This is a genomic window from Pedobacter sp. SG908 (assembly GCF_011759615.1).
Taxonomy (GTDB): Bacteria; Bacteroidota; Bacteroidia; order Sphingobacteriales; family Sphingobacteriaceae; genus Pedobacter; species Pedobacter riviphilus.
Map to the genome: position 1 here is coordinate 3,388,640 of NZ_JAAOYY010000001.1, position 57,671 is coordinate 3,446,310.

Consider the following 57,671-nt stretch of genomic DNA (forward strand, 5'->3'; position numbering starts at 1 on the left):
CAATGTAATCGTATCTTTTTTCTTCTATATTTTCTTTCAATAGGTATATGGAAGAAAGATCAAGGTCAACATAGCTGATCGGAAAATTTTTAAGATGCGCTGCAGTGGCCGATTGACGTACATTGGCATATACTTCAAGATCATTTGCCAGAGCAGATTTAATCAGGTGATAGCCCACAAATCCAGTTGCCCCTGTAATCAACACCCGCTTTTTCATATCGTTTTCTCTAAAATCCTATATTTACGATATAACTTCCCACCAATATCTTCAATAGGTTTATTGATCAGATCGTTATGGTCTAAAGTCCAGCTGGCCTCTGCATATTTCATATTTTTAGCCTTGAAATGTTTGATAATACGGCCATAAAGACAGGCTTCAATACCCATTTTACGGTAACCATCTACTACACCAAGCAATAAAATCCGGATACCGTCGATTTTCTTTTTGTTCAATAAAAGCTTGATCAGACCTGTTGGAAACAATCTTCCGCGCTTAATTTTGATCAAAATCTGGTTGATATCGGGTATAGCCAACGCAAAGCCTACAATCTTGCCATGCTGCTCGGCCAGGATACAAAATTCAGGGTCGAGAATCAATTTGAGGTCGTTTGCCGTATAGTCAAATTCTTTATCCGTCATTGGCACAAAACCAAGGTTTTTATCCCATGCTTTATTGTACACTTCCCTCACCGCATTACATTCTTCCTTGAATTTTTTCATGTTGATTTTACGCAGCACGATATCATTGCGGAGTAACCGTTCTTCTATCCTATCTAGCAGTTTAACCGACCTTTCGCTATAATTACCAGCGGTGTAGCGGTAGGCCCTTAAATCGACATTTTTCTGAAAACCAGTTTGTTCCAAAAGCGACAGATAATATGGTGCATTATAAGGCATCATGGCTACCGGCGGCCCGTCGAATCCTTCAATGAGCAAGCCGCATACCTCATTGGTAGAGAAGTTTACCGGACCTAAAATTTTTGTAAGTCCTCTATCTATTAACCAGTCTTGTGCTGCATTTAAAAGCTGTTGCGCAACTTTCACGTCATTAACGCAATCAAAAAAGCCAAAGAAACCATCATTCCCGCCATAAACCTTATTGTGGTTAGTATTGTTAATTGCAGCAATTCGTCCAACTATTTTACCTTCATCATAAAGCAGAAAAAGCTGGATTTCAGAATGTTCGTAAAAAGGATGTTTACCTGGGGTGAGCAGATCGCGCTGTGCAATAAAAAGTTCGGGAACGTAATTTACATCTCCCGCGTATAATGCATGCGGAAAATCTACAAATGCTGCTAATGCTTTTTTATCAGAAACCTTTACCAGCGTGCTCATGATTGGCTTCCTACTAATTCTACGTTAACGGCCTTAAAAGCGGCGCTTAGTTTAGCGATGGCCGATTCGATCTGATCGAAAGTATGCGTGGCCATTAAAGAAAACCTGATCAAAGACGAATCAGAAGGCACTGCTGGCGAAACTACCGGATTTACAAATACCCCATTTTGTTGAAGGATATTCGTAATCATAAAGGTTTTGATATTATCGCGAATGTAAACGGGAATAATCGGGCTATTGCTATGCCCAATATCGAAACCTGCGTCGAGCAAAAGTTTCTTCGCGTATTCTGTATTGGCCCAAAGTTTATCAATCCGTTCGGGCTCCGATTCGATAATATCTAATGCAGCAATCACACTTGCGACAGCAGATGGTGGCATACTTGCGCTAAACATCAATGAGCGGGCACGGTGCTTGATATATTCGATGGTTTCCGTACTCCCTGCAATAAAACCGCCGAGTGAGGCCAGCGATTTGCTGAAAGTACCCATAATGAGGTCCACATCCTCAGTAAGATTGAAGTGTGATGCCGTTCCCGATCCATTAAACCCAATTACGCCAAGGCTATGTGCATCATCCATCATGATATTGGCGCCAAATTCATTGGCAATCTCTACCATTTCAGGAAGATTAACCAAATCGCCTTCCATGCTGAAAATACCATCAGAAACAATCAGTTTTGCTGCGTCTTCCGGTAACCTGCTTAGTTTCCGGCGCAGATCCTGCATATCGTTATGCGCATATTTAATCGAGCGTGAAAAGGCCAAACGGCTTCCATCAATAATTGAGGCATGATCGTACTCATCCAGCAACAGATAATCGTTACGATCTAATAAACAAGATATTACGCCTAAGTTAACCTGAAAACCAGTGCTAAAAAGCACAGCAGCTTCTTTACCCACATATTCGGCCAAACGATTTTCCAATTCCTGGTGAATATCGAGCGAACCGTTCAAAAATCGCGATCCTGCACAGCCGGTTCCGTATTTTTCGATGGCTGCTTTTGCGGCTTCTTTTATTTTAGGATGATTGGTTAATCCTAAATAGGAATTTGAACCAAACATGAGTACATTTTTTCCGTTTATAACCACCTCGGTATCCTGGCCTGATTCTATCGACCTGAAATAAGGATATAATCCCTTTTCTTTTATCACCGCCGCATCCTTAAAAGAGGCAATTCTATCTTGTAATTTTTTACGCATGCTGTACACTTATATTCTTCAGTTTTTAAAACCCTGTTCTGAAAGTTTGGCCAGTACCAGAATGCTACTTGTGGATATTAAAATCAACGGTATAGATTAAGGCCGCATTAACCAAACGATTTGATAACACAATTTTAACGCGGAATTGAAGCCAAAAAAAGGTTCAAATGTGGGATATATTGGTCAAAAAGTTGGATCGGCAAAATGTGACATTCAGATGAATTGACCAATTGACATTCTGACTTTTATTATAAAATAGTAAAACAACAAAAAAGATACAAAACAGCACAAAAAACAACATAAATTACTGTTTTTAAGTTAATTAAAATTCAATATTTATTAATCAAAAGATTGAATTTTAATCACAAATTAGTCATTTTAAAAAAAATAAATTGCAAAATTGATCCCGAATATTACATTTGTCAGAGCAAAATTCCGGCAGATAAAGGGCGAAAAACTATCCATAAAGGATGGCTGAAATTGTAGTGCAAAAGATAATCGAATCTGTTAAGAAATTATTAAAAAACGCCGAACGATTTTATGCAACAAGAGTTACTCAATAAAACTTTTTCAGAAAAAAACCACGAGGAAGCACTTTCTTTAAATGATGGATTGATGGCAAAAATCCATCACAGTAGTGATCCGCATTATTGCAGTTCGGAACCGTTCCGTATATCGAGTTATGCTTTAATTCTGATTACAAAGGGAAAGATGAACCTTAAGATAAATTTTGTAGAACATGTATTAAATCAAAGAGATATTCTACTCATTTTTCCACATGCTGTTTATGAGATTAAGGATAACAGCGATGTTTCTTTCATCAGCATCCATTTCAACAAAAGCTATTTAAAAACCAAGGGCATATTCTTTAATAGCGGCGAAACTTACAGAATGTTCCAGAACGATCCTACTCATAAATTTTCATTATCAAAAGAGGAATATACATTCATTTACTATGATATGCTTGCCCTGCACAAAAAACTGAACGTATCTAAAGATACCCCGCAGATTAAAAACATTGTGCACAATAGCTTTCTGGAACTGCTGTATGATCTCTTTCTTATCAAAAACAAACAGAAAGACCCATTACCTTTTGTTCACGATAGCAGGACAGAACTTACCAATCGTTTTTTATCGCTGGTATCAGAAAACTTTAAGAAAGAAAAACGTGTAATATATTATGCCAACTGTTTACGCATAACGCCAAGGCATTTATCGCAGGTTGTTAAACAGGTAACCGATAGGACAGCAGGTGAAGTTATTGATGAGATGGTGATCAGGGAAGCTAAACTACTACTAACCAGCCACGTAATGAACATCTCGGAGGTAGCTATGGAACTACACTTCAGTAACTCCTCTTTTTTTGGAAAATATTTCAAAAAGCAAACGGGAATTACCCCATCTGAGTACAAATTATCGAATAACATTGCGGTGTAGGTCAACCTCCTTACACTACTATAATAATTTCTCCGAGGCATCGTCATAAGCAAAAGTAATTAACCACAGATAGAAAGGGTGCACACAGATATGAAAATCCGTGTTTATCTGTGTGCATCTGGTTAAAACACTTAACGCCATTGGTCCCCCGCTTGCAACGGACAGGTCTTTATGGCTGTGCGCTGGTCAATTTTTTACCTGCTATATCTTCCCATCTGTAAAAATGAAAGGTTTTATCATCGCTCATGGCCACTAACAAACCATGTTTAAAATCGTTATTTAAAGGAACTGAAACCACGTCAATACCATCTGTTTGATTGGCTGAATATTTAATCGTGGTTAACAGCGGATGCGTATGGGCAGCATCGGTTTTAGCTACCCGGTCGTACACTTTTAACTGCCTGGCGCCCTGATCGGATACCAGGATATAGCCTTTGTTTCCTGAGGTCTTATAAATGGCGACCCCCTCATTGTCTACAGCAAAATCGCCTTGCCCGAATAATGCCAGTTCTTGATCTCCTTTGGCTGGGTCAGCATAATACTTGCGCACCCCTACCTGCTCATCGCAATAATAAACAAAACCCAGTTCGTTATCAACGGCAATGGCCTCAATTTCTTTTTTACCGCTATACTGGCCGAATTTCCGCACCAAATCTGCTTTAACTTTGCCTTTTCCATCATCTGCCAATAAATATTGCCAAAGATAACTTCCGTTTTTAGCGCCCGTTTTACGACCAACAATGGCATAAATTTTTCCACTTGGATCAGTATACATTGAAATTCCCATCAAATCGCGGTATTCTGCTCCTGTTTCACCTACAAAAACAGGAATTCCACCATTGTCGATTGCTTTCATATCGGGAAGAGAAAATATCCGCAGTTTATGCGTGTAACGTTCTGTTGTTACCGCAATATCTGTCTTTTTTCCGGCCAACCGCAAACCATAAGCAATATCAACATTATCAGGACGCTTTAAGCCTTTTATGGTTTTAGACTTGATGATTTTACCTTTCAGATCGAAAACATACAGGCCACCATTGGTATCTTTATCGGTACCGATTACTAAAGACTGCGCTGGATTGTTCGGGTTTACCCAGATTGCAGGATCGTCGGTATCAAAGTCGACAGGCTCGGACACATATAAGGGTTTTACGGCTGTACTACTTCCGTTTTGTGCGCTTCCATTACAAGAAATGGTCAGGCTTAAAACCGCAAAAGCGGCAATTTTTAATATATTATTATGCTTCATTTTATATTTTAGTTCCGTATGCACCAACAAATGTAGATGGTGCAGGAGAGATATAGGTGATACCATTTTTCATTACAATTCCGGTTTGGTGATGGCGGGTAAAGTTGGTAATACCCTTACCCAAAGCTGGCGAGTTGCCTTGCAAGTGAAAGTCCCACGCGGTATTGAAATCGGCATTGGTAACCGCTGTATTTAAGGGATAATTCACAAATTTAGGATCATTTGCACCAGCAACGTTGCTAATTACATCGTTTTTACCGCCCACAATATCGCCGGTTGGCTGAAACTGATTTACGGTGGTTTGGTCGAAGCCATAATACCAGTTATTGCTATAAGCAGAACGGCTATCTTCTGGCTTTTTTGGATCTCTCTTCACACCAAAACGGGTATTGGCGAAAAGATTATTATACAGATCGGCACGTACCGTACTCTCCAGCCAGATTGATCCGCCTTTGGCCGTTGGTCTTCTCCAACCTGTATTCACCATGGTATTGTTATAAGCAATAATATACGTTTGTGGCGTTTTATCTCCGGTGTTAGATAATTTTAAAGCATTGGTATTGGTGCTATAAACCAAATTATAGGCTATATCTGCCAAACAGCCCGATTTAAAGTTCATGGCTTCTCCCCCGGTTACGCCCGTGGTATAAAACACATTATTAGCGAAAATGATCTTCCCACCTTCAATATAGGTACAATCTTCCTGGAGGTTTCTGAAGATACTATTCTGAACGACTAATTTGCCATTAGCATTGGCAAACCAGAGCGCAGGTAAGTTTTCTCCGGCTTTGGCTTTATAAAGTCCCATTTTTACCGATGTTGAAGCATCTGAAGTAGTAGAGCCTGCATATTCGATGATTACGTGATCAAGCACCAGTTCCGCGCATGTTGGGCCAGCCAAAATACCGCCCCAAAGCTTTCCGAATTTTTTTGATGAGGTTTTATAAAATTCATTTACCGTAAACCTGATGGGATTTTCTGCAGTTCCAAGTGCATACAGATTACCTTTTATAACAATTTCTGGTTTAGCAACCGTATCCATCAGCACCGTTACCCCCTCTTCAATGGTTAGCGTTTTCCCTTCCGGAATTACAATGTCGCCTTTAATTACCTGCGTACTGCCTTTTGCCCAAACCCCAGAAACCTCACCAATTGCCGAACCATCAACAGCTGTAGTATCAACATCTATATTGGCTTTCTCGCACCCTGCCAAGGCGAGCACAACAAGGATTAATAATTTAAAAATCTGATTTGATTTCATGTCTTTGTATCTTTAAATGCTATTAATTAAATTTATACCTAAAGCCAACAAGATAGTTTTGGCCATAATAATCGCTTCTGATCAAGGTTTTTCCGTTTTTAACCAAATCTTCTTTGATGTCGTTATTTGCTGGATTTGTACCTTTTATAAATAGTTTTGTCGGTGTATTTAAAATGTTATTGGCTTTTACAAAAACACTTATTCCACCTTTAAAACGCTTCTCTGCAGACGCATCTACCTGTACAAATCCTTCCTGCCAAAAATCGTTATTTAAGAATTGAGAAACCGTGTTAATGCGTGGTCCTGTATAGGCACCTGCAATCTGTGCATCCCAGCCTTTTTTAGTGTCTTTAAACAGTATTGACAGGTTGGCGATATGCGCAGACTGACCATAAAGCGGACGTTCCTGGTTTACATTTGCAGGCTCCGTATCTCCGGTGGTGCTATTGATCACCCTAGTGGTTTTAGTGGTGTTAATGCGCGAATGAGTGTAGGTATAATTGGCTTTTATGCCTATTTTGTTAAAATATTTGATGTAATCTATCTCTGCGCCATAATTATTGGCCGTACCAAAGTTCCCTGGACTATAATAAATATCTTGGCCGCGAACGGCATCAGCCTGAAAAGTATATTCAATTGGATTTTTTATCCTTTTATAGAAAGCACCAATCAATAATTGCTCAGAAGCACCAGGAAAAAGCTCATACCTTAAATCGAAGTTATCGGCCAGTGCGCGCTGCAGGTTAGGATTGCCACGTTCCTGGAATTCTTCATTTACAACTTTTCCGGGTACAATTTCATAAAAACCTGGGCGGTTAAGGGCTTTGTAGTAAGAAGCATGTAACTGCGCTTTTTCTGTTAAAAAATATTTTGCAGTTAAACTCGGTAATACATCGGTATAAATCTGATTTCCTTTTGGAAAAGATTCTCCTGCCGCGAAAAGAAGATTATAACCCTGATTGGTATGCTCTACTCTTAGCCCTCCTATCACTTCTAATTTAGCCGAATTATATTTAAACATTCCATATCCAGAAGTAGTTTGCTCTGTTGCATCGTAGGTAAGCGAATTGGCTACCGCACCTGTCGGATTGCTTACCACCAAATTCAGGTCGGTGTAATTTTGGAAATTTACACCATAAATATCATTTGCATGATCTGCTCCCTGAGCGAGGTTATAATTATTAAAGAAACTACTCCTTTTTTTATCGCGATATAAACCTCCGGCCATAATATCCAGTTTGTGTTCGCCAGCTAAAACCTGGTAAGTCAGATCCAGGTAGCCAGCTAAGTCCTCATCAGTATTACGTTCCCATCTACGGGTAACCGGATTGGTATTAACCAAACTGGTACGTTTGCTTTGAAAATTCTGCTGTATTCCGTTTAAACTGATGCTGGTATTTTCGGGTACATCGTTTTTGGCCGAAGAATAAACAGCCGACCATTGTACTTTAAATTTATCATTAAAAAATTTATGATCACCATGAAGCGTAGTATTGTAAATCTGCTGCTCGGTTAAGCGGCTACGGGTATCGTAAACCAACTCGGCATTCCCGGCAGTTGGATTATAAACCCCATTATAAGTAGTGGTTACAGCATCTCTTACCTGCTGATTTTTTAGATTAACATACACATTATACAAGCTGATCTGGTGATCTTTGTTAAAAACATAATCAATTTTTCCATGTAAACCTGTTCGTTGTTGCTGTTCAGAATATTCACGGTAACTTTTGCTGGTAATTTTGGCATAAGAATCTGTGCCTACTACCGAATTATTATAAAAAGTACTGTTGCTGCCACGATAGGTATTCTGATGACTGCCTGCCAGCACCACCCCTAATTTATTATCCAAAAAGCGTTTACTTAAGGATAAACTACCGATTAAATTAGGTGCAGGATTTTTATATTTATAATCGAGTGTTCCCTTGCTAAAATCGCTTTGAGTGGCATTGTAGTTTTTCCCATTTATTTCGTAAGGCGATTTATAATTAATACCTGAAGCATTGTAACTGGTAAACTTACGATCGAAAAACAACTGGCTATAACCTGTAGAAACATTGGCATTTACCTGCAATAAGCCTGGCGCATTTTTCATCACCATATTAATGGCACCGCCAATGGCATCGCCCTCTAAATTTGGCGTAAGTGTTTTGTACACCTCTAAACGGTCGAGTAAATCAGAAGGAAAAAGATCAAGCGGAACATAACGGTATTTATTATCCGGGCTTGGGATTTTCACGCCATTTACCAAAGTATAATTGTAGCGTTTATCCATTCCTCTTAATATGGCGTATTGCCCATCGCCGTTGCTATTGCGCTCTATAGATACACCAGAAATACGTTGCATCACATTGGCCACCGTTAAATCCGGTGAAATCTCAATCGATCTTCCTGATACGATATTCATCAGCTGTGGGGCATTTTTTTCCAGGCGCCTTGCACCCTGATCAGTGGAACTAACTGCATTCGATTTTATGGTAATGTCATCAAGGCTTTTCGAATCGCTCTCCATGTAGAACTTTAAGTGATCGTTATCTTCTTTCAGTATCACTAAGGTTTTCTCAATGGTTTTGTAAGTAATGTAGCTTACACTAATTTTGGCAGCACCTACTTTTACATCCTTAAATTCGAAAGTACCATCTAATCCGGTATTGGTTGTGCGCCTTGGGTTTTCTAAAACCACTGTTGCACCTACAATGGCCTCTCCAGTTTGCTTATCGTAAACGTGACCTTTCAGTTTTGTGGCATTAGCTGTGCCTGCACAAAAAAGAAGTAATAACAGAATTTGTAATAGTTTATTCATTGTGTTTGGTAATGTCTTTTTATTATCGACGGGGCAAAGGTGTATACACCATTTTACACAAAGAAATTATTGAGGTTACATAAAGGCAACAGCGTTACAACAAGCATATATCAAAAGGCAACACAAAATCACAACACAATGATTATCAACAATTTAAATCAACACAAAAACGCCGTTATGCTTTTATTACCGTTACATTAACAAATTGTTAAACCCTGAAAACCAGAAAAAACAGGTCGCATATTACAGCTGATGTAACGGTTATAGCGCTTGGATAAATGCCGACAAATTATCACCTTGTACCAGATTTAGCTTTTTCCTTAGCCTATATCTCGATACCCTTAAGCTATCGGTAGATATGCCGAGCAAGGTTGCAATATCGCCAGAATCGAGATTCATTTTTAACAGTGCAATCAAGCGCATATCGGCTGAAGTAAGCTCATTGCTATATTTTTTTAGGCTTTCGAGAAACTGATGGTGAACCTGTTCGAAAGCCACCGTAAATTCTTTCCAGTTGCGTTCGTGGTTAAAGCTCTGATTAATCTCCGTGAGGATCTGGTTCATCTGTTTTTTCTGATCGCGTTTATCCTCCTTTACCATCGCTTGTAAGGTGCTCCTAAGATTTTCAAGGAATTGGTTGTGCTTAATCAGATTTAAGGTATGGGTAGACAGTTCCCTGCTTTTAACCTCCAACAACTGTTTCAGATTTTGCTCTTCGAGCTGAAGATTTTTGAGCGCCAAACTGGTCATATCATATTCTATCGCCTTCTGCCGTGCCAGCATCTGCTGATCTCTTAGCTTTAAACGTTGTCTGCTAAAAATAACAAATCCCAAAACAATCAATAATATCACTACAATTGTGGCAGAAAAAGCAATGATCCTGTTCACCTTCCGGTCGTTTTTCAGTTTATTAATTTCATCCGATTTTTTATTGATATCGTAAAGCACCTGCAAAAAGGCTACCTGCCGGGCACCGTCTTCCGAATACAGATCGATCGTGTATTTATAGCCAAGTTTTACATAGTGGTAGGCGCTGTCCATATTGTGCAACAGTTCGTATGCCTTGCCCAAATCTCTGCAGCAGGAGCTTAACTGATAAATATTACCCATCTTTTCGGCCAGTTTCAATGCAGTTTCGGTTTGCACAATACTTTCCTTATACCGGCCTGTTTTACGGAGAACATCGCCCAAATTATTAATTACCTCGATACTACCCAGATCATTATGATCTTCCTGATATAAATTTAACGACTGTTTAAAATGCACATAAGCAGAATCGTAACGCTCCAGATCTTCATATATACTACCCAGATTTTCGTGTATTTTTGCCGCACCACTTTTATTGCTAACCCTTTCGTTTATTTTTAAAGCCAGTTTTTGATAGTAAAATGCGCTGTCGTAAAGTTGCCTTTTTTCGTATAACTGCCCAATATTGCCCAAAACAGTTGCCTGTCCGGTTAAGTTATTCGATCTTTTATAAATACTAATGGCTTTGCTATAGCTATGCATAGCCTTGTCTTTCTGCTTCATATAATAGTAGAGCACGCCTGCATCGTTAAGGTTAGTGGCTAATAAAAGCGATTGATTGGCATTATTGAATATTTTATCGGCTTTTAAAAAGAATTCTAACGATTGACTAAAATGTCCTTGTGTATAACAAACCTTTCCCATTTGCTGCAAACATTTGCCTTCTAAAAGTTCATCATTGTCATCGATGGATTTTGCGTATATTTTTTTTAATTGAGCCAGGGCTGCAGTTGGATCTTTTTGATTCAGGGCAATAATCGATTCGAATTTTTCTTCCTGAGCAATCGCGTTCGATATGAAAAGTAGAAAAAGTATAAGAACACTAAAGGGTTTGGTCATGTTAAAAGCATCTATATCAGGCAATGCTGAACAAAGAAAAAGCGTGTATGTTAACTTAAGGTTAAGTTGAAAAATTAACTGAGGAGATGCATGTCGAATCTAATTTCAAAACCGATTTTATATTTGCCCATTAAGTGATATTTTATAATTTAGTAGTAAAACCTATTGATATGAATATTACCTATGAGATAGGTGTTATCCCTACACCAGAAGCAGTAATTGAACTATTTGTCCAGGCCGGACTTAAAAGGCCAACTGAACCCGAAAGAATAGCACTAATGTTAAAAAATGCTGACCTATTGGTTACCGCATGGCAAAAGGATAAACTTGTAGGCATTTGCAGAACCATTACCGATTGGGTTTGGTGTGCTTACCTGGCAGATCTGGCTGTATTTACAGGCTTTAAAAGCGCTGGTATAGGTAAAGAAATGATTGCTATTACACGTCAAAAACTTGGCGATCAATGTATGCTTCTTCTTTTATCAGTACCTACTGCTTTTGATTATTACCCTAAAGTGGGTTTTAACAAAGAAGATCGCGCCTTTAGCATCGAACGGATAAAGTAATTTCGAAATATGAAAAAGATTATTCTAAACCTTGCTGTTACATTGGATGGCTACATTGAAGGACCTAATGGAGAAATTGATTGGTGCATTATGGATGGCGATGCTAATTTTAACGATTTTTTAGATGGCATAGATTCTATTTTTTATGGGCGTATCAGCTATGATCTCTGGGGAAATTACCAGCCTGGAGAAGAAGAGGATGAATTGATGAAATCAATCTCTGAAAACATTAACAGCAAGAAAAAATATGTTTTTTCGCAGACCAAAACCAGCGATGATACAGGTGCTGTTTTTATCCAAGAGAATATTGTAGAAAAAGTAAACGAAATTAAAAATCTTCCCGGAAAAGATATCTGGCTATACGGTGGTGCGAAACTAATATCTACCTTTTTAAATGCCGGTCTGGTTGATGAGTTGCAGCTAGCTGTACATCCCGTAATATTGGGTGAAGGAAAATTACTGTTCAGCGAAATTACCAATCGGGTTTGGCTGACATTAAAAGAAACAAAAAGTGCTCCATCAGGTGTTGTACAGCTGATATATGAGGTGATTAGATAAGTTTGGAGTTGAGGGTTTGGAGCTCGGAGTTGCCAACAACAGTTTACAGTTGCCAGTTATCAATCTTCAGTTAACCAGTAGAACAGTCTAGCGTCTGAAATTTTTAATCTGAAGGCTTCGTCATTTCGACCGTAGTGTTCCAAAGGAACTCCTTCGGAGGAGAAATCTTTTTCGGTTCATTAATTTGCTTCATAGATCTCTCTCCCGAAAGTTCGGGATTACACTCCATCCTATAGCTATCGGATCGAGATGACGACTCATATTGGAATCTGTCATTAGCATCGCACTCAAGAGTCAATATTAGTGGAGGGTAAGCGTTCAATTAACCGATTAATCAACCGGACTATTGACAAATGAACTAATGACCAGTGAACTAATGCATCTCCCTAATTAACGCTTCCATTAATTCTTTTGCAGAAGTATATTTTAAGTTTACCGCGTTTTGTCCCGACCAGAAATTGTACATATCTGTTTTGCCCTGTTCAATGGCAGCGACTCTTAACGGCCCCATTAATCGGGTTTGCAGTGGAAAGGGCAATACCTCTGTTTCATAACGAATAGCATTAGATATCTTGTTAGCAATCATCCGTCCCATTCTCCCTGTTAATGATTTAGAAAGTACCGTATTTTTTGATTCTTCGGAGAAAAGTTTTGCCTTGTGCATCGGCGTCGCATTAGATTCGTCGGTTACTAAAAAGGCGGTACCCATCTGGACTGCATCTGCACCAAGCGTTAATGCTGCCCTTATACCTTTCGCATCGGCAATACCACCAGCGGCAATTATGGGTGTTTTTGTTTTCGCTTTTACCTGTTGGATCAATGCGAAAGTTCCTGTTAACGATTCATCTGCTGGTTTGAGGAATGAAGGACGATGTCCGCCCGCTTCAAATCCTGTTGCTACAATGGCATCAACCCGGGCTTCTTCGAGTGCTAAAGCTTCGTCTAATGTGGTTGCTGCACCCACTGTTTTAATGCCTAACTTTCGTGCTTCGTTTAATATTTCTTTTGAGGGTATGCCGAATATAAAACTAAATACTGCAGGTTTCAGCTCAAAAACGGTTTCAACCTGTTTCAAAAATTTTGAAGGAATATTAGCATCAAGATCGGGTAATGGGATGCTCAACTCGTCAAAAAAAGGTTTGAATAATTGTTTAATCTCCTCTATTTTTTCTGATGGATAATTAAGCAAACGCTCATCTACATCATTTACCCATAGGTTGATGTTATAAGGTTTATCTGTTTTTGTTCTAACAATTTTATCGGTTTCGATAATTTCTTCAGGACTTAAGGTATAAGCGCCGATGCTACCCAAACCACCAGCGTTTGATACGGCTGCTAAAAGCTCAGGTGTTGAAAATCCACCACCCATTGGACCTAATAAAATCGGGTATTCGATTTTTAAAAGTTCGGTTATTTTAGTTCTGTTCCACATCTTAATAAATTTTTACGTTGGTTAAAAGTTTATTCACAATTACCCACCCGCTATCGGTTAGACTTAACGATAAAAGGTCGTAATAATTAAAATCAAAAATAGGCAGATGAACTTTGGCAATTGCAATAGAATTGATAATTTCTATCGACAATATTTCCATGCGGAATGTTTCATTGAGCTCCTGCGGACTTTTGCGGCTGCCTACTCCAGTCAAGTATTCATCAAGTGTTTTAAAATATGGAATGCCATTTACATCACCAGCCAATATAGACTGTGGGTGAAATATTTTTCTGAGCAATGCTGTATCTCCATTAAAAACTCCCTTAAAATAAGATGACAGTACTTCTGCTATTGCATTTGCGTTTTCGGTGTAATTGTTCATGGTTTTAATTTTTAAGGTATGCCAGGGGTTAATCATTTCCCTTTGCATACCTGGTTCTTGCTTTAATTTTTATCCTTAGCCAATGTGATGGCCTGCTACATGACCTCCATCTAAATTGATGATTTCGCCTGTTACAAAATTACTTTCTGCCAGGTACAGGGCCAGTTGAGCAACATCTTCTGTTTCGCCAATACGGTTTAATAAATGTAAACCCGCAAACGCATCCGCATCACTAATGCCATTTTTGGCCTGTAACGGACTTCTAATAATCCCTGGTGCGATGCCATTTACCCGGATGTTGTTTTTGCCGAACTCAGCAGCCAATTGTTTGGTTAAAGCATGGATGCCTCCTTTACTCGAAATGGGTGCTGTTGCAGGAAAACCCCCAATGGCATGATCTACCAATACAGTTCCGATGTTAATAATAGCACCACCCTCTTGTTTCAACATCTGCATGATGGCTGCCTGAGTGGTGAAAAATGTGCCTTTTAAATTGATCTTTAAAAATTTGTCCAGGTGCGCTTCATCTACCTCTAAAAACGGCTTTGGTTCAAAAATACCAGCATTATTTACAAGCACATCTACAGCACCAAAGCGCGCTATGGCAGTTTCTACCAATAGTTTACCTGTGTTTATGTTGCTGATATCGCCAGCTACCATCGCCAATTGATGGTGTAATCCTAATTCATTGAAAGCAGTGATTAAATTGTTCTCATTTGCAGCGTTGATCACCACATTGTGACCTTGTTTTAAAAATAAAGCTGCAATGGCACGACCAATACCTGTTGATGCGCCTGTTATAATGACAGTTAGTGTTTTCATGTTTTTAATGATTATTTGCTGTTATCCCTTTTTCGCGTAATACCGATACCTGTTCGCCTGCATAGCCCCAATCATCCAATTCGATCTCTTGAATTACTACATGGGTAAGCTTTGGATCTTTATCCAATACTTCGGTAATCAGTTTGGTTATTCCACTAATTAAAGTCTGTTTTTGTTCGCGTGTAATACCTTCGCGGGTTACTTCTATTTTTACGTATGGCATGGCTGTTCGATTAAATAGTTAATGATGCGGTTAATTTTACATCGAGCTCAAATTCATTGTAGATCAGGTTATCGCCAAGATTGGTGAAAAAGTTACCCGATCTGAATTTCATGTTGTACTTGGTACGGTCGATAAAAATTTTACCAGAAGCTGTTAAAGTATTGCCATTAACCACAACATCTGCCGCAAAAATTACCGCATGTGTAATGCCTTTAATGGTTAAATCGCCAGTAATTACTGTATTATCTTCATTGGTTTGATCTACTGCTGTAATAACAAATGTGGCCTCTGGGAATTTATCGGTGGCAAAAAAATCTTCAGAGAATAAATGTCCGGCGAATTGTGCATTGGTTGCAGGGTCAGTAACATCCAAAATTACAATAGAGGTGGTATCGATAATAAAGTTCCCATTGCTGGGTTTACCATCGTTTAAACCTAGTGAACCTGATTTAATCGTTATGGTTCCATTATGTGCTCCGGTAACTTTTTTACCAGTCCAGTTGATGTTGCTTTGAGCGCTTACAATTTCAAATTTTGTAGTTTCCATTTCTTTGTTTTATCAATCGTTAGTGATTTGACAACACAAAGTAAAGGAGGAAATTTACGGGACTTAGGTGATGTACATCACATTCTGCAAGCGCTATTTTTGAGCGTTGTAAAGTCTGCTCAGGGTTTCTCTCGAAACACCCAAATAGGCAGCAATTAAATGTTTGGGTACAAGATTATATAATTGGGGGTACATGGCCAAAAGTTCTTCATAACGGGCTTTGGTATCATTATTCATAAAAGATAACAGCCTTTTTTGTGAAGCCAGATAACCTCTGTTTGTTCTCCACCGGAAAAAATGTTCAGCCTGATGGATTTCCCTGCAGATCTTTTCACGGTCATCGTTAGAAAGGCATAATACTTCTGCATCGCTAATGCAATCCACGCTTATGGTTGCACGGGTATGGTTGTATAGGGCGCCGTAATCTGAAGTCCACCAGGTAGGCATCGCAAACTGCAGGATATACATTTTGATTTCATCGTTGATAAAAAAAGCTTTTAAACAACCAGAAATCACAAAATATTCGTGATCTACCTTATCTCCCTCGCTAATGATGGCCTGCCCTTTTTTAAAAGACTGTAGCTTGAAATGGGAAAATAAATAATCGAACTCTTTGTCGGTTAAAGTAGCGGTTTTTAAAATATGTGCTTTTAGTGTTTCTTTAGGATCCATAGCTTGAAATAAAGGTAAGAATTATTGGGGTTAGTCGGAAGTCTGGGAGTCAGGAGTCCGAAGTCTGGAGTCGATTAAACGATTAATATATACACTGATTCCCCAATCGAAATGTCACCCTGAGGCTTAATTTACTGCATAAAAAATCAAGATACCTGACATTTAATTATTGGTCTTGTACAATATGCTATTCCCCTCTTTCAGAGGAGGTCCGTAGGACGGGGATACGGTGCTACGGCCTAGTTGGGCGGAAACACAAAATCAACATAAAGCACTCATATTTAAAATAATTATAAAACATCAATAATAGTAGAGTCGAAGGACAAATCATATTTAGTCCGCAGTTGATGAAACGATGTAAAATTAACCGATTCTGCAATTAACCAGATAACACAATACTTGATTTATAATTTTTTAAATGTAACTTTGTTGCATTGAAACATTCAGTGTATACATATCGCAAAGAAATTTTTGCCCGTATATGGGCGGTATTGCTATTGGCGGTATTTCTTAATGCAACACTGATAGAAAGCCTTCACCATCATGGTGCCGAAAAAACTGGTTACAGCAAGCAAAGCTACAGTGAGGCTCACCTGCTTAAACAATTGAGTTCGGCAAAGTTAAAATGTAAATGGTGCGAGGTATTGAAACACCGATCGCACTTTTTCGATTCTCCTGCTCCTATTGCATTTGCTTTATCCGTAGTTAAACCGACAATTAAAGCTTGCGTTTACCTCATGAGGTATCCTGTTGCTTACATCTTATGCTGTGCCAATAAAGGTCCACCAAGCCTAAAGGCTTAATCTTCATACAAGAAGTTTTTCTTTTCATAACCTTCAATTTTACTCTGTTTAACGCACATGCCTGTTTGGTATGCGCCAATATTTTATTATGCTTCAAGCCATTTCATTATCCAAAAATTATCAATCTTATCAGGCCTTAAATCAGCTTAATTTAACTGTTAACCCTGGCGAAGTATTTTGCCTGCTGGGCCAAAACGGTGCCGGAAAAACCACTACCATTAATTTATTCCTGGGTTTTATTGAGCCAAGTAGCGGAAAAATCTTAATCGACAAGGAAGAAATCTCTGCTCACGATGACGAACGGCGGAAACATCTGGCCTACATTCCTGAAGTGGTTATGCTTTACAGCAATCTTTCTGCCATCGAAAACCTCGATTACTTTTCTAAACTAGCAGGGTTTAACTATGATACTTCAAGCTTGATCGGTTTTTTAAAGCAATGTGGTTTACAGGAAGCTGCCCACCACAAATATTTATCGGGCTTTAGTAAAGGCATGCGCCAAAAAGTGGGGATTGCTATTGCGTTAGCCAAAAATGCAAAGATTATTTTAATGGACGAGCCGACCAGTGGCTTAGATCCAAAAGCTACAGCAGAGTTTACCCAGCTGATTAAACAATTGGCTGCCGAGGGGAAATCGATATTAATGGCTACGCACGATATTTTTAATGCGGTAAATGTAGGTTCGCACATCGGCATTATGAAACAAGGCGAATTAATCCATACACTTAAAGCCAGCGATATTACTGCGGCCGATCTTCAGGAATTATACTTACAAACCATCTAAAAAAATCCTTTTCATGTACCCAAAATATAAGGCCCTTCCTGGTGCCGTTACAATTTGTTTGCTTTTTTTACTCAATTTATTTAACCTGCAAGCCAATGCCCAAATTAAGGTAAGCGGAAAAGTGATCAATGCCCAGAATCAAAGTGTTCATAAAGCCACGATTAAATTTAAAAATGGCAAAGATCAGTTAAATACCATTAGCGATTCGTTAGGGAATTTCTCGATGATCTTACCTAAAACTGCCAATTATGCTGTCACCGTGAGTGCCATTGGTTATAGCAGTTTTAGCCGGATTTACCCTATAAATCATACTGGCGATTTAAATCTTGATGCCATCGTATTGCAAACTTCAAATGAAGAATTACAAACGGTTGAAGTAGTAGGTACCAACGGCAAAAAATATTATGGCAATTATTCCTTTTCGGCTACAAAAACGGCTACTTTGAATAAAGACATTCCTCAGGCTATCTCTTCGGTTTCAAAAGAATTGATTGCCGATAGGCAGGCGGCTGTATTAGCTGATGCCGTTAAAAACGTAACCAGTGTATCGCAAAGCAGTTATTATAACCAATTCTCCATCAGGGGAATCAACCAAAATGAAGAAGGTGCGATTATTAACGGCATGCGTACCCGCCAGTTTTATTTCAACCAACCACTAACCAATAACCTCGAACGGATCGAAGTCATAAAAGGTCCTGCAAGCGCCACATTTTCGAGCGTAGATCCGGGGGGAAGTATTAATCTGGTGACTAAAAAACCTTTGGCAGAAGACCGCAAGGAAATCAGCATCTCAGCCGGAAGTTTTAGTACAGTACGTGGTGCATTAGACTTTACAGGTCCGTTAAATTCGGATAAAACGTTGCTGTATCGACTTAATCTTGGGTATGAAGACAGCAAAAGTTTCAGAGACCTGCAGTACAGAAAGGGTTATATGATTGCGCCTTCCTTTTCGTACATTCCGAATGACCGTACCAGTTTAAATGTTGAGGTTGTGGTGAACAACAGCAATTCGAGATTAGACCGTGGACAAGCAATTTTTGGCGCCATTGCCGGACAAACCGATTTAAAAAGCACACCGATCAATTTTAATATGGGCGCCAGTAACGATCGCTTTAACAGTCAGGATTTAATGCTGATGACCAATTTTTCTCATCGTTTTAACCAGGATATTGTATTTAATGTGGCTTACATGAAACAAAACTGGAACGAAGATCTTTTGGAACATCGTACCACCAATGCTTTCGGGGTTGATGAAAACAATCAACCCATCCCTACCCTTGCGGCCATGCGGGCAGTTCAGCGTCAGCAAAAGTGGCGCACCGATAATTTAAGCACCTATTTCAGTGTAAATGCCAATACGTTTAGCTTAAACCATAAAATGGTAATTGGTTATGATCGGATCAATACCCAGAAACTACGCGGTGGCGGCGAAAATGCTGCACAAGGTTACCGCCTGAAAGATGGTACCATTGCAAGCAAGTATGATGCAACAAAAAAAGATCTCTATTTATTAAAAATGGTAAATGGTGTAAATGCACCTGTGCCCAACGTAGAACATTTTAACCTCGCCAACCCAAGTTATACGATCAAAAATTTAAGCGATTATATTTTTACCAAAACTGAAATCCCGCCAGCCTATAATTTAGTCAATGCCGTTTATTTTCAGGATCAGATCAATTATGATAAGCTTACCTTAACCCTCGGCCTGAGACAGGAGTGGTACGAAGATTATAGTAATTATGAATTGGCTACGCAAAAGAAGATTTATCAGCAAAAGCTTTTGCCGAGGGTTGGGATAACCTATGCAGTAACTTCAAACGTTAACCTTTATGGAACTTATTTACAAGGCTACCAACCGCAGGGCAATACTTCAACCCTGGTAATTGTACCACCACCTGCAGGTACCAATTTTAAACCCTTAACAAGTGATTTAAAAGAGATTGGTGCAAAATCAGAATGGTTGAATAAAAGTTTAATGGTTAACGTTTCGTTATTCGAAATTAACCAGAAAAACCTATTGATGAATGCTAACGACCCTTTGGATGTGAACCGCTTAATTGAACGTGGCGCACAGCGCAGCCGTGGTTTCGAATTTGAAGCTTCAGGTTTCATCAGCCGAAATTGGCAGTTTAATGCAGGTTACAGTTATATAGATGCCATTATTATGGATGATTTCAACCCATCTTTAATTGGTCAGCGCGTACAGAACACGCCAAAACACAGTGCCAGCTTCTGGACACGTTATAATTTTGAAACGCAAAAACTGAAAGGCATTGGTTTTGGTGCAGGTTTACAATATAGCGGTACCAAACTACCGTTGTACATCAGAGATTTTACACTTCCGGCCTACACCCTTGTTGATGCCGCAGTTTATTATTCGCCTGCAGGCTCTAAGGTACAGTTGGCCATAAACATGAACAACATCTTAAATAAAACCTATTGGGTAGGTGCGCAAAATTACCTGCGCCTTTTCCCTGGCACACCAAGAAATGTAATGTTTAACGTAACCTATAGAATATAATGTCAGGTAGAATAAGTACAATTGCGAAACAAACATTTAAAACCGCCTTTAACAATAGCGCCACCCTGGCCTTAACCCTTTTATTGGGTTTATCGCTCTGTTTGGCTACCTATGTGGGTTGGCAAAACTTTAAAACGCAAAACAATCAACGGCTCCATTATAAAGCGCTGGTCAGGGCACAATGGTTAGCCAAACCAGATAAACATCCCCACCGGATGGCGCACTACGGTTACCTCGCCTTTCGCGAAAAACATGAACTCAGTTTCTTTGATTTTGGCATAGAAAGTTTCGCTGGGGTATCGATTTTTTTAGAGGCACATAAACAGAACACCGTTAATTTTAGCGAAGCAGGTTTTACAAACGGCATGTTAAGTTTTGGCGAAATCAGCGTAGCCATGGTATTACAACTGCTGGTACCTTTACTCATTTTCTTTTTGGGTTATAACAGCATATCGGCAGAACGCGAATCGGGCACCTTAAAAATCCTGTTGTGCCAGGATATAAGCTGGAAACAGCTCCTTTGGGGTAAAACAATAGGCATTATCGGCATTTGCCTTTCTATATTTATTCCGCTCATACTGCTCACCATCTTGTTATGGGCATCATTAAGCCATTGGCAAGTCAGTATGGATTCAGCCTTACGCCTATTACTCCTGGTTTTAACTTATGCCATCTATTTTTTCATTATGTCGGCCATTACCGTTTTGGTTTCTGCCTTTGCCCGCAGTTCTAAATCGGCCTTAATCACCTTATTGGCCTGCTGGATATTTTTCATGGTCATTATGCCCCGAATTACCCAAGCAGTTGGTGTAAAAATCCATCCTTCACCGTCTAAAATAGAATTTGCCGATGCCATTGCCGCAGATGTTCATGAGCAGGGAGATAGCCATAACCCTAATGACCCGCATTATGCAGCCATTAAAGATTCGCTATTGAAAGCTTACGCTGTGGATGATGTTAAAAAACTCCCTTTTAATTACGGAGGTTATATTATGGCAGAGGGCGAAAAGATTACCTCAAAAATTTATAGTCAGCACCAAAATGAGCTGAATCATATTTTCGAAAAACAGAACAGCATTACTGCCTTTGCGGGTTTCTTAAACCCTTATTTATTGCTAAAACATATTTCAATGTCCTTAACCGCCTCTGACTTTAATACCTTCGTCGATTTTCAGCATCAGGCAGAAAATTACCGCTATCTACTTGCCCAAAAGATGAATAGGCTACAGATTGATAAGATCAGCAACATTGCACCTGGCGAAGAAGAAAAACCGCTAGCCATCAGTAAGACAAACTGGGCCGAGCAACCAGATTTCAATTACCGTTTCAAAAAATTAGGCGTCGTTTTATCGAATGAGATACTAGCGCTTAGTGCCTTAATCTTCTGGTTATTGGTTACGGTTATTTTGCTTCAATGTACACCCAAATGGATTAAAACGATATAACAAAAAGCATGAAAAAAAGTAGATATCACCTTGAATTTAAACTGTTTTTTAGAAGCGCTTCATCGTGGATTGGGATTGTTGTGCTCCTGATAACCGGTTTTGCCGGCCTATATTTTGGCAAAACCTTCATCGCCAAGCAACAGGCTGTAATCGAAAAAGCAGCAATATTGCAAAAGAAAAATACCCTAAATAATATCGATCATTTTGGTAAAGATATTGGCCTGTTATTTTTCCATAATAAGTTTACGCTGGCAAATGCTCCAGATAACTGGGCGGCATTTGCCAATGGACAGCGCGATATAAACCCTTATTTAATCTCGGTAACCATGTTGGGACTTGAAGGGCAACTTTATGATACCGATATCAATAATCCTGTTAGCCTGCTTTTGGGTAATATGGATCTTAGTTTCGTTTATATCTTTTTGTTCCCATTGGTTATTATTGCCTTTACCTACAATCTACTTTCAGAACAAAAGGAAAGTGGTATATGGTCACTCTTAAGGGCACAGACCAACCAGTCTTATCAGGTCATCTGGCAAAAATTTTTAGTCAGACTAGTGGTGATTTTTGCTGTTGCACTATTGCTGTTATTTATAGCGATGCTTTACTTAGCACTCCCGCAAGATCTTACCCTCCTTTCGGTCACCATACTCATTTTAATTTACCTGACCTTTTGGTTTGCCCTTTCATTTTTTTTCATTTCTTTAGGCAAGTCGTCTAATTTTAATGCATCGGCACTGATAGCTGTCTGGGTACTGTTCTGCATCGTAATTCCGGCATCTTTCAATCTTTTTCTGACCCGAAAATACCCGGTACCTGAAGCTTTGCAAAATGTAATTAACCAACGCGAAGGCTACCATGAAAAATGGGATATGGCTAAAGAAGTTACCATGAAACCCTTTTTTAAACATTATCCCCAGCTGAAGAAATATCCTTTCCCAGAGAAAAAAACCTTTAGCTGGTATTGGTATTATGCCATGCAGCAAATGGGCGATGACCAGGCAGCAGCAAGTAGGTTAGCGATTGAAAAGAAACTTGCCAGCAGGCAGCATTTTACTGATATTTTTGCACTTTTCTTCCCTACCATACAAACGCAGCTTGGGGTAAATAAAATGGCCGGATCAGATCTGGATACACATCTTGAATTTCAACGGGCGGTCAGAAAATACCATGAGCAGATCCGCTTACATTTTTATCCAGCCATTTTTCTTAATCAACCAGTTGATCGTACAGATATTAAAAATTATAAACTGGAAAAATATAATCGGCAAAAGGTTCCAACGATATGGACCAATATGCTTTCAGTGTCACTGCTAACCATAGTTATTATTGGTGCCACGGTTTTCAACTTAAAAAGATTCAATAATTAACGCGTTAAACAAAATGAGGTGTAGCGCAGCGGAATGGAGAGATCTTTGAACTATGTTAAAAGATTTCTCCACTACGGAAATGGCGATACTTTGAGACCATTCACCTTCTGTATCCATCTGTCCTAACAACTTCACTTGCCGATAACCAGTTAACCGATTTAAAAATTAACCTGTTATCCCCCCGAACAAATGAAGCAATGACCAATGACTAATGAACAAATACTACAGCGGATAAGCCGTTTCACTTTTTGGCTCTGAGAGTACAAAATAACTTTGAACGGTTGTAATATTGGGCAGTGTAGCCAGTTTATTCCGTAAAAATTCGTGGTAGGCATCCATATCTTTAGTGGCAATACGGAGAATAAAATCGTGAGCCCCAGTCATTTGAAGGCACTCCATTACTTCTCCAAACTTAGAAACCTCTGTTTCAAATTCGATCAGGGTTTTAGCGGTATGCTCTTTCAGCAACACATGTGAGAAAGCAATCAGATTTCTATTGATTTTTTTCCGGTCAAGAATGGCCACGATTCTTTTGATATAACCTTGTTCCTTTAATCTCCTGATGCGTTCGTGTATGGTTGCTATAGACTTGTGCAGCTTTAATGATACCTCTTTATGGGTCAAAGCGGCATCATGCTGCAGTAATTTTAAAATTTCGATATCAACCTGGTCTAAATCTCCGTGTATCATTTGCGATAATGGATTGAAAAAAAAGATAATGGGCGTCTAAAAATTAAACCAAAACTGAAATAAAAACTAATAATAAACCAAAAAAACAGAAAATTTACGTAAAAAACAACTTGTATTGATATAAATAATAATAATATAGAGTTTTACCGAAATTAATAATCACAGTTACTTTATCTGATTGATTTAAGAAACATCCATGGGAACATTAACAGCAAATGCAATGACTTCTGCAAAAAAGGGAAAATTTGAACATTTATCGCTTCTGATTGGTAACACACCAATGCTGGAGCTTACTTATACTTACAAGGGAAGTACAGGTAAAATTTACGTTAAATGTGAGCATTATAACCTCACTGGCAGCATTAAAGATAGGATGGCGCTTTATACCTTAAAAAAGGCCTATACTGAAGGTAAAATCAAAGCCGGAGACCGTATTGTTGAGGCTACGAGCGGTAATACCGGGATTGCATTTGCAGCAATAGGCAAAGCCCTGGGCCATCCGGTTACCATCATTATGCCTAACTGGCTGAGCAAAGAGCGTATGGATATTATTAAAAGTTTAGGTGCCGAAATTATTCTGGTAAGCAAAGAAGAAGGTGGTTTTATCAGCAGTATTAAACTTGCAGAAGAGATGGCCGCAAATAATCAGGATATCTTTTTACCAAAACAGTTCGAAAATATTGCCAATCCAGAAGCACATGAGCATACTACAGGTAAGGAAATCTGGAGGCAATTGCAATTGAAAAATCTATCGCCAGATGCTTTTGTTGCCGGAGTAGGTACCGGAGGAACCATCATGGGCGTAGGTAATTTTTTAAGAAAGCAAAATGCAGATATTAAAATACACCCGCTTGAACCTGCAGAATCACCTACTTTAACTACGGGTTATAAAGTAGGCAGCCATAGAATCCAAGGCATTTCTGATGAGTTTATTCCTGAAATTGTTAAACTGAGTGAGCTGGATGAGGTAGTACAGGTAAACGATGGCGATGCCATACTCATGGCGCAAAAACTAGCCGAGAAACTTGGCTTAGCGGTAGGTATCTCATCAGGGGCCAATGTAATAGGTGCCATCAAACAACAGCAAAAAATGGGAATTGACAGCTGTGTAGTAACCATATTTTCTGATAGCAACAAGAAATATTTAAGTACCGATTTAATGAAGTTAGAACCCGTTAAAACAGGATATATTACCCCTCAAGTAGATTTTCTGGATTACCAGGCTTTTAGCAGATTACACTAACCACCACAACCAATAACCACAACATGAAAAAAATCATCTTTTTGTTATGCACCGTATGCCTGATTAACCTAAGTGCATACAGCCAAATCTTAAAGCCTGTAACCTGGAGTTATGCAGCTAAAAAAACCGGCCCAAATACGGCAACAGTTTTTATAAAGGCTACTGTAGATCAGGGCTGGCACCTTTATTCGCAATTTGTTAAAGATGGAGGCCCTGTTAAAACAACCTTTACTTTTCCAGCATCTGGTGCTTATTCCCTGATTGGAAAAACAATCGAACCTAAAGCGGTAACCAAATTCGAATCTACTTTTAAAATGGATGTGAGCTATTTCGAAAAGTCGGTCGTATTTCAACAGAAAGTGAAGCTAAATGGCAAAACTGCAACCATTAAAGGCAACGTAGAGTTTATGGTATGCGACGATAAGCAATGTTTACCACCAGAGCAGGTTGAATTTAGTATTCCTGTAAAATAATAGCGTATTCAAGCATATGATATCCTTAAAAAAAATCTGTCTCGGCTTGCTGTTCTGTTGTGCCATATCCTTAAATGGATATGCACAGGATAGCTCCGGTACCGACGACCTCACTTTTACAGAGATTAAGCCAGAAGCGCCCGATAGTACAATTAAAGCAGCTGATACTGTTGCTAAAATAGCAGCCGCGGCGCCTACTACGATTAAACAAACTGTTACGCCATCAAAAGAAGAACACAAAACCTTGTGGGGAATTTTTATTGCGGGTTTTGTTGGCGGTCTAGCAGCCTTGTTGATGCCCTGCATCTTCCCCATGCTGCCCCTTACGGTAAGTTTTTTCACCAAAGGATCAGAAAAAGGAAGAGCCTTTCGGCGTGCAGCATTGTATGGTTTTTTCATTATCCTGATTTATGTAGTACTTGGGCTTTTGGTTACGGTAATTTTTGGTGCCGATGCCTTAAACAGTCTATCTACCAATGGCATATTCAATTTCTTTTTCTTCTTATTGCTGGTTGTTTTTGCGGCTTCGTTTTTAGGTGCTTTCGAAATTACCCTACCCTCTTCCTGGGTAAATAAAATGGATGCCAATTCAGATAAGGGCGGCATTGCTGGATTATTTTTTATGGCCGGAACACTGGCCTTAGTATCTTTTTCTTGCACTGGCCCCATTATAGGCACTTTATTGGTGCAGGCAGCCACTACTGGTGCTTTATTAGGGCCCGCAATTGGCATGTTTGGCTTTTCTTTGGCTCTTGCCATTCCTTTTGCCTTATTTGCACTATTCCCGTCTGCAATGAGCAAACTACCAAAATCTGGTGGTTGGCTAAATAGCGTTAAGGTTGTGCTCGGCTTTCTGGAGCTTGCTTTTGCACTGAAATTCTTAAGCAATGTAGATCTGGCCTACCATTGGGAATGGTTTGACCGAGAGATATTCTTAAGCCTTTGGATTGTTATTTTCGGGATGATGGGCATTTATCTTTTGGGTAAACTAAAGTTTTCGCATGATAGCCCGCTGGCATTTATCTCTGTGCCCAGGCTTTTTCTAGCTACTGTAGTATTGGCCTTTACCATTTACTTAATCCCGGGTATGTGGGGTGCGCCATTAAGGAGTATTTCTGCTTTTCTTCCACCACAGGAAACACAGGATTTCGATCTATATACCGCCAATTTATTAGCCGGAAAACAGGCTGCAACAAATGATGGTCCGCATAAATATGCAGATAAATTTCATGCGCCTTTAAAGCTGAATGCCTATTTCGATTATAATGAAGGTTTAGCTGCAGCTAAAAGGCTGAACAAACCTGTACTAATCGATTTCACCGGCCATGCCTGCGTAAACTGCAGAAAAATGGAAGCCAATGTTTGGCCAGATAAAGATGTATATAAAATGATCAGTAACGATTATATATTGATCCAGTTATATGTGGATGATAAAACAGCACTGGCTCCTGCTGATGTAACCATTACACCTGAAGGAAGGAAACTCAGCACCATCGGCAAAAAATGGAGCGATCTGCAAGCGAGGAAATTCCAATCCAATTCGCAGCCTTTTTATGTATTACTCGATCCAAAAACAGAAGCATTATTGGCACCACCACAGGGCGCTGATTACGAAATAGCCAATTATAAAAAATTCTTAGCAAGTGGTTTAAACGCTTTCCACTAAACGGATAGGACTTAAAAGCGTTGATTTTAATTTTAGTTAATGATGTAAGGACAGTACCGGATGGTCTGTCCTTTTTTTATCTTTTTTTCAACGGATAAATCTACTATCAATTATAAAATACTTTTGAAGTGTTACGACAGGCTCTCCGTAGGAGTCCTTTGGACAACATGACAGCATCTGATGAGAAATTAACTTATCATGTAACCTTTTTTCTTAAAAAATCTTACCATTACCTTTCCCCATATTTCGTATTGCATTTGTTACTTTTGATTACGACCTCTCCACCACTATTTCAAACGTTTGAAAAGCGCTTAAAGCTGTTTATCTAAATAACTGCCCATTTCTACAGGATGGAACAGGATGGCCCTATCAATTTTAAACGCTAAACTCGTTTAAACTATTTAACCAAATATTTCCTTTTTATTAATGGTGTTTCATTTTAATATGGAACTGAAATTATCATTTAACTACCAATTCAGAGATGAAGAAAGTTTTGCTTACCTGTTGATTTCGAATAAAAGTGAAAAAAGTGGTTTATGTTTTATACTAACCGTAGAACCTACACAACCTTTTATCCATTAAATTAAGCCCATAACCAAATATAATGAAGCATATTTACCTCTTTTTAATAGTTGCGTTCCTGCCCTTTATCGCGTTGGCACAACAATCACCTAATCAAAGAAAAACCTACAACTTTAACCCTGGCTGGAAACTCTTTGTAGGTGATTTATTAGGTGCAGAAAGCACCGATTTTGACGACAAAGCATGGAAAGCCATTACCCTACCCTATGCCTGGAACGAAGATGAAGCCTTTAAAAAATCGATAGAAGATTTATCGACTGGCATTGCCTGGTACCGCAAGCATTTCACCATTTCTGAAGCTACTCCAAGCAGTAAAATATTCCTTGAATTTGAGGGTATCAGGCAGGCAGGTGAATTTTACCTGAACGGGAAATTTATTGGAAGACATGAAAACGGGGTAATGGCTTTCGGGTTCGACATTAGTGCATTAATTAATCAGAACAAAGAAAATGTAATAGCAGTTAGGATTGATAACGCCTGGAACTACAGAGAAAAAGCAACCAATTCTGGCTACCAATGGAACGACAAAAACTTTAATGCCAATTATGGTGGGATCTCTAAAAATGTCCGTTTGCATATTACGGGTAATATATACCAAACACTTCCACTTTTTTCAACCTTGAAAACTACTGGTAACTACTGTTACGCGAAAGATTTTAATATTAAAGATAAATCGGCCGTGATCGTTTCCGAATCGCAGGTTAAAAATGAAAGCACTGCAGATCAGAAACTGGTATACGAAGTGGAGCTAAAAGATCTCGATGGAAAAATCGTAAAAACTTTTAAATCAGCAGTAACCACCGTCAAAGCTGGCGATACGCTAACTTTAAAAGCCGAGGCATTGGTAACAGGCTTAAACTTTTGGAGCTGGGGCTACGGCTACTTGTACACGGTTACTTCAAGATTAAAATCTGAAGGCAAACTTATCGATGAGCTGAGCACCAAAACCGGATTTAGAAAAACAGCATTTAAAAACGGGATGGTTTATTTGAACGACCGGGTATTGATGATGAAGGGCTATGCCCAGCGCAGCAGTAATGAGTGGCCGGCAATCGGTTTATCGGTACCGCCATGGCTAAGCGATTACAGCAATCAATTAATGGTAGAAAGCAACGCTAATTTGGTTCGCTGGATGCACATTACACCTTGGAAACAGGATATAGAATCTTGCGACCGCGTAGGTTTAATCCAAGCCATGCCCGCCGGAGATTCGGAAAAAGATGTAACCGGAACGCGCTGGGATCAACGAAAAGCGGTAATGACAGATGCCATTATTTACAACCGAAATAACCCAAGCATCGTTTTTTACGAATGCGGAAATGAATCGATCAGTGCAGCGCATATGCAGGAAATGAAAGACATTAGAAACCTTTACGACCCAAATGGCGGCAGAGCAATCGGATCGAGAGAAATGCTCGATATTCCCGAAGCCGAATACGGAGGCGAAATGTTGTACATCAATAAAAGCGCAACCAAACCCGTATGGTCTATGGAATATTCGAGAGATGAGGCCCTACGGAAATATTGGGATGAATTCTCCCCTCCCTTCCATGTAAATGGCGCTGGCCCCAAATACAAGGATGCAGATGCAAGCGATTATAATCGCAACCAGGATTCTTTTGCTATTGAAGATGTAATCCGCTGGAACGAATATTATGAAGAACGCCCGGGAACAGGAACCAGGGTAAGTGCTGGCGGGGTAAACATTATATTTTCTGATTCGAATACCCATCACCGCGGTGAAGAAAACTATCGTAGAAGCGGTGAAGTGGATGCCATGCGTATTCCAAAAGATGCCTTTTTTGCGCACAAAGTAATGTGGGATGGCTGGGTTGACGCTAAAAAAACCGGCATCCATTTAATCGGGCACTGGAACTACAAAGCCGGCGTAAAGAAGAACGTATATATAGTGGCTAGCGGCGACAAGGTAGAGCTGATTTTGAATAATAAATCGCTTGGTTTTGGCGAAAAAAGTAATGGTTTTCTGTTCACTTTTAAAAACATAACTTACCAGGCAGGCACAATAAAGGCCATTTCTTATTCTTCAGCAGGAAAAAAGCTTGCAGAAACACAATTAAAAACAGCAGGCAAACCAGTAGGGTTAAAACTTACTGCAATGAAAAACCCAAGCGGTTTTAAGGCTGATGGCGCCGATGTGGTGCTGGTTCAGGTTGAAGTAACAGATCAAGAGGGAAACCGCTGCCCTACGGCTTCAGATATGGTTAACTTTAGTTTAGACGGTCCAGCCGAATGGCGCGGTGGTTTAGCCCAGGGACCGGATAATTATATTTTGGCTAAAAACCTGCCAGTTGAAAATGGGGTAAACAGAGTGCTCATCAGATCGACAACCGCTGCCGGGAAAATTAATTTAACCGCAAAAGCAGAAGGCCTACAATCTGCAAGCCTTTCGTTTGAAACTTTACAAGTTAATACTGTTCAGGGATTATCTAACCAATTACCAAGCGATGGTTTGAAACCGAACTTAAGCAAAGGTGCAACACCCCTTGCCCCCTCATACACAATTTCCCGGAAATCGATTAAAATTGTTGCTGCCGAGGCTGGTGCCAATAATGATAAAGCCAATTTAAGCTTCGATGATAATGAATTGAGCGATTGGGTAAATGATGGAAAGATTGCAACCGCATGGATCAAATATACTTTAGCAAAAGAAAGTACGGTATCAGCAGTTTCGCTAAAATTGAATGGTTTTAGAACCAAAATTTATCCGTTAAGGATCTTGGTTGATCGAAAAGTGGTTTTCGAAGGCAATAGCAAACCTAGTCTGGGTTATTTTACAGCAAATTGCAAGCCAGCAAAGGGAAAAACAGTGACCATACAATTAGTGGGCTCCGGAAAAGATAAAGAAAACTCATATATTGGCGTAGAGGTAAATGGTAAAAAACTTGATGATGGTGTTGACCGTGCAGAAACCAAACTAAAAGGTGGTTTAAGTATTATAGAAGCAGAAATTTACGAGCAACCATAAGTAGACTTCCGAAGTTTTGACAGGCCATGTGCCAGGGCAAACTTCGGAAGTCTTGACCAAAATAAAAAACACCTATGAAAACATTTAAAAAAGCTTACCTCCTACTCTTTAGCTTAACCGCTTTCATCCATACGGTTAATGCGCAGTCTAAAGCCAGCATCGAGGTTAATTTCGACAAGAATATAGCACCCATTAAACCCATTTGGGCCTGGTTTGGTTATGATGAACCAAATTACACCTATATGAAAGATGGCCAGAAGTTATTGACCGAGATTTCTAAATTAAGTCCGGTTCCGGTTTATATACGTGCGCATAACTTGCTAACCTCGGGAGATGGCACCCCTGCTTTAAAATGGGGGTCTACAAATGCCTATACCGAAGATGCCAAAGGTAATCCGGTTTACAACTGGAAAATTGTTGATCAGATTTTCGATACTTACGTAAAAAGGGGGATGAAACCTTTAGCCCAAATTGGCTTTATGCCTGAGGCACTATCAACCAAACCTTTCCCTTACCAGCATAAATGGAAACCAGGCGCACGTTATGATGAAATTTTAACCGGTTGGGCCTACCCTCCAAAGGATTATAAAAAGTGGGGCAATCTGGTATACGAGTGGGTTAAACATAGTGTAGAGCGCTACGGCAAAGCTGAGGTAGAAAGCTGGTATTGGGAAGTATGGAATGAGCCGGATGGCGCTTATTGGAAAGGTACACAAGCCGAATTCTTTAAACTTTACGATTATGCTGCCGATGGACTTAAAAGGGCTTTACCCACCGCAAAAATTGGTGGTGCAAATGTAACAGGTGGGGGCACCAAGTATTTAGATGCTTTTATTAAACATTGTTTAACAGATACCAATTATGTAACGGGCAAAATCGGTTCTCCTTTAGATGCTGTTCTTTTTCATGCGAAAGGCTCGCCAAAGGTAGCTAATGGAACCGTAGTGATGAATGTAAGGGCTCAGCTCCGTAATATTGATGGCAATTATAAAATCATCAGTAAATATCCTCAACTTAAAAATATCCCTGTAATTATCGGCGAATCCGATCCTGAAGGCTGTGCAGCCTGTGGCATGAGTACCAATCCGGAAAATGCCTACCGAAACGGCACCATGTATTCGAGTTATACCGCAGCCTCTTTTGCGCGACTTTACGAACTTACAGATCAATATAAAATCAACCTGTTAGGCGCTGTTACCTGGTCGTTCGAATTTGAAAATCAGCCTTGGTTTGCAGGCTTTCGCGATTTAGCCACCAATGGTGTAGACAAACCTGTTCTAAATGTATTTAGGATGTTTGGCCAGATGAAAGGAAACCGTGTTGAAGCCACAAGCAACCGCATGTACAATCTAAAGTCTGTTTTGGATTCGAGCATCAGAAAACCACAAACAGACATAGGTGTTTTAGCTACTAAAGCCGAGAAAACCGCTGCTGTTATGTTGTGGAATTACCACGATGAGGATAAAGCGGATTCGAAAGATGTTGTTTCCATCTTGTTAAATAAACTACCCACCAAAACAGTAACCATAACCCAATATCGCATTGATAATGAAAACAGTAATTCTTATTCAGAATGGAAAAAAATGGGTTCGCCCCAAAAACCAGATGCAAAACAGATTGCTGCATTAGAAAAATCTGGTCAACTTAAAATGATTGGTAAACCTAGAAAATTTGATGCTACAAGCGGTGCTTTTGAAATGGAATTAGCCAGGCAAGGTGTGGCTTTATTGAAATTGGATTGGTAGGTTATCTCGCATTTATTTGCTACTGAGAACGCAAAATTCCTACTTCCGGTCGTCACCCTTAATTTAGTTTAGGGTCTTAATAGCATGATAGATAGTGACCTGTAGTGAAGCGGAAAGTACGCAGTAAAACAAAGTTAGTCCCCGTGGTCTGTGTCCTCACAGACCACTTTAAATTTATCATCTAAACTAAGGTTTAACCACCAATGGCGCTCCATTTACCATTACGTTCTCAATTTTAACATCCTGATACCTGTTTTTCAGAAATGGTGTTTTTGTCGTTACTTCCAGATCTTTAAAAAGAAAACCCGATACCTTATCTTCAGGATTCCCATCCATTTCACCAAATTTTGTTGCTTCTACTTTAATGTTGGCTAACTTAATGTTCCTGATTGTACCAAATGGTTTTGCTGTACTGCCTGCTAAATCGAAAAATTGTTTCCAAGGGTTTAGATCGATAATTGCACCACATTTCCCAGTAATGTTTTCTACCGTAATGTTTTCGTAAAGCTGAAACGTATCTCCACGCATTTTCATTCTTAAAATGGGACAATTATTCTCTACCCTACAATTGCGTATGGTAATATTGCGTGCATGAATACATTCGCTTCCCATGGTTAAAGTAGCGTGTGATTCGCCAATGGTACAATTTTCAATTAAAACGTTTTCAACAATTCCATTTTCTGGCAGTTTCTGTGCATCGGGGCCTTTGCCACCTTTAATACAAATAGCATCGTCATTCACCGAGATATAACAGTTTCTTATAGTAATTTCCTTACAAAAATCAATATCTATACCATCAGTACTTGGTGCTTTTACGGGCCGAAATGGTGAGCGGATATCGCAATTCTCAATTAATACATGGTTAGATTGATATAAATGAGTTGTCCAGAATCCTGCATTATGTAATTTTACCCCCTTAATATTCACATTATTGCATCCCCAGATAAAAAGTAACCGCGGACGGCTCACCTCCAGGTTTGTAGATTCCTTTCCCAATTTTTTAAGCGAATCACGATGTGCCCAAAATGTTTTCCAGAATTTAAGCCCATTTCCATCAATAGTACCCGGACCCGAAATACTAAAACCATCTACCTTTGTGGCATTAATTAATGCTGCAAAGTATTTAAGGCTCCTCCCTTCCATACGCGATGGGATAAAAGGGTAATCTTGTATATTATCAGATCCTTTAAGCACAGCACCTTCTTGCAACAACAGTTTCGTTTTAGGCTTAAAAAAGAGCGCCCCGGTTAAGTAAACACCTTTAGGAATTACAATCGTTCCTCCGCCTTTTTGATAAGCCTTGTCGATTACACTTTGAATGGCTTTGGTATTCAGTTTGGTGCTATCGGCACCGACACCAAATTTGGTGATGATATAATCTTGAGCCATGGCCTTTATACCAATGGCGGTAAACAAAACGAGTATAATGAGTTTTTTCATGATAAAATGCATATTGATCTGTACAAAGCTTTAAGATTCACGCCTACGCGAGCATGATGGATACAATTAGTTAAAAGCTGTAATGCTTACTGGGCCGATTAAGCCCGAAGGCATTACATTCCAGCTTGATGCATCAAAATCCTTATAGTTAATATTTACAAAATTGATTTCGTGGTAATTCCGCCACTGGATTTTTTTGATGTCCATATCACGGATACGGTTCGCCATCAAATTAACCACTTCAATTTTTATTGTATTATGCCCTGCTTTTAAATATTTCCCAACGCGGGCCTGAAAAGGAATACTCCATAAAATGCCAACTTCCTGACCGTTGATCCACACCCGCGCACTTTCATCAACCTCGTTCAGGTTTAAAACATATTCTTTGGCTGTTTTCGAACTCAGATTAAAACTCGAAGTGTAAACGCCAGTACCAGAAAAGGCCTGTAGTTTAGGATCGCTCAATGTAGTCCAGCTTACTAGTTTAGCTAACTGCTGGTCATCAGGAAGCTCAGGCCCGCCTTCGGTAAAATGTAAATTCCAGGATTGGTTAAGATTAATCGAATTGGCTGCTTTGTTTAAATAAACCCAAGGCGTTTTAGCTGTTCCATTCTGATCAACATTTAAAAACAAACTCTCTCCCGATTTAAGCTGAACGCGGACCTTTTTATTGTGTACTGCCGCTAACCCTACATTCGAACTTTGCGGGTCCATGATCAAAACCTGCCCAGTTTCATTTAAAGAAAGTTCGGTATCAATATCTTTTGCAGTATGGTTTACCAGATAATAATATTTGCCAGTATTTGTTTTTCTCCTGATGAACTGAAGGCCAGTATCGGTTAACGTTTCTCTGTGAATTGCAATTGCTTTTAATGCTTTTCGCACATCGTCAGCGAGCAAGATTAGCCCTGCTCCAATTTTAAACTGTTTAATACCATCCACGCCATCCCTAAAAATCAATTTAGCCAAGCTGGCTTTTAGCTGTGTACGGCGCGTTTCGAGATTATTTAAACCTGGAACATCCTGAGGTAATGCCTGAAAAATGACTTTCGCACCATTGCTGGCGAGTTTTATCATTTGATCTAGCGTTTCCGGGCTCATCATTTCGCATTGCGGAACAATTAACACCTGGTATGGCGCAGCAGTCGCGTTGGTACTGATCAATGCTTTGTTAACCGTTGATTGCTTTAACAGTCGATCAGATGCAAAATCAAAAGAATAACCCGATTTAGAAAGTGTTTTTGATAATTTATAAAAGGCTGTTGGATGCAGCCACTCATCAACATCATGCACTTTTAAGGCCATATCCAAACCTTTTGCCTTGTTCCATACATCATATATTGGCCAATAGATCAAAAGTTCGTTGTCTGGCTTTCCTGATTGAAGAATAGATTGACAACGGGCTATATAATTGTTTAATCCTTGTGCTTGTGGCCACAAACTGTTATTTGGGTTCATTTCTACAGATGCATAAAACAGCCATCCCGGCCAAGGCACATTTGTTGGCGAATTGGTGGTTCCATGATAAAAAATATGATTGATTCCTGCGAGGAACAATTGTTCTGCTTCTGGTTTACATTGCGAAAATGAAGTTTTAAAATGTTCGGTTAGCCAGGTAAACGTTTCGGAAGACGCCAGTTTTTTGCCACCTGTGTGTGCTGCAGATGATGCAAATTTGCTCATTATCGGATCGGGATCTACGTTGCGAATATCCGTTGCATCGCGCCTAAGGCCTGGAATTGGGAAGTAACTCGAACCAAAGGTTTCCGTTTCGGGAATATCAACCGCGCCATAAAGATCGAGCAGATTGCCCGGCGAACCATGCGACTGGTTTTTAGTAACCGATTTAAGCTGATGTGCCCAATTGGTCCAGTTTTGCGTAAAATTATGGAGCAAAAGTTCATCCATGGTTTCACGATAATCGGATTTTAAACGGGCTATATGTTCGCTTGTAGAATCTTTGCTGGTTAATTCTCTAATATGCGTTGCCAGATCGTAGCCTCTGTTTTTCTTAAATTCCTGAAAGAAAGTAGGTGTCCATGTGGCACCATACACTTCATAACTATCGTTAAAAAACGATCGAATGCCCTGGGGTTTGCCTCCAAAAGCATCCGAAAATCTTTTGAGGTAAACATCAACTGCATTTTTATCGAGATGATCCAAAGTAAAACCTTCTCCGCCAGGTGCTGCACGTTTAACCATTTGCCTGGTTTTACCTGCAAAAGCAGCATAAATATCCCAGCTGCCTCTACCAGGCGACCAATTTAAAAATCCATCAGCCTGAACTTTTGGAAGCAGATCGAGTACCTCTCCATTCGTACCGTAAGCGGTTAAAGCCTGTAATTGCACGAAATCCTGTTTGGCTTCTTTAACTTTAATGGCTTCAGTCAACTTTTCGCCAGCTTTTAGGGTATATTGTTGGGTAATCAGTTTGGTAGCCGCGTTTTCAGGCTTAATCTGCGGACCGCCAAAAGGCCAGCCAGTACCAGTATTCATATCAACCCCTAAGCCTAAAGTATTTGCTTTATTTACCGTGTAGTGCAATATATTCATCCATTCTGGCGATAAAAACTGTAAATATTGCTTTTCAAAACCTTTGACCCCATAAATTGGCGTAATTTCTACCCCGCCAAGGCCTGCATCTGCGTATTTCTTTAAAACTACGTTCAAATTCTGTTCGTCTACGGCATTTCCCATCCACCACCAGCGGGTCCAGGGTTTCATCTGCTTTTCAATAACGGGCCAGTTACCTGTATTTTTCACAGGCTTTTGAGCTTTAGCCAAACAAAAAGTTAATGTGCTTAGCAGCAAGACAGAACAGAATCGTTGTAATTGCATAAGTTTAATCTAAATGGAATACCATTTCTAAAGGGAATGTTTTTGGAGAATTATCGGCATTGGTTTCCATAATATCGGCCATGTATGCCCACCATTTTTGTACAATCTGGGTGCTGCCTAAATCTTGAGAGGAACTTCCGTTTTGTTGCTGCACGGCAAAAAGTGTATTGGTTTCTTTATCTAAAAAGATAGAATAATCACTTATACCATTTTCCTTTAATAAAGTGGATAATTCTGGCCAGATCTCATCGTGACGCTTTTTATATTCAGTTTCAAAACCGGGTTTAAGTTTCATCTTAAATGCAATTTTCATGTTTTCAATTTTATTTTTTAAGGGGTTTAATTAAGTTAAAGCCCCTTTTATTACTTTAGTGGTCAGCGTTACCACGAACCGCAAATATTATTTATCTTTACCCAAACCGAAATCGCTCAGTTTCGGTCTGTGGGGACACAAACCGAGGAACTAACCAACCGTCAATTCACTACAATAGTCAAATCAGTACTGTTATCTCCAGCTGACTTAAGCCAGAGTATCTTATTTTTTATATCATAAAACCAACCTTCGGTTTTATCCAATTGGTCTGCTGTCTTTAAAACGCTTAATTTAATCCCATTTTCTGAAACGACATTAGGATTTACCTTTCCTGTCAAATGTATTTTAGCCAAGTATTTATGTTTAGTTGGTTTAAAACTACCTGTTGGTTTAGCCACTTTCAGGGTAAGATTGGCAGCTGTTAATGACGAAGTAATCTTAGTTAAAGCAAAGTTTCCAGTTTTGTATGCCGAGCTTAAGTTATCGTCTTCATACATTTCATATTTTGATTCGCCATAAGGAAAAATGTCCAAAGTAATTACATCTACTGGTTTCTCACCACTGTACACCATTTCAGGTTGCATCGGAATGATGCTACCCGCTTTAACAAACAGCGGAATGGTATCCAAGGGTGCCACCACATGGTGATAACTTTTACCTTCGTATTTTTGGCTTGTCCAATAATTAAACCAGGTACCTGCTGGTAAATATACCGAGCGGGTGATGGCGCCTTTAGTAGTTACCGGCGCAACCATTAAATTATCGCCAAACATATATTGATCACCTATATCGTACACATTTTCATCATCCTGATGGTTAAGTACCAAAGCCCTCATCATCGGCGAACCCGTTTCGTATTGCTGATGCATACTGGTGTATAAATAAGGGAATAAACGGTAACGCAACAGGTCGTATTTTTTGAAATTACGCAAAGCATCCTCACCATATTTCCAGGGTTCTTTATAACCTGGATGATCCATCCCAAAAACAAGGGCAATCGGACTGAACATCCCAAACTGTACCCAACGGATATACAGCTCAGGATCGGCCTGATGTTCGAAGCCACCCATACAATGTGCCCATGAACCTACGCCCGAAAGACCAACATTCAGGCCGGCTTTAATTACCGGAGCAAAATACTGCCATTCGCTTGGCCAATCGCCAGCAAAAATATATGGATAACGTTGAATGCCCGAATAACCTTCGCGGGTTTGATTTAATCCCCTAAAACCGTTAAACCTTTCGAACTCCAAAAACGGTGCTTTGGCATAAGCGATGGGAAAAAGATTGTGCAAACGTTCTGCATCTTTACCGGTTGGACCAACTTTTTCACTCTCATTGGCCAGTGAACCAAAAGCACTTCCTTCATCGGTTTTCAGAAATTTAGCGCCTAATTTTGCTACCCGCATTACGCCGTTATCCCACCACCATTGCGTAGCCTTTTCATCAAAAAAGTTTACAAATTCGCCGGGTTTACCATTTTCGGGATAAGTGTAACCCTGCGCTCTGGCCTGATCTAACAGGTTTAATTTTTTGGCGTTATCAAACCGTGGACGAAGGTGCAATCCAACCATTTTATAGTTCATGGCATAAATGCTATCGAACATCGATTTTGGATCTTTAAAGGTTTCCCTCCATTCGAAAGAAGTTGCTCCTTTACCCCCGTTTTCGCCAAATAAGCGCCAGGTAGAATCTAACCAAAGCAGATCAACCGGAATGCCTAACGACCGGTATTTTTTTGCCAGCTCAACTACATAATGATCGGAAGTTTGCGCCTCATGACCCCAGGTACCACCACTGTATGTACCCGCATGTAAGCCTAAAGCAAACTGCGGTAACATCGGCGATTTGCCGGTGATACTGGTATAATGATCTAAAATAGCCGGAAAAGTTGGTCCGTACATAAAATAGTAATCCAATTCTCCATCAGCAGCTTTAAAACTGTACTGATCTTTTTGGGAAGCGCCCATATCCCATTCGGTAGCAAAAGAATTATGCAAGAAAATACCATAACCTTTTGTACTCATAAAAAACGGAACCGGGCAATAATTGGCTTCCAATATATTGTAGGCACCAATGGCATGCGGCAAACCTTTACCACGACCAACGTTTAACGTTACTTTTTTAAAGCGGCGATCCATAAAATCCATGCGCTCGCCAAAACCAAAAAAATGCTCATCGGCCTGCAGTTTTTTAGTTACCCCAACCTGTGTATTTTCTTTAACTACCCCTCCATTTACTTCGCTACTCAGTAATTTACCTCTGGCATCAAAAACATCAACCCTGAACGGGCTTTTGTATAATTTAACGACCAACTTTGAAGTGGCAAGCAAGAAATGATCTTTTTTATCTGCAACTTTAACCGCTACATTAGCCCAGTTGTAATTAATCACCATCAGATTTTCATTGGCTTCGAATTTCCCGTTCCAACTGCTTCTGAACCTGAATATTTCTGGTGTACAGAATTCTAATTTCACCTCTCCTTTAGTAGTTAAAAATGAAATGGTATTATCCGTTTTCTTAAAACCAGATTTATAATCGCCAATGTTTTGTGCCCTGGCAATGGCAAGCATAAAAATTAAGGATAAGGCAAAAGCTAAAAGTTTCTTCATCATATTTATTGTATTTCCAACTGGTTAATTACCAAGCCCGGATCGAGCATATAAATTTTCACAGTCGATTTACCTGTTTTATTGATCTCATGTTTGGTTATGCCCGAAGCGTAACCTTGTAATACATTCTGTTTCCAGGTATTATTTTCTGAAGCCGGAGAAATATTAATAACCTGCGGCTGATCATTATTTACCGAAATGGCATAACGTACGTTAATACCATTATTAACGCCTTGCGTAGGCAGGCATTTCACTTCGATCTGGTGTTCGCCCTGGGTTTTAAAATCAATATCATAAACCATAAAAGCAGCATTTTGAAGTGCTGTTTCGCCAATTGATTTAAAAGTAAAAGGATAAAGCGAAATGCCATCGCCACCTAAACCCAGTCCTTTAAAGGTTTGTAAAGATAGTCCCTTCGGCACTGACTTCTCGGCATATTTAGCCGCACGAACAATGATTTTATTTTCAGTTTTCACTACTGTACCTAAGGGCTTCGTGGCCACAGAATCAGCCACTTTTGGCATTTTAAAAACGGCTAAATCACGTGGTTTCCAGCTCATCATTCCGTTCCACTTGCCACCTGCAATTTCCTCATTGTATTTTTTGGTAATTAATTGAATCTGCTCAAAAGCAGCTTTTGATTTTTTCGAATAAGTTAACGCCGATTCTTCTCCTCTTGCGGCTAATTCCAGACTTTTCTTTGCATATAAAATCTTCTGGTTCATCAGCATGGCACCTTCAACCGGATATAAAATTAATTCAAAATAAGCGTCTTTTAACCGTGCTGGCATCTGATCATTTAAATTTTTAGCCTGATCATAAATCTTTTGGTATGCAGCCAAACGTTCTTCGGCCTGGGCATCAGTAAAATTAACATTGGCCATATGCTCTGGCTTAGCGGTCTGCGCCAAGCGATAATAAATTGCTTTTATTTCGGCAATGGGTTTTGCAAATTCAGCACCGAAAGTCTCAGCAGCCCAGCTTTCAGCATAATTATCCGCATTTTCGGGTTTCCACTGGTTTACATTCCAGGCCAAATCCATGGCAAACTGCGTTTCCATTTCGGCAGGTTTAATATCACCCACATTTATGACCCAAAGGCGATCGGCTTTGTACTGATAAGCCTTGGTTAACTCGTAAGAAATCAATGATGGAGAAATGGAAGACAGCCAAAGGTAATCTTGCGGGGCACCCCAATAAGAGATGTGATAATACACGCCACTTCCACCTGAGCGTTTTTGCTCTTCAGGGTTCGAAAGCTGACGGATGTAACCGTGATTATCGTCAGCCCAAACAATGGTCACATCATCAGGTAGTTTTAAGCCAGCCTGATATAATGAAAGTACTTCTTTGTAAGGGCAAAAAATCTGCGGAATGGAGTTTGCAGGTTTAGTAATGTTCTTGCTTAAAATTGTCCTTTGATCAGTTATGATTTCTTCTAACAACTTTACTTTTGCATTTTTATCTTTTGGTCCTGGCATGCTGCCATCGTGGATGCCACGCATCCCCACAGTATAAATCGATTCATAATTTTTTGCTTCCTTAACCCGATCGGTCCAATAGTTTGCAATTTCATTTTTATTCAGATCGTAACGCCATTCGCCTGGTTTTTTACCGTATTCATGCTCAAAATTCTCTGCCCATTCGAAAACATTGTTCCGCAGCATCGGCTCACAATGACTCGAACCTAAAACAATGGCGTATTTATCGGCCAATACCGGATTATCGGCATAATGGTAGAATGCCTTAGTAGAAGGATGCATGCCCGGCCAGATGTAGTTGGCTTTTAAGCGTAGCAGCAGTTCGAATATTTTGGCATAGGTTTTCGGGCCGATATCTTTCACATCGGCATCCATCATTTTAGCAGCCCAGGGTTGGATTCCCCAATCCTCGTCGTTGATAAAAATACCCCGGTATTTAACCGATGGCGATTCTATTAAAGGTTCAGCAGCTTTAATGTATAACGATTTTTTTTGTGCAGGTTTCACATCAGCCCACCAACAGAGCGGAGATACGCCAAGCATCCGGGACAGCTGGAAAACGCCATAAGCAGTCCCACGTCTATCACTACCGGCAATAACCAGTGCTCTTTTTACACCTTTTACAGGGTTTTCGATCACTGAAACCGAAAAGGTTTCCCATTTACCAGATAAAGTACTGCGGTCGATTTTCCCTTCCCTAGCCAATTGATCGATATAAAACGATTGTCCAAGTGTGCCAATAATGATTGGGTAAGCACTTAAAGTAGGATTATTTTTAAAAATGCGAGCGGTTATACCTGTTAACAAATGGATGTCATCTTTAAATACTTCGGCAGCAATCTCAACAACTTCAGCATCTTTTTCGTCGAAATAGATAGGTGATGCTTTTCCTTCATTCACAATCGGGAAAGATGAAATACCATTAATTTCAGAAACAGCAATGCCTGCCCTTTGCGCCATATTCTGTTTGGGCAACAAGAACAACAACATTAATACCATTAAACCAGCTAGATTTCTGAAATTCATTTTAATTATTTTGTAAGCTTGTAAACCTCAGTTCCGGCCAATAGGAAACAACCCAAACCGTAATCTTCAAAATCGGGTACGCTGGTATAACTTACAGGCTGCCCGTCTTTTGGTTCCTTACCTGTTCCCTGCATAAAACCGATAAAACCATTTTTTTGAACGGCATCTTTCGTCATGGCATTCCAGGCTTTAGTAATGATAGGCAGATAAGTAGCCTTATCTAAAATACCTTGATTTACCCCCCAGGCCATACCATATACAAACAAAGCAGTGCCCGAAGTTTCTTTACCGCCAAAATGCGTTGCGTCATGTAAACTTACATTCCAAAAACCATCAGTGCGTTGGATTGGCACCAAAGCTTTGATCATTTCGTGGTAGGTTTTTAAATATTCATTGCGGTGAGCTTCATTTTCAGGGATAATTTCCAATACGCGCACCAATGCGGCAACCACCCATCCGTTTCCTCTGGCCCAATAACAATCTTCACCATTTGGTTCTTTATAAGGTGGAACAAAATCTTTATCGCGCCACCAAAGACCATCTTTAGCATTGTACAAGCCACCACCCTCGGTATTTTTAGCATGCATATACATTTTGTACATGTAATTATAATAAGTAGTATCATTGTATAATTTACTCAATTTGGCAAAAACGGGCATACCCATTTGTATGGCATCAATCCAGGTCCAATCGCTTACCTTACCCGACTTAATCACCAGATCGATAGAAGCTTTTATGTCTTTAATGCGTTCAGGCTGTTTATCAATCAGATAAAGATCGATATAGGTCTGCCCACAGGCCTGATCGTCTGCATTTTTTGTAACAATACCATTTCTTAAGCCCCAGTTATGCTTTTCGCCCCATTGAACGGCATAATCGTAATATTCTTTTTTAGGATGGATTTTATAAAGATTCATTAATCCTTCGTAATACACGGCCCTTGTCCAGATGTTGCTCGGCCGCTCCCTATTGGTTATGATTGATTTCCCCGCATCAGGCCATTTATCCATGAAATAAGCATTGGTTAATTTTAATACTTTTAAAACCTCTTTTTTATTCGGGATTTTCTGTGCCATAAGTAGCTGAACAGATATACTCAGTAGTATAGCAGAGGTAAATATAAATTTCTTCATGGTGGTTTGGCTTATCTTAATTGGTTTTTGGTTTTACTTTTAGCTCATCCGGACTATCTTTTGTAAAGGTATCGAACTGAATTTTCGAAGGGCTTTCAAAAATATCTTTTATGGTATTAAAAGCCACTTCATATTTTGGATTAAACTGATCGGACATCATATATTGCTGCAAACTGAAATAGAGTTGTTGTGCTGCAGGCGAATCTTTTAAATCGGGCGAGAGATTGGCACTAGAAACAATCAACTTTCCCTTGCCAACTTTCGCCTCAAAAACCAGTGCCAAACGGCGGTTCAGAAACCAGGTATCAATTGGTTGAATAATTGGCTTAAATCCCGAAGGGAAATCTTCGAGGTTCATTACCTGCGCTTTGTTTACGATTTCCCACCACTGCATATCGCTGTGGAAATCGGTCGGAAAGTTGTTAAAAGCGGCGTGTTTTGGATCGCATAAAATACCCAAAGTATGAGGCGGGCGCATTTTAAACCACGATGTATTCCAAAAAACAGGTAGAAAAGTTTGCACCACTTCTTTCCCTTTCACCACCTTGCCTGCTGCATTGAGAAAAACATTCCCTCCCTCGGCCAAAACAGCCTGCGCTTTGTCATCTAAGCTGGTGCAGTAATACACGTTACTTTTAACCTGTGGCAATTGTGCAGGGTAAACCCAGAAACTCCAATCGTTGGCAAATTCAGTTCCATCAACGGTAACCTCCAATTTTAGTCTTGTTGCTTTTGTAATACTATTTAACGGAAATTTAATTTCTCCGATGGCAATACAATTGGTAACAGCTAAGGTTTTAGGGTTGAAATTACCTTTTGCTACATTTACGCCGCTTTCGTTTTTGAGGGTCCAGGAGAGTTTTGCATTTTCGATGGGCGCTTTACCAAAATGTGCCACCTCTACGGCAGCTTCCAGGGTTTCTGCATTGGTAAATACAAACTTTGAAACTTTTAAAAGAGGTACAGTGCTGTTAGAAAAACGCTTGAATTCTTTAGCCGTGATATAACCTTTTTCATCCCAGAAGGCATCTAAAACACCTACAAGTGCTGTTCCTTGTCCTGGGTAATCATTTAGCGACAATAACTGATAGCCGTTGTAATTCGGTGTGCGTAATGCTTTTTCGATTTCATTTTTATAACAGAGGGCTTGTAATTTACCCGAAGCCATTAAAAAATCGTGCCCTTGATCGGCCATGTCGTGGTCTTTAAGATCTTCCTGGAACATTTCGAAGTTTTTCGCACGATAAACACCTGTATATTTTTTTATTTCATCGAAATTAGGAAAGGCACAGTACTGCCCCATTTCGTGCGCTACAAAAGGAACGGTAAACTGTTCGATCTGTTTGGCATAGGTGGAAATACTTTCTGGCTTTCTGCTCCAATCTAAACCTCTTGCACCAGCCCGAACCATATATTCGTTATTTGGAATAATCGGCCAGCTACCACCAACTGATGCACCTGTATATAATCTTCTCGAATCTTTAGCTTTCCAGTAATTATTGAATTTGGTGAGGTATTCTACTTGTCTGCCACGCGGTTCATTTCCATAGGCCATCATACAAAAAGAAGCATAATTGCCATAGTTTTTAGTCATGCGATTGGTTTCGTCGTAGATAAACTGATCAATTGGTTTTCCATCTCCGATAGATGAACCATGATTGGCCCAGCTTGGCCCTTCTGGCTGAAGGTAAAAGCCGATTTGATCTGCAGCGATAAAAGCAGCTTCTGGTGGGCAAAACGAATGGAAGCGCATGTGGTTTAACCCATGGGCCTTTGAAATTTTAAAAATGCGTACCCATGCAGCAACATCCATTGATGGATAACCTGTTAACGGAAATTCGCAATTGTTAACCGTACCACGTAAAAAAACCGGACGACCGTTAATTTCAAAAGTTCTGCCCACAGCTTTAAACTCACGCATGCCGAATTGTACCTTTTTCTCATCTTTTTGGCCATCTTTAGATAGTAAAGTAGCTGTTAAACGGTACAATGCCGGGTCAAACTCATCCCAGGTAGCTATTTTATCGCCCATTGGCAAATTGATTTCCAAAGCACCATCACCATTTGTAATTTGGTAAGCCACTGTTACAGGCTTAACCTGAAGTAAATTTGTGGTATTGAAAGTTGTAGCAGCAAGCGTAACTTTTCCGGCAGATGATTGGTTGGTATTGGCTTTAAGCTGGATTTTAATCTTAGCAGATTTATTCTTTAAATTGGGATAAACCTGAATATCTTCAAAATACACAGGCGAGCCAGCCACCAGCTCCATTTTACCCACCACACCATTCCAGTTTCCTTGAGTGTGATCGGTTAAACTATGCGAATCCTGCCCCACATTTATCGCTTTGATGCGATTGTCAATCAATAAAGTAACCGTATGTTTCCCTGCTTTTAAATTTGCCGGGAGTTCAAAATTTTGCGCAACCACAAAGGTATACTGGGTCCCGATTTCAATATCATCTACCCAAAACTTTGTTTCAGAATGAGGATATTCTAAAGATAACACCAACCTCTTACCCTTCCAATTGGCAGGTATTTCAATATCTTTCTGATACCATGCCGCACCTGTATAATGTTTGGCAGGGGTTAACCAGAAAGGTATTTTTAAGCTGTCGGGTTTACGATATTTTTCTAAACGGGGGTGGAAAAAGTACGAGCTATCATAAATACTTCCGGTCCATTTTGTTTTGAGGGTAATGTCATCGCCCTTTAAGTTTTCGGCCATTGAACCTGGCAGATTAACAGATTCGGGAAGAATGGAGGAATACCATTTTCCTTTTATTCCTTCATCCTTAGCATCAATTTTGAAACGCCACTTGCCAGCAAGCGAGATGCTCTGGGCATGTATTTGTGTAATACTTAAAAGTACAAAAGCAATGCCTATCAGCACTTTGAAAACTCGGTTAACCTGTATCTGCATAAAATTGGACGATTTATCACCGCTGGTATTTGGTTAGGCGGTTAAAATAACATAATATTGGTAGGAAAGCATCCTGTAGTATCCTGCCCGATGGCTTATTTCAGGTAGCTATTCAGTTTATTGTTTTTTAATTTCCTTAAGCCTTCTACCACTGCAGCCGAGTTTAACCTCGCTCCTGCTTCGTTGGTGTGTGTATGGTCTTTTTCTGTAAAAAATGTCTTTACCTCAGTCGCGCTTAAAGCAGCATATTTATCTTTAATGATCTGGTTTAATGGGATAAAATCGACTTTTTCGGCCTTTGCAACTTCTTCTGCCCAGCCTGCATAACTATCGTTAACTAAAACTACGGCATTATCTTTAACCGGATTACGTGGAATCGGCGAGCATACAATAGCTGTTGCACCTTTGGCTTTAATATCGCTAATAAATTTGCGCAGGTACCAACCATAAGTGTAAACCACTTCCTGCTTTTTCTTAATCGGGTTGTAAATTTCCTTGCTTTCCGTTCCAATGCCTTTTATGGTACCACGGGCACGGGCAGTATCATCTAACGGGCTGCTATCGTTATGGCCAAACTGCATCATCACGAAATCGCCTTTTTTTACTTTTGCCAAAACAGCATCCCACAAGCCATTGGTTTGGAAGGTACGGCTGCTGGTACCACCAAGTGCATCGTTTTCTACATTGATTTTTTCGCTGTTGAATAAACCTCCGATAAAACTTCCCCAGCCCCATAAAGCGCCGTCGCCTTTACCTTTTCCGTTTTTAACCGTAGAATCACCAATGAGAAATAAAGTGGGTTTATCTTTTTGTTTAAGGATAATGCACGAAGAAAATATGACGAATGCACCAATTAGGGTTAAGCTTAGATATTTTTTAGTTAATTTCATTGTTATTATTCGAGTGATTACACAAATTATTGGATTTACTACCTTCGGGATGATTACACAGACTATTAAATTATACTGATTACTTTTAGGGTGGCTTACATTAGCCTTTGGTCTTTCACCCTTATTAAAATTAAAGCAGATACTTTTTCAAATTACAGTCTTTTAGTTCCTTAATCCCCTCTACTACCGATTCAGCGTTAACTTTTGCACCTTCCAGATTGGTATGGGTGTGGTCGCCGGGGAAATAGCGTTTTACTTTATCTGGCCCCAGCGCATCATATTTATCGGCGGTGATTTTATTCAAGTCGACGAAATAAGCATTTTCTTCTTTCGCAACTTCAGCGGCCCACTTTCCAAAATCGTTATTGGCTCGAACCACTTTACCATCTTTAAAAACATTCCTTGGGATCATAGAAAGCACAATCGGCGTAGCACCTTTTGCTTTGGTTTCGCGCACAAATTTGCGGATATACCAGCCATAAGTATGTACAGTTTCTACCTTTCCATCGGGCCAGGTTAATACTTTGGTTTCTTCACCGATTCCTTTTAATACACCTCTTCTGCCAGCTTTTGTGGTATCAGGTGCGCTTCCGTCGTTGTGCCCGAACTGCATCGTAACGAAATCACCTGGCTTTAATGTTTCCAACACCTTATCCCACCTGCCTTCAGACAAGAAAGTTCGTGTACTTCTTCCGGCCATGGCATTATTTTCGACATGAATTTTTGTGGTATCAAACAGTGAAGCAATAGGCGTTCCCCAGCCCCAGGTTTCTTTATTCGAATTGCGAACGGTAGAATCGCCAATGGTATGCAACGCAGGTTTATGTTGAGCGATAAAGGCAAAAAAACAAATAATAATGATCATTCCCGCCAGGATAAAGCTGTATTTTTTCATTTTTTATAATTATTTATGGTGTTTATTAGTGTTTTTTAGGTTCTACAAGTACAATATTAGGTTTAGGTGCCTTCTTCATACCAAAACCGAAGTAGAAACCCGTATGTGGTGGTTGATTGTAGCCATCATTTTGCCAGGCGATGCTTAAACGGTACTGTGGGTCGTGCATTAAAGTATAATTGCGGTGTTCTGTAGGTATAGTTGTGGTATAAACGCGTAAACTTTGGTTATCATACGATCTTAAGATCAGTTCTTCACGCCAATCGCCAAAAATATCGGCACTTAATGCCGGTGTAGATTTGGTTCCATTGTTAGAAACAGCCCCATCAGCCGTAAAAAGCCTGCCGCCATTGTATTTATCGATATGGTTTGCATCTAAAAGTTCTCTTGATAAATCGCCGTCCCAGTAAATTACAAAATTGGTCGATCTTGGCTGATCACCTATTCTATTGCCTTTAATATCGTATAAGCCATTCGAACCCGACCACCACATCTGCGCACCGAAACGTGTATTGTCGATATTATCGGCCACTCCTCTACCCACGTCCTCATCAGGTGATCCTTTCCATAATATTTCGCCAGTTTTGGCATCGTAAACAGCCACACCAGCACCTTTTGTACCTTCTTCTATTTCATGTATGCCAAAAACTTCCAAACCCGGACGATCAGGATCAAGATCTGAAACATGAATGGCATCACCATGCCTCAATCCTGTGGTATATAAACCCTTTCCATTATCATCTACACACATCGAACCGTAAATAATTTCATCTTTTCCATCACCATCTACATCTGCAACCGAAAGATTGTGGTTTCCTTGTCCCGAAAATGGATTTTTAGCATCTTTACTATCAAATACCCATCTGGAAGTTAATTTGCCATTACGCCAATCCCAGGCCGCTAAAACCGTTCTACCATAATAGCCCCTGCACATCACCACGCTTGGATGGATGCCATCCAAATAAGCCACACAGGCATTAAAGCGATCTGCACGGTTGCCCGTATTATCGTTTTTGCCATTGCCACCTCTGCCACCCCAGGCACCAATATTGCCACGGGCAGGAATATAATCTGTTGTGGCTAATGCCTCTCCGGTTTTACCACTAAATACGGTTAAAAATTCGGGGCCATCTAATATTTTGCCATTCGGGTTGCGCCAATCTTTGGTCGAATCGCCAATTACTTTTCCTTTGCCGTCCACCGTTCCATCGGCAGTTTTACATACCATTTCGGCAATGCCATCGCCATCCAGGTCATACACCATAAATTGTGTGTAATGTGCTCCTTCGCGGATGTTTTTTCCTAAGTTAATCTCCCACAAAAAAGTTCCATCTAACTTATAAGCCTGGAAAATTGGCGGATCAGTAGGCCCGTTCGATGAGTTATCCCTGCTCCGCCCTGTTTGGTGCAGTACAATTTCATATTCGCCATCTCCGTCTAAATCGCCTACAGAAACATCGTTAGGTGAATAACCCACAGGTGTTTTTAAAGGAATGGTTAAATATTGCTGAACTGGTGAATTGGCAACCAATGTAAAAGATTTACTCGCGTCCAATTCTTTGCCATTTAAAATGGGTTTTACAAAATAACTATTCGAAAGATCAAATTTAACCGCAGCATCTACAAAATTGGTACTCTTGGTAATGGGATCGAGATTGAGTTTTATGGCTTCGTTATTTCCGCTTTTGCGGTATAGGTTAAAAGCAATGTCATCAGCATCAGTACCCAACATCCGCCAGCCTACATAAACAGAACTGCTACTTTGCCGTACGGCAATTACACCGCGGTCGAGTTTTTCCATTTGGCGCTGAGCGAAAAGCTGTACTGTGCAACATAAGCTGATGAAAAAACAGGAAAATCTGATGGTTTTGATCATCATGGCTAATGTGCATGCTTAATTAAAAAATACAATTGATTCATGGCTTATCTAATCGGTTATTGAACTTTATAGGTTGTTTTGGCCGATATGGCCACTCCTTTATCTGTAATTCCATCGGCTTTGATCAAAATATCGGCTTTATTATCTCCATTAAAATAAGTGATGGTTGCTTCGCCATTTTCGTTTGTTTTTACTGCTGGTGACCAGAAAATGGTGGTGCGTAAATCTTTATTTGGTGTTGCCGGAATGCTATAATTTGGCGAATAAAAAGTCCTTGCGGCATAATAACCGTTTAAATTAAGGTTCAGTAAATCTAAATTTGGTCCGCGCAAAGCTTCATCTTTCAAATTAAGACTAATCAGGTACACATCTTTTCCGCTACTGTTTAACAGATGCTGAATTTTAACCTGATTAATCTGATCCATGGTCAAACTGTAGTAATCTAAGCGCTCGGTAAAGAGTTCCTCTCTGTTATTTACTTTTATTATCGGCCTAACCCTTTTTCCATTGGCAATAAAAGTGACTCCTTCATTGCCCAGCGTATCATTTTCTTCTGCCGGATAACTTCCTTTAGCCTTTGTTAATAGAAAATGTTCTAATCCTTTATATGAATAATCGGCTGCTGTAATATTGAAAACCTCTTCAGGGTAACCGAATGACGTAAGTACATCCTGAAACAACGTTACCTTGTTGTTTTGGGCCGCCTTAATTTCAATATCTTTAAGGCTGATCGAATCGCCAAACTTGTAAGTCCGGTTATAATCCATGCGCTTTCCTATTTCTACATTCAGGGTATTCGAAATTCCAGATGATATCGTTTTTAACGGTGTCAAATTTAAAGGTTTAATCAATGTATCAATCTGCAACCAGCCACCTTTTTTCCCTTTATCATCTTTTGATGAAATTTTTACCGTTTGATTGCCATACCAACTCAACCCATCCAGGAAATAGCGCCCATTCTGATCGGTTTTCGTGGTAAAGATTTTATTGCCTGTAAAATTGGTGCCAAACAGGGTAATATTCATATTCGGGATTGGTTTATCAGCCAGTTTCTCTCTTACCATTCCTTTAATTGTGATGCCAGGCTCGGGCAAATAACTTATTTTAATAACAGAATCGGCCAGTTTTCTCCAGATATAATCTCGCCAGCCCTGGGTAAGCAACAATAAGTCGAGCTGTTTTAAACGAGACGGGTTTTTAGTATCAAAATATTGTGCAGCATTTTTAATATCTCCCTTTACTTCCGATTGTAACATCAAATACGAAACAATATCATTTCCATCATCAGGAATAAGCCCATCAACGGCAGCTAATGAAAATGCAGTTTTAGCAGGCTGGCCAAGAAAATTAGTCGCTTTTACTTTAATAGCCACTTTCTCTCTCGGCTTATAAACGTTTTTGCTTAGGCTAAGCGAAAAGTTCACTTTATTTTCTTCTTGTATAAAAATAAGCCGTTCACAATTTGGCCTGTTCTGATCATCTAATAACGTTATGCTTGCAATACCATTCGGTAAACCTTTAGTTGGGATAGACACTGATACTGTAGCTTTACTTAATTTAATTGATCCGGAATAAATATTATCGCCTGCATGTTTAATGACAAGCGAAATGGTCTTATCCCGCAACTCACCGAACATTAACTCATTAGCACTAATATTTGCCTTGATATTTAAAGAATCGGTGGTAACATGTAATGAAAGTCCTTTTTTAAGACTTGCTGGCATTTCTGACGAGAATTTTTCTTTGCCATAAAATCCTTCAACCTTATATTTCTCATCTGTTTTAGGCGTAAAAGCAAAAATACCTATCCCCACATCGGTACTTTGAAAAGTAGTTACGGTATCGCCCTTTGATGAAATTATGCTACCTGTGGCTTTAATTCCATTCCCAGCATCATCATTAGTTTTAAAGGCAACGATACTGGTTAATCCTTCAACCAATGAGCCACCCTCCGGGAAAAATGCTATCATTTTTTTCGAATTGGAAACATCGGCTTTCTTAGCTGGATTACGCGTAAAATAAGATCCGTTTTCGATCACGTTATTGCTGATATAAATCCTTTTTTGAAAAACAAAATCATCGCCAAAGTTCCGCATCCAATTGGTGTAAGCCCTAATGCCATACCAACCAGTAGGAATAGAATCTTTTAGTTTAAAATCTCCTTTTCCCAGTCCACCATCCAGCCTGATCATTTTCCGGTCTAAAACTTCTGATTTTGGTGAAAGCAGCTCAACATATAAATTATTGCTGGTTGCGGTTAAACTGCTGCTTTTTCCATTTACCAAATAGGCGCTAAACCAAACATCCTCACCAGTGCTGTAATAACTACGGTCTATCTGCAGGTATGATTTCTCAAAAAAGAGTTTAACCGATTGTTTATCTGCAGTTTTTTGCTGTGCCAAACCACAAAGTGTTAATGAACTTAGGAGGCTAAGCAAAATGTATTTTTTGAAATTCATATTAATTTGTCCATTAGGAAAAACAAAATTTTGCACACAAAACCCCTTCAAAAAAACATAGTCATACCAGAATATTGAAGAAACGAAGGCTCATCATGTGTTATTGGTTAGTGGATCATAACAGCCGCTGGGTAATGGCCATTAACCGATTCATGTCGAATGTAAATAGTATATTTTTAAGGTGCATCCTGTAGTATCCTGCTTTTTGATAATGGCAATATGTTATAAGAAAGATTTTAAAGGTTTCTGAAAAATAAATTTTAAACATCTAGTAAAAAGTTACTTTACTAAACCCTTTTACTAATTCTGTCTATATTTCCTTTGCTTACATTATTTTCTCAAATGCTAAGATTCTAGAATTTATCAACAAAATGGCTGAAGGAGAAAAAAATAAATGTTCTTATGACGTTTATTATTTTAAATATTTTACTTTTACCATCAGAATCTTCCAAATATTAAACCATATGAAACTAAATTACCCTGTAAAAAGTGTGTTTTCTGCATGCCTAGCCTATGCTTCAATTGGAATTGGCTATATTACAGAAGTGCAGGCACAAACTGCAAAAGTGATTAAAGTTAAAACAGACCATACTATTGCCAAGGTGCAACCCAATATGTGGGGTGTGTTTTTCGAGGATATTAACTTTGGTGCCGATGGCGGCATTTATGCTGAGCTGATTAAAAACCGCTCTTTCGAATTTGCCAAACCGCTAATGGGCTGGAGTATCCAGCGCAAAAAACAACAGGAAGGCGAAATTTTGGTGGTAAACCGTAAAGAGGTAAATACAGCCAATCCCAGATATTTACAGGTAAAAAAACAAACCGACGATTTTGAGCTTGTAAACGAAGGATTTAAAGGTATTGGCGTAAAAAAAGGATTACGTTACGATTTTTCATTGATGTACCGCCAATTAAAACCAGGTGTAAAACTGGTGTTAATGTTAAAAGATGCGAACAATAAAATCATCGGACAAGGAAGTTTAACCCCTGATCAAACAGGTAGCGACTGGAAAAAACAATCTGCAAGTTTTACCGCTACTGAAACCGATCCAAAAGCTAAATTCTCTATCCTGTTCCAAGGAAATGGAGATATTGATGTGGATATGATTAGCCTTTTCCCTGGCGATACCTGGAAAAACCGTCCGCAAGGATTAAGGGCAGATATGGTGCAGTTATTGGCCGATATGAAACCCGGTTTTATCCGTTTCCCAGGCGGCTGTATTGTAGAAGGAACCGATCTCGCCAACCGGTACCAATGGAAAAAAACCATTGGCCCGATCGAAAACAGACAGTTGATTGTGAACCGCTGGAATATGGAATTCGCCAACCGCGCTGCACCAGATTATTACCAGAGTTTTGGTTTAGGCTTTTTCGAATATTTCCAACTGGCAGAAGATATAGGTTCAGATGCCCTCCCAATATTAAATTGCGGTATGGCCTGCCAGTACAACTCTGCTGAGGTAGCCTCACTTGATGAACTGGACCCTTATGTACAGGATGCTTTAGACTTAATCGAATTTGCCAATGGCGATGTAACAACCAAATGGGGGAAAATGAGGGCAGATCTTGGTCATCCAAAACCTTTCAATTTAAAAATGATGGGTGTAGGAAACGAAAACTGGGGACCACAGTACCTGGAAAGGCTAGCGATTTTCACTAAAGCCATAAAAGCCAAATATCCTAATTTTAAACTGATCAACAGCTCTGGTACCGATCCCCAAGGCGACCGCTTTAACTTATTGAATACTACTTTAAGAAGCAATAATGCAGATTTTATCGATGAACATTATTACCGTCCGGCCGATTGGTTTTTGAAAAATGCTGGCCGCTACGACAATTACCCACGCAACGGTTCGAAGGTTTTTGTAGGCGAATACGCTGTACATGCCAATGGTAATATTACTGGCAGCAATAAGAACAACTGGCAAAGCGCATTGGCATCGGCTTCGTTAATGACTGGACTTGAACGCAACGCAGATGTGGTACAAATGGCCTCTTATGCACCACTCTTTGCCCATATTGATGCCTGGCAATGGGCACCCGATATGATCTGGGTAGATAATTTAAAATCGTATGGCACACCAGATTATTATGTTCAGAAACAGTTTTCTACCAACAAAGGAACTGATGTAGTTTCGATTACGCTTGATGAGAAGAACATCACCGGTCAGGATGGCCTTTATGCTTCTGCCGTAACTGATCAGACAAAAAAAGAACTAATTATTAAAATTGCCAATAACTCCGATCAGGCACAAAACATTGATTTCGACCTTGAAGGAAAATTAAAACTAAAAAGTAAAGGTATCAATGAGGAAATAGCGAACAGCAACCTGAATCAGCTCAATTCTTTCGAAAATCCTGAAGCGGTAAGCCCACAAAAAAATACAGTTAACCTAAAAGGCAAAAAGCTCAACATCACTTTAAAGCCTTATTCTTTTAATGTTATTAAAATCCCATTTAACCAATAGATTTAACGAGATCATGATGAAAAAACTTCTCTTATCTGCAACACTTTTCTGCAGTTCTATTTTAGTGCAGGCACAAAATGAAACCCAGCTAACCATTAAGCCTGCAGGCGATCAAGTGGTGAGCAAGCACATTTACGGTCATTTTTCAGAACATTTGGGCCGCTGTATTTACGATGGCTTTTGGGTAGGCGAGAATTCAACTATCCCCAATAAAGGAAGAATAAGATTAGATATTGTAGAAGCATTAAAAAAGATAAAAGTACCCAACCTGCGCTGGCCAGGTGGCTGTTTTGCTGACGAATACCATTGGAGAGATGGTATCGGCCCTCGAAACCAGCGCCCAAAAATGGTTAATACCAATTGGGGTGGGGTAACTGAAGACAATAGTTTTGGTACACACGAGTTTTTGGATCTCTGCCAGATGCTCGATTGCGAACCTTACATCGCAGGAAATGTAGGCAGCGGAACTGTTGAAGAAATGGCCAAATGGGTAGAATATCTTAATTTTGATGGGGTAAGCCCAATGACGGCCATCCGCAGCCAAAATGGTAGAGAAAAACCATGGAAAGTTTCTTTCTGGGGCGTAGGTAACGAAAGTTGGGGTTGCGGTGGCAACATGACACCAGCTTACTATTCTGATTTATACCGCAGGTATGCCACTTATGCTCGCAATTATCCGGGTGCTCCGCTAAAAAGAATTGCCAGTGGAGCTAATTCAAGCGATTACAACTGGACTGAAACCTGTATGAAAAATATTGGTGATCAAATGTGGGGATTAACTTTGCACTACTACACACTTCCAACCGGAAACTGGGGCAAAAAAGGATCAGCTACGAAATTTGATGAAGCACAATACTTTTCGACCATGAAAAACTGCTTGCATATGGAAGAACTGGTAAGCAAACACGCCGCAATAATGGATAAATACGATCCTAAAAAGAAGGTTGCTTTAGTGGTTGACGAATGGGGAATCTGGACCGATGTAGAGCCTGGTACTAACCCTGGTTTCTTATATCAGCAGAACAGTTTACGTGATGCTTTAATTGCAGGTACTACTTTGAATATCTTTAATAATCACTCAGATCGCGTTAAAATGGCCAATCTGGCGCAAACAGTAAACGTTTTACAGGCTTTAATCTTAACTGAAAAGGACAAAATGATCCTTACGCCTACTTATCATGTTTTTGATCTCTACAAAGTACATCAGGATGCCAAATATTTACCAATTGCCTTTACCAGTCCCGATTATGTTGTAGGCGATCAAAAAATCCCAGCCTTAAACGTTTCTGCTTCGCAGGATGCCAGTGGCGCTATCCATATTTCTTTGGTCAATTTAGATCCGAACAAAAAAATTGCGTTAAGTACCGTTTTAGATGGTTTGAAATGGAGCTCAGTTACAGGACAGATTTTAACCTCAGCTAAACTAACCGATGTAAACACGTTCAACGATTTGAACAAGGTGCACAATGCAAACTTTACGGGTGCAAGAAAATCAGGCAGTTCATTAAAAGTAGAATTACCTGCTCAATCTGTTGTTGTTCTCGAATTAAAATAAACTCATGAATACAAAATAACCAGCATAATGCTGGTTATTGCTTTCTCTATTCAAATGGTTAAGGAGTAAACCAGATACAAAAACTGTAAATCAGCCCTTAACACGATGCCTTTGGGCGGTTTCGTAATTGCTGTAGAACAAAAATAAAACAATGAAAAAACTAATATACCTCTCCATACTACTGTTATCAACAGTCTGTAATGCCCAGGTACAGTCTAAAAAAGACGTTTATCTCTTTGCTTATTTTAAAGGCAATGGTGAGGATGGTTTACACCTTGCTTATAGTAACGATGCATACAATTGGACAGCGCTTAAAAACGATCAATCGTTCCTTAGCCCTACTGTAAGCAAAGATAAGCTAATGAGAGATCCCTGCATTATACGTGGGACTGATGGCTTATTTCACATGGTTTGGACAGTAAGCTGGAAAGATAAAGGCATTGGTTATGCCAGCTCGAAAGACCTGATTAACTGGAGCGAACAACAGTTTTTACCCGTTATGATTAAAGAAGATGGCGCCAGGAACACATGGGCTCCCGAAATAACCTACGATAGCAGTAGCAAAACCTATATGATTTATTGGGCAACCACCATTACAGGCAAATTTAACGAAACAGCTTCGACAGCAGAAAACGGCTACAACCATCGCTTATATTATGTTACCACTAAAGATTTCAAAACCTTTTCTGAAACTAAACTGCTCTACGATCCGGGCTTTAATGTTATCGATGCTACTATTGTGAAAGAAGGTAAACAGTTTATCATGTTTTTAAAAGACGAAACCCGTGAACCTGCTCAAAAGAATATCAAAATAGCCTATGCCAATCAGTTAACTGGCCCTTATAGTAAGGCAGGAAGTCCAATTACCGGAAATTACTGGGCTGAGGGACCAACAACCTTAAAAACCGGCAATAACTGGATGGTTTATTTCGATAAGTACCGCGATCATAAATATGGGGCAATCCAATCTGTAGATTTAAAAAACTGGACTGATGTTTCAGATAAAATCTCCTTGCCACAAGGTTTAAGACATGGCACCATATTAACCATCAAAGAAAAAGAACTTGAGGCCTTATTAAAGCAATAAGGGTTAAGAAAGCAA

At 39.6% G+C, this 57,671-nt stretch carries 42 protein-coding genes (1 of these 42 cut by a window edge); 17 read left to right on the forward strand and 25 right to left on the reverse strand.

The window, feature by feature from the left end:
* The 3 genes in view from FHT21_RS13795 to FHT21_RS13805 are tightly spaced (each overlapping or abutting the next) and all read right to left on the reverse strand, a layout consistent with a single transcriptional unit that may run on beyond the window.
* Positions 1 to 217: the start of an NAD(P)-dependent oxidoreductase gene (locus FHT21_RS13795; RefSeq protein WP_167295218.1), read on the reverse strand. The gene continues 773 nt to the left of window position 1, outside the view; the window shows 217 of its 990 coding nt (coding positions 1-217); its start codon is at positions 215 to 217; its stop codon lies off the left edge, out of view.
* Positions 214 to 1,335 (reverse strand): hypothetical protein, encoded by a 1,122-nt coding sequence (locus tag FHT21_RS13800; protein ID WP_167295219.1) that lies wholly within the window; start codon positions 1,333 to 1,335, stop codon positions 214 to 216. Before FHT21_RS13800 ends, FHT21_RS13795 begins: the two co-directional genes overlap by 4 nt.
* Positions 1,332 to 2,537: a pyridoxal phosphate-dependent aminotransferase family protein gene (locus FHT21_RS13805; RefSeq protein WP_167295220.1), complete on the reverse strand. Its 1,206-nt coding sequence runs from the start codon at positions 2,535 to 2,537 to the stop codon at positions 1,332 to 1,334. Before FHT21_RS13805 ends, FHT21_RS13800 begins: the two co-directional genes overlap by 4 nt.
* 540 nt (positions 2,538 to 3,077) lie before the next feature.
* On the opposite strand from FHT21_RS13805, the gene FHT21_RS13810 reads away from it, so the two are divergent.
* On the forward strand, positions 3,078 to 3,974 hold the full coding sequence (locus FHT21_RS13810; protein ID WP_167295221.1) for a helix-turn-helix domain-containing protein: 897 nt from the start codon (positions 3,078 to 3,080) through the stop codon (positions 3,972 to 3,974).
* Positions 3,975 to 4,143: 169 nt separating this feature from the next.
* Here the strand turns inward: FHT21_RS13810 and FHT21_RS13815 are convergent, their stop codons facing one another.
* The 4 genes from FHT21_RS13815 to FHT21_RS13830 all read right to left on the reverse strand — a co-directional run bounded on the left by FHT21_RS13815 (position 4,144) and on the right by FHT21_RS13830 (position 11,150).
* Positions 4,144 to 5,223 (reverse strand): phytase, encoded by a 1,080-nt coding sequence (locus tag FHT21_RS13815; RefSeq protein WP_167295222.1) that lies wholly within the window; start codon positions 5,221 to 5,223, stop codon positions 4,144 to 4,146.
* 1 nt (position 5,224) lies between these two features.
* Positions 5,225 to 6,484, reverse strand: coding sequence for a right-handed parallel beta-helix repeat-containing protein (locus tag FHT21_RS13820; RefSeq protein ID WP_167295223.1), 1,260 nt, complete (start codon positions 6,482 to 6,484; stop codon positions 5,225 to 5,227).
* Positions 6,485 to 6,506: 22 nt separating this feature from the next.
* Positions 6,507 to 9,284, reverse strand: a complete 2,778-nt coding sequence (locus tag FHT21_RS13825; protein WP_167295224.1) for a TonB-dependent receptor — start codon at positions 9,282 to 9,284, stop codon at positions 6,507 to 6,509.
* A gap of 261 nt (positions 9,285 to 9,545) precedes the next feature.
* Complete coding sequence (locus tag FHT21_RS13830; protein WP_167295225.1) at positions 9,546 to 11,150, reverse strand: tetratricopeptide repeat protein; 1,605 nt, start codon at positions 11,148 to 11,150, stop codon at positions 9,546 to 9,548.
* Between the two features lie 170 nt (positions 11,151 to 11,320).
* Between FHT21_RS13830 and FHT21_RS13835 the strand changes: the two genes are divergently transcribed.
* Together FHT21_RS13835 and FHT21_RS13840 are read left to right on the forward strand one after the other, a co-directional pair.
* The gene (locus tag FHT21_RS13835) at positions 11,321 to 11,716 is read left to right on the forward strand and encodes a GNAT family N-acetyltransferase (RefSeq protein ID WP_167295226.1); all 396 of its coding nucleotides are present in this window, start codon (positions 11,321 to 11,323) and stop codon (positions 11,714 to 11,716) included.
* A 9-nt stretch (positions 11,717 to 11,725) separates the two neighbouring features.
* Complete coding sequence (locus FHT21_RS13840) at positions 11,726 to 12,274, forward strand: dihydrofolate reductase family protein (RefSeq protein WP_167295227.1); 549 nt, start codon at positions 11,726 to 11,728, stop codon at positions 12,272 to 12,274.
* A gap of 373 nt (positions 12,275 to 12,647) precedes the next feature.
* Here FHT21_RS13840 and FHT21_RS13845 read toward each other — a convergent pair whose 3' ends face one another.
* From FHT21_RS13845 to FHT21_RS13870, 6 genes are all read right to left on the reverse strand, one after another.
* Positions 12,648 to 13,706, reverse strand: coding sequence for a nitronate monooxygenase (locus tag FHT21_RS13845; RefSeq protein WP_167295228.1), 1,059 nt, complete (start codon positions 13,704 to 13,706; stop codon positions 12,648 to 12,650).
* Position 13,707: 1 nt separating this feature from the next.
* Entirely contained in the window at positions 13,708 to 14,088 is a 381-nt protein-coding gene (locus FHT21_RS13850) for a nuclear transport factor 2 family protein (RefSeq protein ID WP_167295229.1), read from the reverse strand.
* Between the two features lie 75 nt (positions 14,089 to 14,163).
* Positions 14,164 to 14,910 carry an SDR family oxidoreductase gene (locus FHT21_RS13855; RefSeq protein ID WP_167295230.1) on the reverse strand — a complete coding sequence of 249 codons (747 nt, stop codon included), beginning with the start codon at positions 14,908 to 14,910 and terminating at the stop codon, positions 14,164 to 14,166.
* A 4-nt stretch (positions 14,911 to 14,914) separates the two neighbouring features.
* Positions 14,915 to 15,133 carry a 4-oxalocrotonate tautomerase family protein gene (locus FHT21_RS13860; RefSeq protein WP_167295231.1) on the reverse strand — a complete coding sequence of 73 codons (219 nt, stop codon included), beginning with the start codon at positions 15,131 to 15,133 and terminating at the stop codon, positions 14,915 to 14,917.
* A 10-nt stretch (positions 15,134 to 15,143) separates the two neighbouring features.
* The gene (locus FHT21_RS13865) at positions 15,144 to 15,680 is read right to left on the reverse strand and encodes a YceI family protein (protein WP_167295232.1); all 537 of its coding nucleotides are present in this window, start codon (positions 15,678 to 15,680) and stop codon (positions 15,144 to 15,146) included.
* Between the two features lie 93 nt (positions 15,681 to 15,773).
* Positions 15,774 to 16,352, reverse strand: a complete 579-nt coding sequence (locus FHT21_RS13870) for a Crp/Fnr family transcriptional regulator (RefSeq protein WP_167295233.1) — start codon at positions 16,350 to 16,352, stop codon at positions 15,774 to 15,776.
* Positions 16,353 to 16,786: 434 nt separating this feature from the next.
* On the opposite strand from FHT21_RS13870, the gene FHT21_RS13875 reads away from it, so the two are divergent.
* From FHT21_RS13875 to FHT21_RS13895, 5 genes are all read left to right on the forward strand, one after another.
* Positions 16,787 to 17,155 (forward strand): hypothetical protein, encoded by a 369-nt coding sequence (locus tag FHT21_RS13875; protein ID WP_167295234.1) that lies wholly within the window; start codon positions 16,787 to 16,789, stop codon positions 17,153 to 17,155.
* Between the two features lie 88 nt (positions 17,156 to 17,243).
* A complete protein-coding gene (locus FHT21_RS13880; protein WP_167295235.1) occupies positions 17,244 to 17,939 on the forward strand; it encodes an ATP-binding cassette domain-containing protein in 696 nt (231 codons plus the stop codon).
* A gap of 13 nt (positions 17,940 to 17,952) precedes the next feature.
* Positions 17,953 to 20,460, forward strand: a complete 2,508-nt coding sequence (locus tag FHT21_RS13885) for a TonB-dependent receptor (protein WP_167295236.1) — start codon at positions 17,953 to 17,955, stop codon at positions 20,458 to 20,460.
* Positions 20,460 to 21,905, forward strand: a complete 1,446-nt coding sequence (locus FHT21_RS13890) for a DUF3526 domain-containing protein (RefSeq protein ID WP_167295237.1) — start codon at positions 20,460 to 20,462, stop codon at positions 21,903 to 21,905. Before FHT21_RS13885 ends, FHT21_RS13890 begins: the two co-directional genes overlap by 1 nt.
* 8 nt (positions 21,906 to 21,913) lie before the next feature.
* Entirely contained in the window at positions 21,914 to 23,275 is a 1,362-nt protein-coding gene (locus FHT21_RS13895; protein ID WP_167295238.1) for a DUF3526 domain-containing protein, read from the forward strand.
* Positions 23,276 to 23,497: 222 nt separating this feature from the next.
* Here the strand turns inward: FHT21_RS13895 and FHT21_RS13900 are convergent, their stop codons facing one another.
* The gene (locus tag FHT21_RS13900) at positions 23,498 to 23,965 is read right to left on the reverse strand and encodes an Lrp/AsnC family transcriptional regulator (protein WP_108200359.1); all 468 of its coding nucleotides are present in this window, start codon (positions 23,963 to 23,965) and stop codon (positions 23,498 to 23,500) included.
* A 196-nt stretch (positions 23,966 to 24,161) separates the two neighbouring features.
* Here FHT21_RS13900 and FHT21_RS13905 point away from each other — a divergent pair, with 196 nt between their 5' ends.
* The 6 genes from FHT21_RS13905 to FHT21_RS13930 all read left to right on the forward strand — a co-directional run bounded on the left by FHT21_RS13905 (position 24,162) and on the right by FHT21_RS13930 (position 32,660).
* Entirely contained in the window at positions 24,162 to 25,208 is a 1,047-nt protein-coding gene (locus tag FHT21_RS13905; RefSeq protein WP_167295239.1) for a PLP-dependent cysteine synthase family protein, read from the forward strand.
* A gap of 23 nt (positions 25,209 to 25,231) precedes the next feature.
* Positions 25,232 to 25,681, forward strand: a complete 450-nt coding sequence (locus FHT21_RS13910) for a protein-disulfide reductase DsbD domain-containing protein (protein ID WP_167295240.1) — start codon at positions 25,232 to 25,234, stop codon at positions 25,679 to 25,681.
* Between the two features lie 16 nt (positions 25,682 to 25,697).
* On the forward strand, positions 25,698 to 27,347 hold the full coding sequence (locus tag FHT21_RS13915; RefSeq protein WP_167295241.1) for a cytochrome c biogenesis protein CcdA: 1,650 nt from the start codon (positions 25,698 to 25,700) through the stop codon (positions 27,345 to 27,347).
* A gap of 444 nt (positions 27,348 to 27,791) precedes the next feature.
* Positions 27,792 to 27,929: a hypothetical protein gene (locus FHT21_RS13920; protein WP_167295242.1), complete on the forward strand. Its 138-nt coding sequence runs from the start codon at positions 27,792 to 27,794 to the stop codon at positions 27,927 to 27,929.
* Between the two features lie 22 nt (positions 27,930 to 27,951).
* The gene (locus FHT21_RS13925) at positions 27,952 to 30,915 is read left to right on the forward strand and encodes a sugar-binding domain-containing protein (protein WP_167295243.1); all 2,964 of its coding nucleotides are present in this window, start codon (positions 27,952 to 27,954) and stop codon (positions 30,913 to 30,915) included.
* A gap of 74 nt (positions 30,916 to 30,989) precedes the next feature.
* Positions 30,990 to 32,660, forward strand: a complete 1,671-nt coding sequence (locus FHT21_RS13930; protein ID WP_167295244.1) for a beta-xylosidase — start codon at positions 30,990 to 30,992, stop codon at positions 32,658 to 32,660.
* Between the two features lie 186 nt (positions 32,661 to 32,846).
* Here the strand turns inward: FHT21_RS13930 and FHT21_RS13935 are convergent, their stop codons facing one another.
* From FHT21_RS13935 to FHT21_RS13985, 11 genes are all read right to left on the reverse strand, one after another.
* A complete protein-coding gene (locus FHT21_RS13935) occupies positions 32,847 to 34,100 on the reverse strand; it encodes a glycosyl hydrolase family 28 protein (RefSeq protein WP_167295245.1) in 1,254 nt (417 codons plus the stop codon).
* Between the two features lie 66 nt (positions 34,101 to 34,166).
* Complete coding sequence (locus FHT21_RS13940; protein ID WP_167295246.1) at positions 34,167 to 36,938, reverse strand: glycosyl hydrolase; 2,772 nt, start codon at positions 36,936 to 36,938, stop codon at positions 34,167 to 34,169.
* Positions 36,939 to 36,942: 4 nt separating this feature from the next.
* Complete coding sequence (gene rhaM / locus FHT21_RS13945; RefSeq protein WP_167295247.1) at positions 36,943 to 37,251, reverse strand: L-rhamnose mutarotase; 309 nt, start codon at positions 37,249 to 37,251, stop codon at positions 36,943 to 36,945.
* 161 nt (positions 37,252 to 37,412) lie between these two features.
* A complete protein-coding gene (locus FHT21_RS13950; RefSeq protein WP_167295248.1) occupies positions 37,413 to 39,866 on the reverse strand; it encodes a TIM-barrel domain-containing protein in 2,454 nt (817 codons plus the stop codon).
* 2 nt (positions 39,867 to 39,868) lie between these two features.
* The gene (locus FHT21_RS13955; RefSeq protein WP_167295249.1) at positions 39,869 to 42,370 is read right to left on the reverse strand and encodes a glycosyl hydrolase 115 family protein; all 2,502 of its coding nucleotides are present in this window, start codon (positions 42,368 to 42,370) and stop codon (positions 39,869 to 39,871) included.
* 5 nt (positions 42,371 to 42,375) lie between these two features.
* Entirely contained in the window at positions 42,376 to 43,503 is a 1,128-nt protein-coding gene (locus tag FHT21_RS13960) for a glycoside hydrolase family 88 protein (protein ID WP_167295250.1), read from the reverse strand.
* Positions 43,504 to 43,519: 16 nt separating this feature from the next.
* Entirely contained in the window at positions 43,520 to 46,423 is a 2,904-nt protein-coding gene (locus tag FHT21_RS13965) for a sugar-binding domain-containing protein (protein WP_167295251.1), read from the reverse strand.
* 95 nt (positions 46,424 to 46,518) lie between these two features.
* Positions 46,519 to 47,313, reverse strand: a complete 795-nt coding sequence (locus FHT21_RS13970; RefSeq protein ID WP_167295252.1) for a rhamnogalacturonan acetylesterase — start codon at positions 47,311 to 47,313, stop codon at positions 46,519 to 46,521.
* A 130-nt stretch (positions 47,314 to 47,443) separates the two neighbouring features.
* Complete coding sequence (locus FHT21_RS13975) at positions 47,444 to 48,208, reverse strand: rhamnogalacturonan acetylesterase (protein WP_167295253.1); 765 nt, start codon at positions 48,206 to 48,208, stop codon at positions 47,444 to 47,446.
* Between the two features lie 25 nt (positions 48,209 to 48,233).
* Positions 48,234 to 50,009: a rhamnogalacturonan lyase gene (locus FHT21_RS13980; RefSeq protein ID WP_243853994.1), complete on the reverse strand. Its 1,776-nt coding sequence runs from the start codon at positions 50,007 to 50,009 to the stop codon at positions 48,234 to 48,236.
* 134 nt (positions 50,010 to 50,143) lie between these two features.
* Positions 50,144 to 52,546: a hypothetical protein gene (locus tag FHT21_RS13985; RefSeq protein ID WP_167295254.1), complete on the reverse strand. Its 2,403-nt coding sequence runs from the start codon at positions 52,544 to 52,546 to the stop codon at positions 50,144 to 50,146.
* Positions 52,547 to 53,010: 464 nt separating this feature from the next.
* Between FHT21_RS13985 and FHT21_RS13990 the strand changes: the two genes are divergently transcribed.
* The 3 genes from FHT21_RS13990 (at position 53,011) to FHT21_RS14000 (ending at position 57,656) form a co-directional block, all read left to right on the forward strand.
* Positions 53,011 to 55,014: an alpha-L-arabinofuranosidase C-terminal domain-containing protein gene (locus tag FHT21_RS13990; protein WP_167295255.1), complete on the forward strand. Its 2,004-nt coding sequence runs from the start codon at positions 53,011 to 53,013 to the stop codon at positions 55,012 to 55,014.
* Positions 55,015 to 55,027: 13 nt separating this feature from the next.
* Complete coding sequence (locus tag FHT21_RS13995) at positions 55,028 to 56,569, forward strand: alpha-L-arabinofuranosidase C-terminal domain-containing protein (protein ID WP_243853995.1); 1,542 nt, start codon at positions 55,028 to 55,030, stop codon at positions 56,567 to 56,569.
* A gap of 151 nt (positions 56,570 to 56,720) precedes the next feature.
* Positions 56,721 to 57,656, forward strand: a complete 936-nt coding sequence (locus FHT21_RS14000; RefSeq protein ID WP_167295256.1) for a glycoside hydrolase family 43 protein — start codon at positions 56,721 to 56,723, stop codon at positions 57,654 to 57,656.
* Positions 57,657 to 57,671 lie beyond the last annotated feature (15 nt).

Bases quoted from the DNA above. Each gene is read 5' to 3' on its own strand.
- FHT21_RS13975 (WP_167295253.1), bottom strand. From the start codon at position 48,208: ATGAAAAAATACAGCTTTATCCTGGCGGGAATGATCATTATTATTTGT.
- FHT21_RS13905 (WP_167295239.1), top strand. From the start codon at position 24,162: ATGGGAACATTAACAGCAAATGCAATGACTTCTGCAAAAAAGGGAAAA.
- FHT21_RS13830 (WP_167295225.1), bottom strand. From the start codon at position 11,150: ATGACCAAACCCTTTAGTGTTCTTATACTTTTTCTACTTTTCATATCG.
- FHT21_RS13910 (WP_167295240.1), top strand. From the start codon at position 25,232: ATGAAAAAAATCATCTTTTTGTTATGCACCGTATGCCTGATTAACCTA.
- FHT21_RS13960 (WP_167295250.1), bottom strand. From the start codon at position 43,503: ATGAAGAAATTTATATTTACCTCTGCTATACTACTGAGTATATCTGTT.
- FHT21_RS13955 (WP_167295249.1), bottom strand. From the start codon at position 42,370: ATGAATTTCAGAAATCTAGCTGGTTTAATGGTATTAATGTTGTTGTTC.
- FHT21_RS13860 (WP_167295231.1), bottom strand. From the start codon at position 15,133: ATGCCATACGTAAAAATAGAAGTAACCCGCGAAGGTATTACACGCGAA.
- FHT21_RS13890 (WP_167295237.1), top strand. From the start codon at position 20,460: ATGTCAGGTAGAATAAGTACAATTGCGAAACAAACATTTAAAACCGCC.
- FHT21_RS13925 (WP_167295243.1), top strand. From the start codon at position 27,952: ATGAAGCATATTTACCTCTTTTTAATAGTTGCGTTCCTGCCCTTTATC.
- FHT21_RS13980 (WP_243853994.1), bottom strand. From the start codon at position 50,009: ATGGAAAAACTCGACCGCGGTGTAATTGCCGTACGGCAAAGTAGCAGT.
- FHT21_RS13840 (WP_167295227.1), top strand. From the start codon at position 11,726: ATGAAAAAGATTATTCTAAACCTTGCTGTTACATTGGATGGCTACATT.
- FHT21_RS13845 (WP_167295228.1), bottom strand. From the start codon at position 13,706: ATGTGGAACAGAACTAAAATAACCGAACTTTTAAAAATCGAATACCCG.
- FHT21_RS13995 (WP_243853995.1), top strand. From the start codon at position 55,028: ATGATGAAAAAACTTCTCTTATCTGCAACACTTTTCTGCAGTTCTATT.
- FHT21_RS13930 (WP_167295244.1), top strand. From the start codon at position 30,990: ATGAAAACATTTAAAAAAGCTTACCTCCTACTCTTTAGCTTAACCGCT.
- FHT21_RS13990 (WP_167295255.1), top strand. From the start codon at position 53,011: ATGAAACTAAATTACCCTGTAAAAAGTGTGTTTTCTGCATGCCTAGCC.
- FHT21_RS13950 (WP_167295248.1), bottom strand. From the start codon at position 39,866: ATGATGAAGAAACTTTTAGCTTTTGCCTTATCCTTAATTTTTATGCTT.
- FHT21_RS13835 (WP_167295226.1), top strand. From the start codon at position 11,321: ATGAATATTACCTATGAGATAGGTGTTATCCCTACACCAGAAGCAGTA.
- FHT21_RS13815 (WP_167295222.1), bottom strand. From the start codon at position 5,223: ATGAAGCATAATAATATATTAAAAATTGCCGCTTTTGCGGTTTTAAGC.
- FHT21_RS13920 (WP_167295242.1), top strand. From the start codon at position 27,792: ATGGAACTGAAATTATCATTTAACTACCAATTCAGAGATGAAGAAAGT.
- FHT21_RS13985 (WP_167295254.1), bottom strand. From the start codon at position 52,546: ATGAATTTCAAAAAATACATTTTGCTTAGCCTCCTAAGTTCATTAACA.
- FHT21_RS13865 (WP_167295232.1), bottom strand. From the start codon at position 15,680: ATGGAAACTACAAAATTTGAAATTGTAAGCGCTCAAAGCAACATCAAC.
- FHT21_RS13940 (WP_167295246.1), bottom strand. From the start codon at position 36,938: ATGCAATTACAACGATTCTGTTCTGTCTTGCTGCTAAGCACATTAACT.
- FHT21_RS13870 (WP_167295233.1), bottom strand. From the start codon at position 16,352: ATGGATCCTAAAGAAACACTAAAAGCACATATTTTAAAAACCGCTACT.
- FHT21_RS13970 (WP_167295252.1), bottom strand. From the start codon at position 47,313: ATGAAATTAACTAAAAAATATCTAAGCTTAACCCTAATTGGTGCATTC.
- FHT21_RS13800 (WP_167295219.1), bottom strand. From the start codon at position 1,335: ATGAGCACGCTGGTAAAGGTTTCTGATAAAAAAGCATTAGCAGCATTT.
- FHT21_RS13915 (WP_167295241.1), top strand. From the start codon at position 25,698: ATGATATCCTTAAAAAAAATCTGTCTCGGCTTGCTGTTCTGTTGTGCC.
- FHT21_RS13850 (WP_167295229.1), bottom strand. From the start codon at position 14,088: ATGAACAATTACACCGAAAACGCAAATGCAATAGCAGAAGTACTGTCA.
- FHT21_RS13965 (WP_167295251.1), bottom strand. From the start codon at position 46,423: ATGCAGATACAGGTTAACCGAGTTTTCAAAGTGCTGATAGGCATTGCT.
- FHT21_RS13900 (WP_108200359.1), bottom strand. From the start codon at position 23,965: ATGATACACGGAGATTTAGACCAGGTTGATATCGAAATTTTAAAATTA.
- FHT21_RS13825 (WP_167295224.1), bottom strand. From the start codon at position 9,284: ATGAATAAACTATTACAAATTCTGTTATTACTTCTTTTTTGTGCAGGC.
- FHT21_RS13810 (WP_167295221.1), top strand. From the start codon at position 3,078: ATGCAACAAGAGTTACTCAATAAAACTTTTTCAGAAAAAAACCACGAG.
- FHT21_RS13935 (WP_167295245.1), bottom strand. From the start codon at position 34,100: ATGAAAAAACTCATTATACTCGTTTTGTTTACCGCCATTGGTATAAAG.
- FHT21_RS13880 (WP_167295235.1), top strand. From the start codon at position 17,244: ATGCTTCAAGCCATTTCATTATCCAAAAATTATCAATCTTATCAGGCC.
- FHT21_RS13820 (WP_167295223.1), bottom strand. From the start codon at position 6,484: ATGAAATCAAATCAGATTTTTAAATTATTAATCCTTGTTGTGCTCGCC.
- FHT21_RS13885 (WP_167295236.1), top strand. From the start codon at position 17,953: ATGTACCCAAAATATAAGGCCCTTCCTGGTGCCGTTACAATTTGTTTG.
- FHT21_RS14000 (WP_167295256.1), top strand. From the start codon at position 56,721: ATGAAAAAACTAATATACCTCTCCATACTACTGTTATCAACAGTCTGT.
- FHT21_RS13805 (WP_167295220.1), bottom strand. From the start codon at position 2,537: ATGCGTAAAAAATTACAAGATAGAATTGCCTCTTTTAAGGATGCGGCG.
- rhaM (WP_167295247.1), bottom strand. From the start codon at position 37,251: ATGAAAATTGCATTTAAGATGAAACTTAAACCCGGTTTTGAAACTGAA.
- FHT21_RS13895 (WP_167295238.1), top strand. From the start codon at position 21,914: ATGAAAAAAAGTAGATATCACCTTGAATTTAAACTGTTTTTTAGAAGC.
- FHT21_RS13855 (WP_167295230.1), bottom strand. From the start codon at position 14,910: ATGAAAACACTAACTGTCATTATAACAGGCGCATCAACAGGTATTGGT.